The following is a 55,839-nucleotide window of genomic DNA, read 5'->3' as shown; positions in this document are numbered from 1 at the left end:
AGTTTTATATTATTGTCTACTATAACGTCAGATTATTAAGTCAAGTCGGATCACGTTAAATTATATTTAGAAAATGATTTTATTATGTTCATGGTGCCGACACTCGGAATTGAACCGAGGGCCTACTGATTACGAATCAGTTGCTCTACCCCTGAGCTATGTCGGCGTGGTTTTTGTTTTATATAGGAGCTTTATTTATTCTTCAAGAGTGGAGGGTGAAATTTATTAAGAAATATGAAAATGAAGCTTATTATAGAAATTTTTTGGATATAAGATTTGTTTTATTAGGCTTATTGATCAATCACTATTATAAAAAAAGAGATTTTGTCTCAATGGATCTTATTTAAGTTTTATGAAAAAATCAGAATTTAGTAAAAATGGTTCTGAATATTTGGATAAGTCAATAAGGATGCAAAAAATGATAATGGGAAACGAAAAGCTGTTTTATATTGTTTTGCATCCAGTATTTAAGGGACTAAAGTTTTTCCACCTGATTATATTCCAGATCAACAGGTGTAGAACGTCCAAAAATGGAAACACTGACTTTTAGTCGACCTTTTTCAGTATCTATTTCTTCAATAACACCATTAAATGAAGTGAATGGCCCGTCGGAAACGCGAATTTGCTCGCCAACCTCAAAGTCTACAGAAGGACGCGGACTATTTGCACCTTCTTTGGCTTGATTAATGATATATTCGGCCTCTGCATTGGAAATTGGGGATGGATGCATTCTGTTTCCAAGAAAACCCGTAACCTTGGGAGTATCCTTGATTAAATGCCATGCCTCATCAGTCATCTCCATTTTGACCAGAACATAACCAGGGAAGAATTTACGTTCTGTTTGGACTTTCTGGCCACGTTTAACCTCTATGACTTCTTCTGAAGGGACAAGGATTTCTTCCACTTGGTCAGTTAAACCTTTTTGTTCAATCTGTTCTTTAATCTGTTGAACAACCTTTTTTTCAAAACCAGAATAGACATGAATGACGTACCACCGTTTTGCCATAACTGGTTTACCCTCCTAGGCCAAATAAAATCCGTATTCCAAAGCCGATAGCCTGGTCCACGATGAAAAAGAATGCAGAAGCACCCGCAGCCATTGCCAGAACAGCGGCGGTTGTGACTAATGTTGTACGACGTGAAGGCCAAGTTACCTTTTTGGCTTCAGCACGAACCTCATTTAGAAATTTCGTGGGATTGACCGGCACGAAATACCTTCCCTACATAAAATGATCCTAAAATACTATGTTAAATTATTATAATATATCAGGATGGGTTGAAAACAAAATGAATGTTTGTCATTCATATTTAATTTGGCAGGGGTGGAGGGTCTCGAACCCGCAACCTCCGGTTTTGGAGACCGGCACTCTAGCCAATTGAGCTACACCCCTGCAAAAAATTTGATATGAATAGATCAGAACCATCATATCTATTGATACAAGAAAAAGCAATGGAATGGACAGAAAGTCAAGTAAAAAATGAATAAAAATTATTTTTTATAAAAATGATAAAAAAAAGCTTGATTTGGGAAGAAAAATCATTAAAAGTTTTTTCAGACTCAATCGAGCATTATCAAGCGGGCGTAGCATAGTGGTAATGCAGTAGCCTTCCAAGCTACCGAGGAGGGTTCGATTCCCTTCGCCCGCTCCATTTTCAAATTTTCAGAATTTCACTGAATTTAGCTGCGTTCAACCGTATCATGATGCGCTCACATCTAAAATTGGTTGGGAAATGTAAAATGAATTCATTTTCGAGGATTTTCCTCTGCGACTGGCAATTGTTGCCGGCTTCTGGATGGTTATTGATAGACATAAGCTGGCTGTGAGTGATACTGAGACGATAATTGGGTTATATCGCTACTTTACTGTCATGCTCATTATCTGGACATTCAAAATAAAATCAACGTTAAAAACTTATGCTCAAATGAGTTTAATTTAAACTGAAAATGAATCCATTCTGCATATTTATTTTTGGTATTATATTGTATATTGCAATAATGATATGGAATCAGAGCTATAAAAATTAATATTATTTATAGTCAGAAAATAGCTGGATACGATGCTAGAATTTTTTTGGAGGTTCAATATCCTACGTTCCAGGCGGTTTGCGAACCTGATCCTTTGATTGCAGCATTAGATGCGCTTTGCGCATACGCATTTCTAATAACATTTTTTGAGGTGTCGTATTAGATAAATAACTAAATTCTTTTCTGAATTTCGTCTTACGATAGTTTCTGTCCGTTTCTTTTTGACTGCGGTGATATAATGCCAATTAGTTCGGATAAAAGGCAAGGGCTATGGATATGTAAAATTAATTGGTCTATACCGGCTGAAGAAGAATTGAGATGGCGTATTAATTAATATCGAGGTGTGAGATAGATTGGCGTGTGATGTTTTCTGATGCAGCAGCTGATTTAATTGTTCATTTCCTAACAGTGAGTTGGCGCCTTTTCGCCGAGATATACTGGTACATGTGCTAATAATAATCCGTAAAATCAAGTTTCAGAGCAATAAAGCAGATTTCAATCTATGGTGAGATGACCTTGGCACATCAAGTGTTGAGCATCATGATTTATATACAGTTGACTTGAGTATAGTGAATAATTGTGAGGTGTTCTTAACAACGTTAAACTTGATGAAAAGTGAATGAATAGGTGAAGAAGGACGTGGTTTTATCCAGATGATGAAAAATTTGATCCTGACCGTTTGGTAGTTGTCATTTTTATTTAGTTCACTAGATAAAAATTCAACGGGCTTAATTAATTGTGCGGGGATTTTTAATGCCAACGTATGAATATATGGAAAATAATATAGCATAGAAAATGTTTTTATTATAAATATAGCCAGATTTGTATTATCGGACTTATTATTTTCACACTGGTTATGATGACACGGTGATTATCGTGATAGCAGATAAAACCGAATAGCAATTTGAGTATTATCTTATATTCTCGTAGTATGGCGTGTTAAATACAGAGGTTTAATAATAGCTGATAACTATTTTTTTTAGCAGTAATCGCCATCTAGTGCCTGTGACGATTAAAGATTGCGGCAGTGTTTAGGTAGAATGTTCCCGCATTACGATTTGTTTCTCTTATCCCGTTCAGGCCCTATGAAAAGCTTATCGGAGTATTTATCGAAACGCGCATGTTCTGCCAATTTGGATGCATTATCCGATCCGTCGGGATTGAGTGGGTCAAGATCAGTTGTAATTTTATCGTGCTGCCCTGTGTCCAAACTGGCTGAGACAATAATGTTTATCGGAACAGGCTTTTATTCGTCGGCATTGCATAGACTGCCAATAACGGGTAAGAAAATGATTTATTTATATCTTTGTCGACACATTAATATTGATATCCAATAATTGTTATTTTTCCTTAAATAAAAATATTTTTTACTAAAAATTATATTAAATCGAATTGATCGTTTGAATGATTGTCGGTATAACAATCATTCTGTATGACTTGAGACAAATTTATTTTTGAAAAATATTTTTGTTTTTATTATTGATTTACTTTAAAATATAGGCTTTTAATAATATCATTTTGGACTGTAAAACCTTTGCTGAAGAGGTAAAATGAAGCGGGTGAAGTTTCAATTGCATTTTAGTGAACGATGAGAGAACAAGCGAAGTGAATACCGATGCAACACATGCTGCGCTTGCAGCTTCCGCCTTTACGGCAAATAATCTTAAGGGGCGATATGCTACCGCGTTATATGAATTTGCTGAGGAACAGCATGCTTTAAATGAGGTGATTGCAGAGGCCGAGGGTTTGTTAAAAATTATTTCTGAAAATGAAACATTGAGAAATGTTTTAAATAACCCTTCTTTGGATACTGTACAAAGCAAAGCAATAATGGCTGAGTTGATGAATCATTGTGGATTCAGTCAGATTTTGCAGAATTTTGTAGGTGTGGTTGCAAATAATCGAAGACTTGCTGATTTAAAATCTTTTTTAATGGCATTTTTTGCTTTGGTTAATCTTCGTCGTGGCATTACTGCTGCTGAAGTCATTACAGCTTCTCCTTTAACGGATATGCAACGTGCCCAATTAAAGGATCGTTTTTCCCAAGCAGGGTACAATAAAGTAGATATTCAAGAGCGTATTGATTCAAAGATACTAGGTGGAATTATCGTGCGTATTGGGTCAAAGCTCTACGATGCTAGTCTTCAATCACGTCTTAATCGCCTATACAATGTTATGAAGGGAGCCGCGTGATGGAAATCCGTCCCGCAGAAATTTCGGACATCCTTAAAAAACAAATTGCGTCCTTTGATAAAGAATCTGACATTGAGGAAACAGGAATTGTTCTGTCTGTTGGTGACGGTATTGCATTGGTTTATGGCCTGCAAAACGTTATGGCGGGGGAATTGGTTTCTTTTGTCAACAGCAATTTGACCGGGATGGTTTTAAATCTGTCAATCGACCATGTTGGTGTTGTTATTTTTGGTGACGACAGTCAAGTTCGTGAAGGGGACAACGTTACTCGTACAAATCGGGTTGTGGATGTGCCTGTTGGTAAGGGATTGTTGGGTCGTGTTGTTGACGGATTGGGAAATCCGATTGATGGAAAGGGGCCCTTGAAAGATGTCGAACGTCGTTTGGCAGATGTTAAGGCTCCCGGAATTATTCCGCGTCAATCCGTATGTGAATCAATGTTGACCGGGATCAAGGCTATTGATGCTCTGGTTCCAATTGGGCGTGGACAGCGTGAATTAATCATCGGTGACCGTCAAACTGGCAAATCAACAATCTTGGTTGATACGATGATTGCCCAAAAAACCATGAATGCTTTAAAGGATCCTAAGCAGACTCTTTATTGTATATATGTGGCTATCGGTCAAAAACGCTCCACTGTTGCACAGGTTGTTCGCACGTTGGAGGAACAGGGTGTAATGGATTACTGCATTGTGGTGGCCGCAACCGCTTCAGATGCTGCGCCAATGCAATATATTGCACCTTATGCCGCCACGGCAATGGGTGAATATTTTCGTGACAATGGTATGCATGCATTGATTAGTTATGATGATCTGTCAAAACAGGCTGTAGCTTATCGTCAAATGTCCCTTTTATTGCGTCGTCCTCCTGGACGTGAGGCTTATCCTGGCGATGTATTCTATTTGCATTCTCGTCTCTTGGAACGTTCTGCAAAAATGTCCGATGAACGTGGTGCAGGTTCATTAACTGCCTTGCCTGTTATTGAAACACAGGCTGGTGATGTTTCTGCATATATTCCTACCAACGTTATTTCCATTACAGATGGTCAGGTTTTCTTGGAAACAGAATTATTTTATCGTGGTATTCGTCCTGCGGTTAATGTGGGGACTTCAGTTTCCCGTGTTGGATCAGCGGCACAAAGCAAAGCAATGAAACAGGTTGCCGGCAGTATTAAGCTGGAGCTTGCCCAATATCGTGAAATGGAGGCTTTTTCTCAATTTGCTTCCGATCTTGATGCATCGACCCGTAAGTTGCTTGAACGTGGCTCAAGATTAACAGAATTGTTAAAACAGCCCCAAAATTCTCCCTATACCATGGAAGAAGAGGTCGTTGTTTTATATGCGGGTACCCGTGGTTACACTGATGAAATTCCAGTAAACAAGATTCAGGAATTTGAGCATCAATATATTGAATCCATGCGTTCTACCGGTATCGAAATTCTTAATGGAATTCGTGATGCACGCCAGATCACTAAGGAATTGGAAGAAAAATTGGCAGCATTCCTGAAAAAATTTGTTGCACAATTCAAACAGGCTTAGGGAACTTTGTGAATGGCTTCTTTAAAAGAATTGCGTGCTCGTATAAATAGTGTCAAATCGACAAAAAAAATAACGAGTGCTATGAAAATGGTTGCGGCAGCCAAAATGCATCGTGCTGAGCGACGTTCTCGTCAGGCTCAGCCTTTCGCTATGGCGATGCAGCGTATTCTGGTTAGTTTGAAGCAGTCTTTGGATGGTCGTCCTAGTCTGCCTGCATTGTTAACAGGTACTGGTAAAGACAAGGTTCATCTTATTGTTCCAATGAGCAGTGATCGGGGTTTGGCAGGTGGATTTAACAGTAATATAAATCGTACATTACGCAATATGGTCAAACGTCTACAAGAACAGGGAAAGACTGTTAAGATTTTTCCTGTTGGCTTGAAAACGTATGTATATTGCCGTAGTGAGTTCCCCAATCTTATCATCGGACCTGAACATGTCGATTATCGTTTGGGTAACGTTGAATATCAGTCCGCAGACCAGATCGCTGCCTATATCGAGTCTTTATTAGAAAAACAGCGATTTGATGTTTGTACTGTCATTTACAATAAATTTAAAAATGTGATGGTTCAAACACCAATGGAGTTGCAGCTTATTCCATTGGAGCTTGCCGTAAAGGATACGGATCGTAAAGACGGTGCTGAGCAAAAAAACAGTTCAGGATTACGAGATCAGGCAGATTATCTGTTTGAGCCTGAGGCGGAAGATGTATTGCATCGTTTGCTTCCGGAAAATTTGAGAGTTCAGATTTTTGCGGCAATGCTTGAAACAAATGCTGGTGAACAGGGTGCTCGAATGACTGCAATGGACAGTGCGACACGCAATGCCGGAAAGGCTATTGATAAGTTGAGTTTATATTATAATCGGACGCGTCAGGCCAATATTACTAATGAACTTACTGAAGTTATATCGGGTGCGAATGCTGCCTGATTGTTATTATAAATTATACTATACTGCTAGGAGCTGACCTTATTATGTCGGATACAGCAATTAATGAAAGTAATGCAACAATGGGTGATTCAGAAGCGGGGAATCAAGAAAATCAGGCATCTAAAAGTAATTCTGTGGGAAAAGTTACAGAAATCAAGGGTGCTGTTGTTGATGTGCAGTTTACAGGGGAGCTTCCTTATATTTTAAATGCGTTAACATGTAAGGTCGGGGATCGTACGCTTGTATTGGAAGTTGCACAGGAAATCGGTGATAACCAAGTGCGCTGTATCGCCATGGATTCAACAGATGGTATGGTTCGTGGAATGGAAGTGATTAATACGGGTAGCCAGATTTCCGTTCCTGTCGGGCCTGAAACACTGGGTCGTATTTTGAATGTTATTGGTGAACCGATTGATGAAATGGGTCCTGTTCATTCTGCCAAGCGGATGCCAATTCATCGCCAGGCTCCTTCATTCGAGGAACAGGGTGTAACAACTGAAATCCTGCAAACCGGTATCAAGGTTGTTGACCTTCTTTGCCCTTATTTACGGGGTGGTAAAATTGGTCTGTTCGGGGGTGCCGGTGTTGGTAAAACCGTTTTGATTCAGGAATTGATCAATAATATTGCGATGGGTCACGGTGGTGTTTCAGTTTTTGCTGGCGTTGGTGAACGAACCCGTGAAGGAAATGACCTGTATCATGAAATGATTGATGCAGGTGTTATCAAGATTAATGAGGGTAAAACTGACGGCTCAAAAGTTGCTCTTGTTTATGGCCAGATGAATGAGCCACCTGGAGCCCGTGCGCGTGTGGCGTTATCCGGTCTGACGGTTGCAGAATATTTTCGTGATGAAGCTGGACAGGACGTATTATTCTTTGTTGATAATATTTTCCGTTTTACCCAGGCTGGTTCTGAAGTGTCTGCCCTGCTGGGTCGTATTCCTTCCGCCGTGGGATATCAACCGACATTGGCAACTGAAATGGGTGCATTGCAAGAACGCATTACCTCTACGCAAAAAGGTTCTATCACTTCTGTTCAGGCTATCTACGTGCCTGCGGATGACTTGACGGATCCCGCGCCAGCAACAACATTTGCTCACTTGGATGCGACAACAGTTTTAAACCGCTCAATTGCTGAATTGGGTATTTATCCTGCTGTAGATCCTCTGGATTCAACTTCACGTTCCTTGGATCCTCGTATCGTTGGTGAAGAACACTATGAGGTTGCGCGACGGGTACAGGAAATTCTGCAAAACTATAAATCTTTACAGGATATTATTGCAATTCTTGGTATGGATGAGCTTTCCGAAGAAGACAAAAAGATTGTTGCACGGGCACGACGTATTCAACGTTTCCTATCTCAGCCTTTTCATGTTGCTGAAATCTTTACCGGAATGCCAGGTAAATTGGTGGCAGTAAAGGATACAGTCCGTTCCTTTAAAGAAATTGTCGATGGAAAACATGATGATTTGCCAGAAGCTGCTTTTTATATGGTAGGCACTATTGAAGAGGCAGTTGCAAAAGCCGAAAAAATGAAACAAGAAGAAAAATAAACGGTTAAAAGCCATAAAGGAAAATAATAATGTCAATCAAACTTGAAATTATTAGTCCCGAGAAAGTTGTTCTTTCTCAGGCAGTGGATATGGCTGTTTTACCTGCTTTAGAGGGGGATATTGCCGCAATGGAAGGTCATGTCCCAATGATTTTTCTTCTTCGTGCTGGAGTGATTGATCTTTATCAGGACAATAAGGTTATCCATCGTCTGTTTGTTGAAGACGGGTTTGCCGAAATGCAAGAAAGTTGTTGTACTGTTCTTGCCAAACAAGTCAGAAAATTGAATGAACTTTCTGAAGAGGAAGGGATCAAGCGTTTGGCAAAATTGCAGGAAGAGTATAATAGGGTTTCAGGTACCAATGATACTGATAAGCAACGTGAGTTGATTGACAGAATGCAGGGAGCCAATGCTATTATTGATTTGGCTGTTTCAGGTAAACATAACCAAACCCTTTAGTAATGAAAGATATTATCTGCCACGATAGGCAGGAACATCTTGTGAAGGAATCCATATATTTTCGGGAGGTGTGCTGGTTTGCCAAAAAACATCTATAGGCATTCCCCCTCTTGGATACCAATATCCACCAATTCGTAACCATATTGGGTCAAGTAATTTTGTCAGTGTGGTTGCGATTTCAACTGTACAAGCTTCATGAAAAGCTCCATGGTTTCTAAAACTTGCCAAATATAATTTTAGTGATTTGCTTTCGACAATCCATTTATCTGGAATATAGTCGATTACAAGATGAGCAAAATCTGGCTGTCCGGTAATTGGGCATAATGATGTGAATTCTGGTGCGGTAAAACGAATAGTATAATCATATTCCGGATAAGGGGCAGGCACTTTTTCAAGTTTTGCTTCGGATGGAGATTGAGGTAAAGAGGTATTTGCCCCAAGCTGGGTCAGGTAGTTTTTAAGTTCTTTGGTATCATTCATTGTTTTACCTTTTACTGTAAGGTTGAATATAACATTTTTGAATTCATAATATCGATTAAGTTTATATTGGATTTACTTTAATCATATTATATGAAAACGGAAACAGAATTTAGTGATGTTGGTATTACAATAGGATTGAAAAAACAAGATGTTTACAGAGGAAGAAAAACAGGCGGCAAAATTTAAAATATTGTTACACGCCAATGTTTGATCAATCTTATGATTTTATAAAGCAATATTATCTTTTTGAATTTGCTAATTTATTTCAGGGTTGCTGTATTTATCCAGTAATGCAATCAGACATTTTTCGTTTCTGTTATCTATTGCAAATATATTGATGTTGAAATTGATTGTTATGCAAGTCTGGATAATATTTTTGTCTATCAGGAATTTGATTGTTTTTTATTATATGTTCAGGGAAATGATTCCTATATTGAAAATGGTTTGATCGTATCAAAAATGGAAAATAAAATAAAAAATCTGACTGAAACAAAAGCATTTGCCAATATAGGGGAAGCGTACTGGACCAGGTCTCTTATCAACGAGTGTTTTGGAATTGTTAATGAATACAATTTTGTTAAATTAATCTTTTTTGTCTATTGATACTTTGAGATTAATGTCAAATTATTTTATAAACCGTGTTTGTAATCATGCAGAGTTATCTTGTAAAAACACAGAAACAGGAAATTGGAGGAAATTTAAATTACCTTGAAAATCATATTATTTATAACGATTTTCAGTGTAACTAATTTAATTGTTTATGAAATCATTTAAGGAATTTCCTGCTCCTCAATTAATATCAGACAGTCATTCTCTGAGACAAATGGTTGATTCATTGTTGGTAGAAAACTATGTAACAATGGACACTGAGTTTGTAAGAGAATCGACTTATTGGCCGGAATTATGTTTAATTCAAATTGCAGGTAGTCATCAGGTTTATTTAGTTGATGCTCTTTCCAAGACAATTGATTTATCCTTATTAACCCCTCTATTGCTTGAACCAAAGATTGTTAAGGTTTTTCACGCCGCTCAGCAGGATTTGGAAATTTTTTTGCATTTATTTGGCTTTTTGCCTGTGTCGATATTTGATACGCAGATTGCTGCAATGGTTGCAGGGTTTGGAAATCAAATCGGTTATGATTCATTGATTGAATCGTTACTGAACCATAAGGTTGATAAATCCTATCGGTTTAGTGACTGGTCAATACGTCCCTTAACAAAAGCACAACAGGATTATGCAGTTGCAGATGTAACCTATCTGTGGAGTGCTTTTCCAATTTTATATGAAAAATTACGATTGGATAATCGCTTAAGTTGGGTTGCTTCTGAAATGGAACTTTTGTCCAATCCAGATTTTTATTTACCTCCTATTGAAAAAATCTGTAAAAAATTAGGGGCAAAAATTCGTAATGGTCGATCATTGGCCTGTTTATCTTATTTAATACAATGGCGTGAAGAGAAAGCTCAAAAGGTGAATATCCCAAGGCATCATTTCATTAGGGATGAAAGTCTTATTGCTATTGCCGTGGCTTTACCCGATACTGTAAAAACCTTGGAAAAAACAAGAGGTATTAATAGAGATTTTGCCAACGGCCAAGATGGTCAATCTGTCTTAGAAATTATAAAAAAAACGAAAACGATTGATTCTGAATCATTACCAACCCCTTTTATCTATAAAAATCCTGCAGAAAAACCATCAGAAGCTCTGGTTTCGTTGTTAAAGGTAATGCTATTGGCCAAATGTGAAATTTATAAAGTGGCCCCTAAGCTGGTTGCCAGTAGTAAGGATATTGAAAAAATAGCTTTGGGTTATCGAGATTTGGAAATATTTACAGGTTGGCGTCATGAAGTTTTTGGAAAAGATGCCATTGATCTATGTGAAGGGAAACTCATGATATCCGTTCAAGATAAAACATTAAAATTTGTAAAAGTTTGAATTTTGTTTTTAAAAAATTATTTGTTATTTATAAAGTGATGTAATTAAGGTGAAAATGTATGGAATGGACTGATGAAATCGTTGCCCGCCTACGGGAATTATGGGCACAAGGTCTTTCAACAGCGGAAATTGGCAGACAGCTTAATGTAACGAAAAACGCTGTTGTTGGTAAAGCGCATCGATTGGGACTTGAGGGAAGACCTTCCCCGATTCGCAAGGCGAGTGTAACAAAAGATAAAGTGGGTGAAACAAAATCTCAAAAAAATGCTATATCAAAAAAGGATGAGTCTAAAAAAAATAAAACCGTTACACAGACTGTTATAGAATCAAAAGAGATTAATGCTGTCAAAGACGAATCAGTTAAAGAGAAGCTTGAGGTTAGGACTAAAAAACGTAAAAAGCTTGAATTTATATCACCAAAAGAGCTGCCTTCTTATCGAAAATCAAATTCAGAATGCTGTTGGCCGATAGGTGATCCAGGCGAAAAAGACTTTCATTTTTGCAAGGCGCCGATCGTTCCGGGTAAACCCTATTGTTTGGAACATGTTCAGATCGCCTATGTAAAATTGAAAGATCGTAAGAATAACGTTGCCTAATAAATCTATCTTTTCTCATAAAATTAAATTTTGATGAGAGAAGATATGGTTACATAAATATTTGTTTATTATTTCGACTAAGTTGCTGAAGATTTAACTTCTTCTGTCACCACTTCCTCTTTATCGTTGCTATAATCGACAGCTGACGTTTGTTTCAGTTTGTCCGTGGTAATCATTTCAACCTGTCCGGTGACTTGTCCACCATCTTCAACTTTAAGGCGTCGGCATTTCGCCTTGCCAAGGAGCTTGCCACTTGCAGTGACTGTAAGATTCCCTTGAGCGGTAATATTGCCTTCCAGTATCCCGGTTATTTCAATATCCTGGGATTCAACAGTTCCACGGAAAACTCCAGATTGCTGAATGACAAGTTTTTTCAACTTGATTGAAGAGGTTTCAATCGTTCCTTCAACTATGAGTGTTTCAACGTCATTAAACGTACCTTGTATGTGTATACCCTGACCAACGACAAGAGCCCTGCGATTCAGGGATGCGTCATTTGAATATGTATGTTCTGTATTGTTTAAAAGCGTATTTCGGTTAATAAGTTTTTTTTCAAGAATAGGGGTTATATTATTCATTGTAAGATAAGACTTTCGTTTAAAGAACAAAGTAAAATCGGGTAACGTTGGGTTACGGTTTATTTTTGTTGTTTAATAATGGCTTCTTGTATAGTTTGTAAAGCAAAGTATAACAGACCTGCTAGGGAAAAATGACATTTAGTCAAAACAGATTGAAGATTTTTGAAAAATTAGTAAATGTTTTAAATATATTAATTACTTTTTAAGTATGCTGGCAAGAAAAAGAAATAACATCATTTAAGATTAGTGAATATAATTTTTATAATTATATGGAAAGGAAAGAGTTTTTTATGCGTGGTTTTAAAAATTTACTTGGTCGGAAGAAAGAGGATGATGTTGAATTTGATATTGCAGGAATAGGGAATGCCATTGTTGATATATTGACACGAGTTAATGATGATTTTCTCGAAAAACAGGAAATGATACCCGGAAGTATGAGTTTGATTGATGCAAAACGGGTCAAGGCCTTGAAAAGCCTGATAAAGCCGGAAAAACAAATGAGTGGGGGATCAGTGGCAAATACCTGTTTTGTTGCGGCCCTGATGGGGGCAAAAACGGCTTATTTGGGAAAAGTTGCGGATGACACCGTCGGAAAACGCTTTGCAGAAGATATTCAGCAGGGTGGTGTTTATTTTCCATCGACCCCTTTAAAATCATCCCTGCATCCAAATCTATATACAGCTCGGTCAATTATTTTTGTAACGCCCGACGGACAAAGAACCATGAATACTTATTTGGGGGCTTGCACTCAATTTACACCAGATGATGTTGATGAAGATGTCATAAGTCATGCCAAAATAACTTTATTGGAGGGATATTTATTTGATGGTGAACTTGCACAAAAGGCATTCTATCAGGCTGCAGATATTTCGCACAAAGCAGGAAGGAAAATCGCGTTGAGTTTGTCCGATCCTTTTTGTGTAAAGCGACATCTGGTACAGTTTAAGGATTTTGTATCAAATCACGTGGATATGGTTTTCGCAAACCAATTTGAAATTTGTGCACTATACGAAACGGAAGATTTGGAAAAAGCCATTCAAAATGCTTCGCAGGATATTCCAATCGCTGTTATAACCTGTGGTGAGAAGGGCAGTGTTATTCTTGCCAATTCAGAGCGGATAGAGGTTGCAAGTGTTCCAACGGTTGTTGTGGATACGACAGGGGCAGGTGATGCTTATGTTGCTGGATTTTTGGCTGGCTGGACAACAGACAGGACTTATGCCGAATGTGGTCGTCTGGGAAGTGTTGTGGCTGCGGAAGTTATTTCCCATGTGGGTGCCAGACCATTACCGGAATTGAAAGAAGTCATGAATTTCTAATTTTTGGCTTTTTTGATAAAAATAACTTTTGTTATTAATTTACGTAACTTTTGAAAAAAAGAATAATATGTATGTTTTGTAGATAATGCGAAACATACATATTTTGTATTGTTGGAGAATGAAAAACATCATGGAGATCCGAAATATTGCCATTATTGCACATGTTGACCATGGCAAGACAACGTTGGTTGATCAGTTATTACAGCAGTCCGGAACTTTTCGTGAAAATCAGCATGTGGTTGAACGTGCAATGGATAGTAATGATTTGGAACGTGAACGAGGAATTACGATTCTTGCCAAATGTACCTCTGTTGTATGGAATAATGTAAGAATTAATATTATTGACACCCCAGGACATGCGGATTTTGGGGGGGAGGTTGAACGTATCTTATCAATGGTTGATGGGGCGGTTGTCTTGGTTGATGCAGCCGAGGGAGCTTTGCCACAAACTAAATTCGTAGTTGGAAAAGCTTTGAATCGTGGTTTGCGCCCCATTGTTGTGGTGAACAAGGTTGACCGTTCAGATTCTCGTGCGGATGAAGTGCATAATGAAATTTTTGACCTGTTTGCAGCGATGGGTGCCAATGATGAGCAGCTGGATTTTCCAATGCTTTATGCGTCAGGGCGTCAGGGATGGGCTGATTATACAATTGAAAATCATAAAGAGGATTTAAGTGCGCTGTTTGATCTTATTGTCAAACACGTTCCGGCACCAACGGTTAACCTTGATGCGCCTTTTGCAATGGTTGCTTCTATCCTTGAATATGACAATTTCCTTGGACGTATATTAACCGGACGGGTAGAACAGGGAACGGCAAGGGTAAATATGCCTGTTCGTGTTTTGCAACATGATGGTAAAATTATTGAGACAGGCCGTCTAACAAAATTGTTAGCCTTCAGAGGCCTGGAACGTGTTCCTGTTGAGGAGGTCCAGGCTGGTGATATCGTGGCTGTGGCAGGTTTATCCAATACAACGGTTTCAGAAACCATTGCTTCTCCAGAAATAACTGAACCCTTACATGCTACCCCGATTGATCCTCCAACCCTATCTATGACCTTTCGCATTAATGACGGTCCTTTGGGTGGACGTGAAGGAAAAAAGGTGACCTCTCGTCAAATTCGTGAACGCCTGTATCGCGAGGTTGAGGGTAATGTTGCTATTCGTGTTACGGATAGTGCTGAAAATGATGCTTTTGAAGTGGCTGGACGTGGAGAGCTACAGCTCGGTGTTTTGATTGAAACGATGCGTCGGGAAGGATTTGAACTGACTATTGGCCGTCCAAAAGTTCTAACCCGCATTAACGAGGAAACAAGTGAGAAAGAAGAACCCTATGAAGAGGTTCTTATTGATGTTGATGAACCTTATTCTGGGGTTGTTGTTGAAAAAATGTCCCTACGAAAAGGTATAATGCAGGATATGAATCCATCTGGTGGCGGAAAAGTGAGATTGACTTTCTCAATTCCTTCCCGGGGTTTGATTGGATATCATAGCGAGTTCTTGACGGATACACGGGGAACCGGGATCATGAACCGGCTTTTTTCAGGTTATGGTCCCTGGGCTGGACCCATTGCTGGGCGTCGTAATGGTTCGTTGATTTCTGCCGAAAATGGTGTTGCCGTTCAATATTCCCTTTTCTCTTTACAGGATCGAGGGGTTTTGTTTGTAGAACCTTCTGACAAGGTTTATGTCGGAATGATTATTGGTGAACATTCTCGTGAAAATGATCTGGATGTTAATCCAATCAAAGAAAAAAAATTAACCAATATGCGTGCTGCGGGTAAAGATGAGGCACTTTTATTGACTCCGGCAAGAAAAATGTCATTGGAACAGGCTATTGCTTATATTGAGGATGATGAATTGGTGGAAGTTACACCGTCAGCCATTCGTCTTCGCAAATTATATCTTGATCCACATGAGCGGAAACGTCACGTCAGACAAAGAGCTGAAAGCTGATTATACATAAATTTATACAGGATTATAATAGGATATGATCCTGTATGTAACAATTTGTAACTTGATTTTAAAACAGGTCATTTTATAATTAACACGATTGCAAGGATTGCTGATTTTCTGTTTTCTTTTAAGAAATGAAATAAGACCAAATTAAGGCATAATTGTAAAAAATAGCAAAAATAATGCAATTATAATGTAAGACAAACCCATCAGGTTATGCTAACTTTTTCACATATCGGATATAGATTTTCGATACGATTTTAATTGATAATTTTGATTGGGAATAAAATGAAATTATTAGCTCGTCGTCTTTCTTTCGCTCTATCAACAGCAGCTGTATTAGGTTTTGCAGCTCCAGCTTTCGCTCAAGAAGCTGCACCAGCATCTCCTGCTCCTGCCGCTGTTGCACCAGCGGCTCAAGCACCAGCATCTGCTCCAGCAGCGGCAGCTTCTGAAGCTCCAGCAACAGACGCAGCAGCTCCAGCTACTCATCATGGTAAAAGAGCGCATCACGGTAAAAAAGCGCATCATGGTAAAAAAGCACACCATGCTAAAAAAGCGGCAGCTTCTGAAGCTCCAGCAACAGACGCAGCAGCTCCAGCTGCTAACTAATTATTCCGTTTAATTAGTTGTTCAAGACAGGGTTGTATCGTACCACCCTGTCTTTTTTATTTAATTGTAAATACGCCGATAACGATTTCCCAGGGCGGTAAGAATTTCGTAACCAATTGTATCTGCTGCGTTGGCTATTGTTTCAATTGGACAGTTGAGGCCAATAATTTCTATTTCATCGTCAATCATAACTTTTTTGTTGGCAAGGGGTGATATATTGATACATAAACAATCCATCGAAATTCGCCCAATTACGGGCAAGGGAATGTCAGGGTGATCAATATGTTTGACGCAGATTTTATTGCTGAGTGATCGAAAAAAACCATCTGCATAGCCCGTTGAAACGATAGCCAGTTTTAACGCTTTGTCTGCTGTGAACGTTGCACCATAACCGACAGTGGCCCCTTTGGGAATTTCCCTTAATTGTAAGATTTTACTTCGTAATGTCACAACAGGATACATGGGATTCTTGTGTCCAGGAACAGGGTTGATCCCATATAATGCCGCTCCTGGACGTGTTAGATCGAAATGCCAATTTTCACCTAGAAAAATACCACTTGAAGCTGATAAACTGGCCGGTACGGAAGGAAAGTGATGGATAAAAGCCTTAAACCGTTGCAATTGAATAAGATTTAATGAATGATTTGGATCATCGGCACAGGCTAGATGGCTGATGGTCAGGGTAGGAATGAAAGGTGATATAGATTCATCCTGGATGATTCTTAAATTGTTTATGTCAAGACCGAAACGAGACATGCCTGTATCAAATTGCAAGGCGGCAGGATAATTAAAATTGGCATCTTTACATATTTGTACCCATAACTTTACCTGTTTCAGGTCATTTAGAATCGGGATCAGGTTATAATTGATAAATGTTTTGGCATCATATGGATAAAAACCGTTCAGGACATAGATTGCGTATTCATTTCCCAATATTGATCTAAGTGCAATTCCTTCATCTAGATAAGCAACAAAAAAATTCTTGCATTCTGTTTTTTGTAATGCCCTTGCCACCGGTAACATTCCCAGTCCATAAGCGTTTGCCTTGACGACAGCCCCACATCGTGCCATTTTTGTTTTGTTATTGAGCAAATCATAATTTTTTATAATCGCACTTAAATCAATAGATAAAGTTGCCCCCGCATTTTTGGTAAAAAGATCAGGGTTTATGGAAATATAGGGTTGCATCATTATAAAGACCTTGGAAACTGGGATCTATGGTTTTACTGGAATTCCGTGTGTTGTTGAGTGTTCAAAATGCAGTGGTGTTTCTGGATTAACAATATTATATAACGCATAAGCAGCCATAGAGGCCTCGCTGAATCCTTGTAATATAAGTTTTAATTTTCCTGGATAAAAAGCGATATCTCCGATGGCAAATGTTCCTTCCAGACTTGTTTCACAGGTCGATGGAGTTACCGGAATTCTTCCTTGAATAATGTCAATATCCCAGGATTGTAAAGGGCCAAGATCAGTGGTCAGGCCAAAAAAGGCCAGTAAATGATCGGCTGGAAGAGATCTAATCTGTTTGTCTAGTGAAATAATATCAACTGATTCTAGAACGCCTTGTTTTCCATGCAGCTTACGAAGCTGGTAGGGGACAAGTTTATTGATTTTTTTTTCTGAAATCGCCGTTTCAAGACGTGCAAGACTTTCCGGTGAAGCCCGGAAACGGTCTCTTCTATGAATCAAGGTGATGGATTTGGCCTTATCTTTTAAGGTCAGTGCCCAGTCAACCGCTGAATCCCCTCCACCGGCAATGACAATATTTTTGTCTATAAATGAATCACTTTTTCGGATGTAATAATGAACGGTTTTGGCCTGTTCATAAGCTTCTATATTTTCCAACGGTGGACGATTCGGACCGAAAGACCCTGCACCAATGGCAATGATTATGCCTTTGGCATGAATGATATTGTTTTTATCGGTTTTTAAAGTGAAATTTCCTTTCTGACCTTCCATTTCTACAACCTTGTTTGATAAAAGGCGTGGAATATCAAAAGGTTCAATTTGTTTTTCTAGAGAATCAATAAGAGATTGTGCGGTAATACTTGGATGAGCGGGAATATCATAAATTGGTTTTTCTGGATATAGGGCTGAACACTGTCCCCCCACTGTATCCAGTGTGTCAATCAAGATAGACTTCATTTTTAGCATACTGCATTCAAAAGCGGCAAATAAGCCGGCCGGACCCGTACCAATTATGGCAATATCAGTCGTGATAGAGGTTCCAATCATTATATTGACCTTTAATATAAGAAAAAAATAGAATTATAAGGATGATTGCAAAGAGTTTACATATTAAAATAAGCATAAAATAATAGTTTGAAAAAAAATTGTTATAAAATGAATTTTATTGAATATATTTATTATCAAGACATATCTGTAATCTAGAAATGTTAACTTTCTGTAAGTTATTATTAAATCGTTTTATTACCAGTTAAGTTTTATGTAATCATGATTATAAAAATGTATGATTTACCAAATTTGCAAGCAACAAATGATTTGGCTGTAAAAATTTCCCGTTTAATACAGACAGGTGACGCCATTTTATTATCAGGTCCTTTGGGTATTGGTAAAACTGCTTTTGTTCGGTCATTCTTGCGATCTATTTGTGAAGATTCTGAAATGGAAGTTCCCAGTCCTTCTTTTACCTTGGTACAACATTATGAAAGCCCAAAATTTCATTTATATCACTATGATTTGTGGCGGTTGGAAAATGAACAGGATTTAATCGAGTTGGATTGGGATGATGCAATGGAGGGTGTTGTCTTGGTCGAATGGCCAGAGCGTTTGCAGGATTTTGTTCCTGACGGGGCTTTGCATATTGATTTTTCTCTACATTCTGATTCCGGGCGTCGTGTTGTCCTTTCAGGCTGGGATGAACGGCTAAACTTGCTTGAATAATAAAATGACCTTCATGATTATTTGAAAATGTCTAAATATATCACGATCCCCTTTAATGCAGTATTTTTGGATACGATTGCTCAAAAATGGATGGAGGAAATGCATTCTCAAGGGGGTTACCCGTGTGGAATGGTTATTGTTCCCAATCAGAGAACCGTAAAAGCGTTAATTAATAGTTTTATTAAAGTTAATAAAGGGAAACCGCTGCTTTTACCCAAAATTATTTCCATTGGCACTATAGATGAGGCAGGATTATCTTTTAATAGCAAAGAGGAACTGACACTTTTTCCCGCAGTTCATCCTGTAAAAAGATTATCAATTCTGACATCGTTAATTATACAAATGAATCATGAGCTTGGTAATCAAATTCAGGCTGGTGAAGCTTGGAATTTGGCTAAATCCCTGGCTGATTTAATGGATGAGGCGGAATGGATTGGATGTGATTTAAAGACGGCTTTATCAAAAGCGGTTGAGGATGAATATGCACAGCACTGGCAAAATATTCTAAAATTTCTATCAATTATAACCGAGATATGGCCTCAATGGTTACAGGATAATCAATTGATGAATCCCGTAGAAAGGGTAATAGCTCTTTTAAAAACCCAGGCTAAAAGTTGGCGGAATTCTGGATGCCAGGATCCAGTTTGGGTGGTCGGATTTGCAGATGCAAGGCCCGTTATTGTTGAATTTCTGTCCACGGTTGTTCAATTGCCACGCGGACGTTTGATTGTTTCCGGGTTACAGGAGGATTTGTCAGAGGAAAGCTGGAATGCTTTGCCTGTCACGCATCCCTATGCCGAACTTGTCAAAATGTTTTCGGCATTAGGTATTAAGCGTTCTGATTTTCAATACTGGGATCATACATGTGTTCAACCAATTTGTAAGGAGCGTGTATCAGCATTTCAGCAAATTTTATTACCTGCTGACCGTTTGGAAAGCTGGTTAATAAACCGGCGTCTTGTACATTTGGATCAATGTTTTTTAATTGAACCGCTCAATCAGCAGCAAGAGGCAATAGCCATTGCGTTAATGATTCGAGATGCCCTGGAAATTCCACAGAAAAGAATTGCACTTGTTACACCTGATCGTAATTTGGCAATGCGTGTTTCTCTGGAACTGGGACGGTGGGGGGTTATCGCGGATGATAGTGCTGGTGAACCACTTTATAAAACGGCCGGCACAGTCTTTTTAAATTTGATTTTGCAAGCTTGTGTCGAGGATTTTACCCCTTTATCTTTATTATCCTTACTTAAACATCCATTTGCTTGTTGTGGATTGCCTGCCAGTTTATGCCGTGATTATAGCCGTTTGCTGGAGATCTTTATTCTAAGACAATTTGCAGCCTCTGGTTTATCAGTCATTCAAGCGGCATTGAAGCGGAAAATCGAAGAAATTAAGCTGTTGGATAAGGATACCCTAAGAACCGATATCGCATATTTTTTTTCCAACTCATCTGAATTGGTCAGCTTGCTGGATCGATTGAAACAGAATGTGCAAACTCTGTTGGGAAAAACTACAAAATATACGGTTGGCGAATGGGTGACGTATTTGGCAAGAGCTGCGGAACAGCTTGCCTCTAATCAAGAACAGAATGGAGAGGATATTCTATGGAAAGCTGAAGAGGGAAATGCACTTGCCGAGCATTTAAGAGATCTTATTGTTGAAACTGAATATATAAAGGTGGTTACTTTATCTGAATTTGCCAGCATTTTCAGGGCATCGTTTCAAGGATTAATTGTTCACACGCGCCGTGCCCTACAAGGGAGAGAGGTTAAACAGCTTCATCCAAGGGTATATATCTGGGGATTGCTTGAAGCACGGTTGCAGAATGTTGATATGGTAATTTTAGGGGGATTATCCGAAGGGGTATGGCCACCCTCCATTGATTCTGGTTCTTGGCTAAGCCGCCCGATGCGTGAAAAAATGGGGATGGGACTGCCGGATATTGAAATAGGTCGTACAGCCTATGCTTTTATGGCTTTGTGTTGTTCGATACCAGAAGTGATTTTGTCTTCACCGTTAAGACAGGAAAATGCGCCAGTTGTGCAATCACGTTGGATTGTCCGTCTTAAGGCGTGGTTGAAGGGGCGTAAGAGTGTGATTCAGCAGCATCCGGCTTTGTTGTGGACAAAATATCTTGATCAACCAGATGGATCTCCAACCCCAATGGAATGTCCTTCTCCGAAACCTTTGCCGGCGTTGCGTCCAAAATCCATTTCCATAACTGATGTTGAGCGATGGATAAAGGATCCTTATGAGATTTATGCGAAAAAAATACTTAATTTAAGAAAAATTGTTGGTTTGGAGGAAGATCGATCAACCAGTATTTTTGGGTTGATAGTTCATGAAGGGTTAAAGAATGTTTATGAAAATTATAGCAAACAATGGACGCTAAGCGGAATAGAGCAGACTCTTTTGGATGTACTGGATAAACGTCAGGATATCTTAATTTCTTATAAGAAATGGTGGCATGCACGGTTATTAAAAATTGCCCATTGGGTTTACCAACAGGAAAAGTCACGTCGTAATAGTCGAATGCTTCCTCAGTTTTATCTTGAAAAAGAAGGCCATCATTATTTTCAGTTGTCCGCAGGAATTGACTTTACCTTACGGGGTGTTGCGGATCGAATACAGCTAAACACGGATGGAACTGTAGAAATATATGATTACAAAACAGGTGTTACCCCTGCGTGTATAAATGTGAAGAACGGATTGTTTCCGCAGTTACCCTTGGAAGCGGCAATGGCTTATTATGGCGGGTTTGATAAAAGTCTGGCTGAACATGAAATTTCAAAATTTACATATTGGGAGTTAAAGGGGGGAATAGAGGAAGGTAAGGAAATCCATATAGATAATATTCAAAAAGAAGGGGATGCCACAAATTTAAGCGAAAGATACTGGCAAGTTCTTCAAAAGCTGATTATTGCCTATTGTGATCAGGAACAGCCTTATTTATCCCGTCCACGTCCTCATTTAATAAAAGAATATGTACAAACCCTGCCTGTTTTTGGAGATTATAAGCATTTGGCTCGTTTTCTTGAATGGGGATTGGGAACTGGGGGATCATGATGCAGCGGCAGTTTTCTTTTTCAGATCCTGTTGAAGAAGCGAACAGGCAACAAAGAGATGCCTCTAATCCGCATTATTCAGTTTTTGTATCCGCATCGGCAGGAAGCGGTAAGACAAAACTTCTTGTTGATCGTTTATTACGGTTAATGATGCCCTGGACTGATAAAAAGGGTAAAATTCATCCCGGTATACAACCGCAGCGGATCCAATGTTTAACCTATTCCAAATCCGCGGCTGCCGAAATGGCAATTCGGTTGCAAAAAAAATTAAGTGAATGGGTTGGCTATACGAATCAAGAACTGGATAGGGCTTTGCTCGATTTACAAATCAATCCGTGCGATAAGATGCGCAGAGCGGCTCGGGCATTGTTTGCAGAAATTTTGGATTTACCAGGGGGTATGCGGATTGAAACCAATCATGCATTTTGTCAATCTATCCTGCAGCGTTTCCCTTTGGAGGCCAGAATTATTCCTCAGTTCAAGGTTATTGAGGAGGGTGATAATTTATTAACCTTCAAAAGGGCTTTTAACGAAAAAATTGATGAAATTTCTGATCATGATATTCAGGTCTTAAGCCCATTAATCAATAATAATCATTTTTTGGAGCTTTTACAGGAACTACAACAAAATCAGCAATATTTACAGCCAGTTTTACGTTTGATTCAACAGCGACAATTTTCCGCTTATTTACGGTCATGTTTAAAGCTGGATTTTTCCAATAAACAGGATTATTTAGCTCGTGTATGTGAAATCTGGCCAGCAGAAAAGGACATTAGAAAATGTCTGGAACTGAATCGGGATATTAAAAATAAAAAATCTAGAGCGGCAATAGAATCCTGTATTCGATGGTTTGATCTTTCGAGCGATCAACGAATTGTTCAATGGGATATAATACAGGAGACCTTGCTTAAAAAAAATGGTGAAGTTAAAAATTTTACTGTCAATAAGGGGGAAAATAACGCGATTGCAGTTTTGTTGAATGAACAGGCTGACTATATGTATCAGATTGCTGAAACAATCAATCGCTATGACATTTATGAATATACAGGGGCTCTTTTGAATGTCTTTTCATTAATTTGGCAACATTATCAAGATATTAAACGTGCCCAAGGGGTTTTGCATTACAGTGATTTGATTAATTACACTTTGGATTTGCTTGATAATCCTGGTGCCGCTTGGGTTTTGTTCAAGCTCGATGGCGGTTTGGAACATATTTTGTTGGATGAAGTACAGGATAATTCGGCTGAACAATGGCGGATTGCAGATAATATTTCGTCTGAATTTTTTGCGGGATTGGGTAAGGATCCTGTTTCGCATCATTCCAGAACGGTTTTTGCCGTTGGAGATTACAAACAATCCATCTATTCTTTTCAGGGGGCAAAGCCACAGGAATTTTTTAATTTTCGTGAAAAAATATCAAAAAAGGTAAAAGAGGCAGGTGAATTATGGGCGGATCCCCAATTACGGGTTTCCTTTCGTTCCAGTCAGATTATTCTTGATTTCGTAGATCAGGTCTTTTCGCCTGAAAATGGATTAACAGGCGTCTGGGATAATTTATCAATGGATCAGTTTCGCCAGCATCGTTCGGCGAAGATATCTGCTCCCGGGCGGGTTGATATATGGCCATTAGCGATGATGGATGATATGGAAAAGGAGGATTTGGAAACCTTATGGAAACCATTGAGGAAAAATCAGTATCATTCAACACCTGACATGGTTTTGGCTGAATGTCTTGCCGATTGGATTAAGGGACAGATCGGCAGGGTACCACCTTATGGTGGGCGTCCCATCAGGGCAGGTGATATTCTTATTTTAATCCGGAAACGATCTGATTTTTCACGGGCCTTGATCCGGGCTCTGAAAATGAAAAATATTCCATTGGTCAATCTGGTTAAAACACAATTGCTTGATCAAATAGTCGTACAGGATCTATTGGTACTTTGTGAGGTGCTTTTATTGCCGCAGGATGATTTGACCTTGGCATGTGTCTTAAAATCACCTTTGGGGGGATTGGATGAAGAAAGTCTTATGGAGCTTGCCGGATCAAGAATAAAAGGCCAGACTTTGTGGAATGCCTTGTTTATTCGACATTTGGAAAGGAAAGACTGGCAGGAGGCATGGTTAATGCTCTCAAAATTGTTTGCCAGAGTGGATTATGTTACGCCCTATGCCTTGTTGGTTGAGATTTTGGGGGAACATCGTGGACGGGAAAGATTTCTCGCCCGTTTGGGGGAAGAGGCACTTGAGGCGATTGATGAATTACTTTTCCAGGCAATGCAATATGAAGATAATCATATCCCATCTTTACAGGGTTTTTTATATTGGTTGAAACAATCCGAACGTACCATAAAAAACGAGGCGGAAGCAGACCTTGATATGGTTAGGATTATGACGGTACATGGTGCGAAAGGACTGCAGGGGCGTTTAGTCATTTTACCTGATACCGTGAATCCCGCATCTAAACAGGGCGGGTTTCAATCTGATCAGGTTCTGGTTTGGAAAGAGGATGCGGAAAAGAATATCAAAATCCCTTTATATGTTCCAAATAAAAATTGCGATATTAGGGAAAGTAAAGAATATAGGTCATTTAAATTGCAATTGGATACCGAAGAAAGCAATCGTCTGCTTTATGTTGCTTTAACGCGTGCAAGTGAATGGTTATTGGTTTGTGGCTGGCAAAAATCCAAAAATAAAAAAACTGAAAACACTTGGTATGATTATTGTGAAAAGGCGATGAAGCAGTTGCCTGATTTGCAGGCCTGTTTTTTCCAAGAAATTTGGGAAGGAACACATCATTTTATAGAAAATAAAAGTAATTCCCTTTCATACAATATGAATTGTTCACCGGATGATTTTGGAAATCAATCCAGCAAATCAATAATTTTGCCCAAATGGTTGCAACAAAAAGGAAAGGCTGTTGCGTTACCTGATGAAAATGTCATATTACCCCATTATATTCCAAGTCGACCAGACGGGATAATATTTGGTGAGGTTCCTTCTAAAATATCACCGGTTAAAACAAGAAAGAAAAAAGATCCTTTTTATCGTGGTCGAGTCATTCATGCCTTATTACAATATTTGCCAAATTACCCTTGTGAAAAGCGTTATGACTTGGCATATCAATGGTTCAAGCGAGAAAATGTTAAACTATCCGGTCAGGAATTGGATAAAATCGTTCATCAAGTTATCCAGTTGATTAATAATCCAGAATTACAAAAATTGTTTGATTCTGATAGTTTGGTTGAACAACCTGTAACAGGTATTGTCAATGATCTTGTCATTACGGGTCAGATTGATCGTATGCGTATTTTACCGGATAAAATTTTACTATGTGATTTTAAATCCGGTCAAAAAGTGCCGGATACTGTTGAAATGGTATCCAAAATTTATTTAAGGCAGATGGCATCTTATTGGATCTTATTAAAGGAAATTTATCCATATCATCAAATTGAGCCGTTACTGATTTGGACGGATGCTCTAAAAATAATGAAATTGCCCATTGCTTTACTTGAAAATTATTTGCCGGCACAGATATAGACAATCTTAATAATATTTGACATCAAGGACAGTCATCTATTTAGTAGATATGAAGAATATTTTAAAAGTTATGAGGTAGAAATGAGCGAATTTACTAAAAAAGTAACAGATCAAAGTTTTGAACAGGATGTATTGAAATCCGATCAAATCGTCTTGGTTGATTTCTGGGCGGAATGGTGCGGACCTTGCAAAATGATTGCTCCAGTTTTGGAAGAATTAGCAAAAGAAATGCAAGGTAAATTAGTTGTTGCCAAGGTTAATGTCGAGGAAAACCCTGAGGTGCCAACAAATTATGGAGTTAGGGGAATTCCAACCCTTATCTTGTTCAAAGATGGACAGCCTTTATCAACCAAGGTAGGAGCCTTACCAAAGGAAAAATTGAAAGGCTGGATTGAAACAGCTATCCGTTGAGATATTTTAAATGTTTTTCCAAGTAATTGGATGAATGCCATGTTCCTGAAGCAGCTTGGGGAAGTCTGGGTGACAGAGGGTCTCCAGCTCCTTTTCAGGTTCATATTGAGGCATAAGTTGATTATATAATCCCGTTTTTGTGGTTGCAGGATGGAAAAACAATTCAGAATTACCTTGTGGTAGGGACGGGATTAATTTCTGGATACGGTCAAATGTCATATGCCCACACCAGGATAAGCCAAAGCACCAATCAAAATATTTCATCCCGGCTTTTTTGATCTGTTCTTCAAGAAGTTTGCACCAATAATAAACCAGCAAGTTATTTGTATTATCTAGATTGGTTGTCTGATCAATGGATCTGAGAGTCTTAACGGGTTCTTTGGGAAGTCTTATTCGTTGCAACCGATAATCATGACTGATTTTTATAATAAGCTGGGCAATGGTTGGGTGAAGATGCATATGTTTATGCACATCGATATGATCAAGAGCCAGTCCTGTTTTCCTAAAGGTTTCAAATTGAGCCCTGATTTCCTTTTCCAGTTGTCTACGGATGTGTTGATTGAAAAAGTAGTTGATTCCCATTTTAAGTTGTTGTGAGGGGAAAAGACGATTTTCATCGACAAGAAGTGGAATCTCACTTTTTGGCAAAATCGATTTTCCCTCAATGACAACAACATGCAATCCAACCTGCAAATTTGGCATTCTTTTGGCTCTTATGATTGCATCCTCAGCTGCATCGCCTGCAATCATAAGATTCGCAGTACTCAGGACTCCTTGCCGATGTGCAATTTCAATTGCCTCATTGACCTCGACAGATAAACCGAAATCATCTGCTGAAATAAGAATTTTTCTTGTCACAAAATTTCTTTATCGTTTATTATGATGTATGGCGATCTCGTAGAAATTGGAAAAATTCGACACCTTCACGTAAGCGACGTTTCATCATTTGTGGGCTGGTGATCATCTCTCCTACAATAGATGCTATTTTGGGAGCGCGAAAGTAAAATTTCTTGTAAAATGTTTCAACGCTATCAAAAATTTCCGTATGAGATAAATGAGGATAATGCAAAGGGGCGATCTGAACGCCATGTTCATCAATCAATTCCGCATTATTTTCATCCAGCCATCCATTTTCAAGTGCCTGCTGATGCAGAAATGTTCCTGGATATGGAGCGGCTAGGGAAACCTGTAAAGTATGAGGGTTGATTTCAGTGGCGAATTTGATTGTTTCCTGGATTGTTTCCTTGGTCTCTCCTGGTAAACCGAGAATAAAGGTGCCGTGGATTTTAATTCCAAGTTCATGACAGTTTTTTGTGAATTCACGTGCAACCTCGATTCGCATTCCCTTTTTAATGTTATGCAGGATTTGCTGATTTCCGCTTTCATAACCAACCAGCAATAGGCGCAGCCCATTATCCTTTAACACTTTCAAGGTGCTACGGGGAACATTCGCCTTGGCGTTACAGGACCAGGTCACCCCTAATTTTCCCAATTCACGAGCGATTGCCTCCGCACGAGGAAGATCATCTGTAAATGTATCATCATCAAAGAAAAATTCTTTAACTTGTGGAAAATATTGTTGAGCCAAACGAATTTCTGCCGCGACATGTTCTGGACTTCGTGTACGATAACGATGTCCACCTACTGTTTGTGGCCACAGGCAGAACGTGCAGCGTGATTTGCATCCACGGCCAGTATATAGGGAAAGATATGGATGTTTTAAATATCCAATGAAATAATCTTCAATATGAAGATCCCTTTTGTAAACCTCGGTAACAAAAGGCAAGGAATCCATATTTTCAATCATTGCCCTGTTTTTATTATGAACAATTTTGCCATTTGCATCCCGCCAGGATATGCCGTCAATATCTTTGAAATCGCGACCTTCTGCGACTTCTTTCAATGTAAAGTCAAATTCATTCCGGGCTACAAAATCAATAACATCGCTCTTTTCAAGACTTTCCTGGGGTTGAACAGCAACCTTTGCACCGACCATGCCAATTTTGAGGGAAGGATTTGCATCCTTGAGCATTTTTGCAACCTTGACATCCGATGAAAAGGATGGGGTAGAAGTATGCATGATCACCAGATCACGGTTTTTCACATCAGCAAGAATGGGTTCCATCGTCATTCTTGCAGGGGGCGCATCAATCAGGCGACTGTTCGGGATAAGGGCTGCCGGTTGGGCCAACCAAGTTGGATACCAGAATGATTTAATTTCGCGCTTGGCTTGGTAGCGGGAACCTGCACCTCCATCAAAACCTTCAAAGGAGGGAGGTTGTAGAAACAGAGTCTTCATCATGATGGAACTAATCCTTTGATTTTTTCTATTTTATTATGGTTGTTTAAAAATACTTAATTGGTTCAATTATCTATCACTATCGTTTAACTATTGGAACCTTGGTTTTTTTTAAAAGTCATTTTTTGTCCACGCCATTCAATATCTTCTTTGAAAATACTTCTCATCATAATAGAAGCCGAGGTCCAGTCCCTTAAGGGTAACAGGAAAGGAATTAACTTAAGGTCAAGTTTAATCTTTTTATTGATTACTAAACAACAAATAGATTGAAAAATCCAGCAGCTTAAAAAATTAATCCATGATTTTTTTTCCAGAGGGTTCAGTAAAACAGCAAGAGAAATCCAGAATAGGGGAAGCTGGATGAAAGAGCATGTAAAACCAAGGGGTTCCACCGTAAAAACGGTACGATTCCAGCGCAACTCATGTTTATATAAAGCTTGAAAAGTATTTTCAGAAACAGTTGTCTTAACGATGGAAGGTGAAAGAATAACCTCTAAATTTTGTTTTCTGATAAGCTCTCCAAGTTTTGCATCGTCTGCAATATAGGGTAACAGAGCTTTTAATCCGCCAATTTTCATAAGTATGGATCGTTTGATTGCAACACAGGCACCAAAACAATCCTGACGGCCCAGATAGCGTGAAAGTATCACGCCCGGCATAAAGTTATAATTGATATGAGCACTGGCCAGCATTTGGACAATAGAGGATTCATAAGGTAATCCACTATATAAAGAGGTTATCAGTCCAACATTGTCATTATCCAATAAGGGAATGGTTTCTCTTAAATAATTCTGATGCGGTGTATGAATATCGGAATCTGAAATAAGCAGACAGTCATGGATTGCGTAGGAAAACATGTTTATTAAATTTGATACTTTGCGGTTTACCCCGTGAATCTCTGGATTGATAACCAGTTTAATATCGCGATTGGGATATTGATTCTGTAGATGATGAACAATTTCAATTGCAGGGTCTTTTCTATCTTGAACGCCAAAAATTAATTGAAAATCTGGATAATTCTGTTCGCAGAAACTTTGTAAAGCTTCATAAAGGAGGGGTTCTGTATTAGCCAAAGGCTTTAAGATTGTTACTGGGGGAAGGGAAGAGGGGGCTGTATATTTTTTTTGTTTTTTGATTTTTTTTTTAAAGAAATAGATAAGCAGACAGCTGATTCCAGATTGAATGCACCCCAGTAATGTACAAATGGATAAAATTCGTGTTAATTTAATTTTCGTTTGTAAGGACCAAAACATATAGACTGTTAGATTAGGAGTTGTTTTTTGACATGAAGGATTGTGTTTTCTTGTTTAACATTTCAATCAATCCTTGACTGCCACCTTTTGCCAGGGTCGAACTAAAGTCACCATGTTGAATGGCGATTTGACTGATATGACCATTCAGCAACACATCGACAATTTTCCATCCTTGTGGGGTTTTACGCAACAGATAGTTGATTTCTGTTGCTGATCCCATATCACTTGCGTCCCCAACCCTGGTTTTAATAATTTTATCATCGTTTGTCGTTGCATTTTTAACATTTGGTAAAATTTTAAATTCCGTACCTTTTTCTTTGGCAAAACTGGAATAATACCGTGCAACTGTATAATTAGTGAAAGCTTGCAAAAGCTGCTCTTTTTCAGCTTCGGAATATGAATCGTAACGATAGCCAACCGTACTGCTTAAAATTGAAGAGAAATCATAGGAATCATTTAAAACTTTTCTAAGGGCGGTCATGCCTTTTTCAGCAGGGGTTTGCTTGGACTGTTGAAGTTGGCTTAGGATGCGATACAGATTGACAACAGGTGTTTTAATGGAATTTTCTGTATCAGATCCGGTTACAGAAACAGGACGGACGGCAGTATCATTTGCATGAATTGCGATTGGAGAATTAAAGCCTATAAAGGCTGTAACACTGCATAACAGGATATGACGATGAAATTTCATAGTTGAATCTACCTAAACTTTTTATATTTAAATTTCCAAAGGTACATCTAAAGCTTTTAAAGCGGTTTTGACAATAGATGGAGCATCTAAACCTGCCTCAATATATTGCGCGGTTTGGTTATTATGGTTAATGAAATAATCAGGTAGAACCATTGGCCTGAACCTTACATGATCTAAAAGACCGTTCTGGGCAAGATGTTGCATGACAAATGCTCCAAATCCGCCTGTTGATCCCTCCTCAATAGTGATAAGAACCTTATGGTTTCTAGCCAGCTGATCAATTAATCCTTTGTCAAGAGGCTTAGCAAAACGAGCGTCGACAATTGTAGGGGGCAATCCATATTGTTTAAGGGTTTCGGCAGCTTTTAAACATTCTGCCAAACGGGCTCCGAAAGACAAGATGGCAATTCCCCCCTTTTCATCACCGGTCTGCTCTCCCATTTCCTGAATGATTTTTCCTTTACCAATTGGAAGAATTTGACTTTCTGCCGGTAAAGAAAGACCAATACCAGGGCCACGTGGATATCTGAAGGCGATTGGACCTTCATCAAAAGCTGCTGCGGTTGCTGTCATATGAGCTAATTCAACTTCATTGCTGGGAGCCATGATAACAATATTTGGTAGACATCCCAAATATGCAATATCAAAGGTACCAGCGTGGGTTGCCCCATCAGCTCCAACCAGTCCAGCGCGATCAATGGCGAAACGAACAGGTAAATTCTGCAGGACAACGTCATGCATGACTTGATCATAGGCACGTTGCAGAAAAGAGGAATATATAGCACAGAAAGGTCTTAACCCCTCGGTTGCCAGACCTGCGGCAAATGTAACCGCATGTTGTTCAGCAATGCCGACGTCAAAATAACGTTCAGGAAATTTCTGTTCAAATTTGTCTAATCCTGTACCAGATGGCATCGCAGCGGTTATGGCAATAATTTTGTCATCTTTTTCAGCGCATTTTAGCAGTTCATTACTGAAAACCGAGGTATACGATGGTGGTCCGGGCGGTCCTTTATTCTGTTTTCCTGTTATGACATTGAATTTGGAGACAGCATGATATTTATCGCCTGAAGATTCAGCCGGTTTATATCCATGTCCCTTTTGGGTTACGACATGTAAAAGTACTGGACCGATATGTTCGGCATCGCGCAGATTTCTTAAGACAGGAACCAGTTGTTGTAAATTATGTCCATCAATTGGCCCCACATAATAGAAACCTAGTTCTTCAAACAATGTCCCGCCCGTCATTAAAGCACGGGCATATTCTTCGGCCCGTTTTGCCTTTTTTTCAAGACTCTCGGGTAATTTGCTGGCAACTCTGGCGGCAAGATCTCTTAGCCCCAAGAAATGACGTGACGAGAGAAGCTGCGATAGATAAACGGACATTGAACCGACAGGTGGGGCAATGGACATTTCATTATCGTTCAGGATGACAATTAATCGTTCTGCACCTGGCCCAGCAACTGCAGCATTATTCATGGCCTCATAGGCCATACCAGCTGAAATGGATCCGTCACCGATTACCGCTATGACACTGCGTTCATCATATGCTGGATCTTTTTTGGCCTTAAAATGGTTTGCAACAGCTATACCCAATCCTGCCGAGATCGAGGTTGAGGAATGGGCGGCTCCGAAAGGGTCGTATATACTTTCTGAACGTTTTGTAAAGCCTGATAATCCTCCAGGTTGACGTAATGTACGAATAAATTCACGACGACCAGTTAATATTTTGTGGGGATAAGCCTGATGACCAACATCCCATATTAGTGAGTCATTTGGTGTATCAAAAACAGCATGTAATGCAACAGTAAGTTCAACCACACCCAAAGAGGCCCCTAAATGTCCACCTGTTGTGGAAACGACATCTATTGTTTCGGCACGTAATTCCTTGGCTAGCTGTTCTAGCTGTTCAATGGAAAGGTTTTTGAGATCTGTTGGGGTATGAACGCGGTCTAATAAAGGGAAACGTCCATAAGTAGGAATGGATTTTAAATGATTAGCCGATTCATTTTCCATAAGATTTTCTTTGTTCTTAGGCGTTTCGGTTTGTTCATCCATGTTATATTTCGTCCGTAACTGTTACATAATAGCTTAATATAAATGTTAAGTTTTTTAGCTTATACTCGAGTTTAGATGATATTCAAATACACGTTATGTAAAATCTATCACCTTTCATGAATAAAAAAGGATAAAAAGCGAACAATATATTACACTTTTTTATTAAGCTTTTATGGCTGATTTTATCTTTTTTTTCAAACGAGATATTAAATTTGTTGCTTGAGGAACACATCTATGAAGTAAATTGTTACTTTAAAGAAGGAAAAAGAGAGACGGCAAGGCTTTTGAAATTTAAAATAAAACGTTTTTGTCGTAAAGTACGTTTTTTACTAATAATATTTTTTTCTTGTTGTTAAGGGTCATTTATCTTATGAATGACGCATTTGTTATATGTTAATATCGGTTAAACCGGTTTGGGAGCTTAGATAAATGGCTGTTCCTCTGATGCAGGCAGTACGAGTCGGTAGCTACGTTGTTAAACAACATCTAAAAAGACGTGAAAAATATCCACTCGTTTTGATGTTGGAGCCTTTATTACGTTGTAACTTGGCCTGTTCTGGTTGCGGAAAGATTGATTATCCTGCTGAGATATTGAATCAGCGATTGAGTGTGCAGGAATGTTTGGATGCTGATGCTGAATGTGGCGCCCCTGTCGTGGCAGTTGCAGGGGGTGAACCCTTGTTGCATAAGGAAATGCCACAGATTATTGAGGGATTGATCGCTCGTAAACGGTATGTATATCTGTGTACTAATGGATTGTTGCTTGAAAAAAAGATTGACGATTATAAACCATCTCCATTCTTTTCATGGGATATTCATTTGGATGGTGACAAGTCCATGCATGACGCTTCTGTCTGTCAGCAGGGGGTTTACGATCGTGCCGTTTCAGCAATAAAACTTGCCAAGTCTAAAGGGTTCAGGGTTTCAATCAACTGCACCCTGTTTGATAATGCCGATCCATATCGTGTAGCGGCATTTTTTGACAGTGTTATGGAGTTGGGGGTTGATGGTATTATGACTGCTCCTGGCTATGCCTATGAAAGGGCGCCAGATCAAGAACATTTCCTGAACCGTCAAAATACCAAAAAATTATTTCGTGAAATTTTCAGATTGGGAAAGGGACATAAATGGCGTTTCACGCAATCTCCATTATTCCTGAATTTTCTGGCTGGAAATGAGCAATATCACTGTACTCCTTGGGGTAAGCCTTTAAGAACAGTTTTTGGATGGCAACGTCCATGCTATCTGTTGGGAGAAGGTTATGCACCGACGTTTGAAGCATTGATGAATGAAACTCAATGGGATCAGTACGGTACGGGCAATTACGAAAAATGCGCCAATTGCATGGTTCATTCCGGATATGAAGCTACCGCTGTTAAGGATGCGATCAAACGTCCATGGCATATTGCTCAGGTTGCTTTAACAGGACCCAAGGTTGAAGGTGTGATGGCACCCGAAATAGATTTGTCACAACAGAGACAGGCAAAATATGATTATAATGAACAGGTGGCGGAATTAATGAAGAAACTGCCTAAGGATTCAGTTAAAAAACGGACAGCAGTTCGTCGTGTTAAAAAGGTGGCTGTTCAGGAAGCCTGATTATACATTGGTATCTTTTGTGGAATAAAAGGAAAGGCAAGCTTACTTTTTCAAGCTTGCCTTTTTTAATAGTTGTGTAAGGAACAAATTTATTACAGAAATAAAAATAAAAATGTTAAATCATACTCAAAGTAAAAATAAGTATAACAGATTTATTATTTTTTATTAGTAACAATTTTGTTAGATTATTTTTGTAATTTCTGTTTTTTATTATGATTACATTTATTGGATTTAAGTAAATGCTTGTTTCAATTATTGTTATTTTATGCTTGATTTTTTTGAATGGTATTTTCGCTATGGGCGAACTTGCTTTAATATCAAGCCGAAAAGCCCGGCTGGTTGCGATGCAACATCAAGGGGTGAAGGGTGTTGAAGGGGCTTTACGATTAATTGATAAACCACAAAGTTTTTTACCCACTATTCAGGTTGGTATTACGCTTGTTTCAATATTTGAGGGAGCCTTTGGGGGATCCCGTATTGAAAATTGTCTAAGGCATTGGCTTGAACAATTTTCGTTAATCAAAATCTGGGCAGATGACTTGTCGATTCTTATCGTTGTTTTGGTTATTACTTTTTTTATGCTAATTTTTGGGGAACTGGTTCCAAAGCAGTTGGCGTTACTAGAGCCTGAGGTCATTGCTGTCCGCCTGTCCTGGCTATTTATAATTATATCAAAGATTGCCTCTCCTGCAGTTTGGGTCCTCAGTAAATCCTCTGAATGCGTTTTGAAATTATTAAGAAGACATAATAAAGTTTCTGTCTCTGTAACAGAAGAGGAATTAAGGGCCTACATTGCCGAGGGTGCCAAGGTTGGTGTGCTGGAAGTTGAAGAACGGGATATGATTGAACGTTTGCTACGACTGGCTGACCGACCTGTCAGGGCTGTTATGCGTCCAAGGAATGAAATTATATGGATTGATCGTTCTATTTCAGGGGACAAATTGAAACAGGCTTTGTACAATATTTCACATACACGATTGGTTGTTTGTGAGAATGGAATTGATAATCCTGTTGGTGTGGTTTTGGTTAATGATTTGTTCAGCCAGCTTTTACATAAAAACAGCTTGTCAATTAATGCCTGTTTACAGCGTCCTCTTGTTGTTCCGGATAGTATGTCTGCCTTGGACGCTCTGGAACGATTGAGGGGTGATTTATTAGGAATATTACTGGTTCTTGACGAATATGGCTCATTTGAGGGAATTGTAACGGTTTCGGATATTTTTAAAATAATTGTGGGTGAAATTAATCAGTCTCTGGATGCCCCCCGTCTTGAGTCAGGGATAAGTAATGAATATTTACTGGAAGGGACGACTCAGGTCGATGAAGTCAGGGATCAGCTGGATTTAGGAGATTTACCTGCGGAAGGAAGTTATCATACGGTCGCCGGATTGATTTTGGCACTTTTACGAAGAGTCCCGGTTACAGGTGACAAGGTTGTTTTTTCAGGTTGGCTTTTTGAGGTTTTGGAGATGGAAAATCGTCGGGTTACTCGTGTAAAGGCAAGTCGACAACCTGTGGCAAAAAACTAGTAGGTATTTAAAAATCCCTTTTCTTAAAAAAAAGAAAAGGGATTTTTTTTAATGTAATGTAATGGCTTGGGCCAATTTTACTTCATTTGTAAATTTAGGCCATTTGTTTTGAGCCAGAGCCTTTAAGGAAGGAGAGGGTAAATCAAGCTTATCAGAATAAATCCAAAGAAAAGTCAGCGCTTTATGCAAATAGTTTTTTGTTTCCTTGATGGGAATTGTTTCCATGAACAGTAATGGATCTTGATTATTCTCAGCTGAATTCAACCATTTTGATGTTATTACAGGTCCGGCATTATAACTGGCCAGCATATGAATAAGGCTTCCCCCTTTTGGAAGCATATCATAGCTTTTCTTGTTATAAAGTCCTGATAAATGGATAAGGTATAATTGACCAATTTCCAAATTTAAAGCGGAATTTTGCAGTTCATCCAAACGATGAATCGATACGTTATTTTTTTGTTTTGCAATATATTTTGCTGTCATAGGCATGATTTGCATTAGGCCACGTGCCCCTGTATTCGAAACAGCCTTGCTATTGAAATTTGATTCTAAACGGATCAACGCATAGATAAGTGCCGGATTGATTCTGTAGCCATTCCTTGGATGTAAATTGGGTAAGGGTAAGCTTTTATTGTGGTCGAGAAGATTTTCATTTTGTGCAATTATCTCAACAAGCTGTTTAGATAAATCGTTTGCGCCTATGGTTTTTGCAATCAATTGAATGGAATGCAAAAGGGCAAGATTCTTTCTATTTTTTATCCATATCTGTTTTAAAATAATCTCAGCCCGTTTTTTTTCGTCCACTTGTAGTAAGGCAAAAAACCTTTTTCCCTCAGCAGTGGCTTCAATAGTGTTGATATCCACTTGAGAAAGTGTTGTAGAAGAAAATTTAAGGAAATTTAGTAAAGGATGAAAATCAGTCTTCTCTGTTGAAGTATCATGATCGTTTTCTTTTAGAATCTGGTTGGCCAAAATACCATAAAAAGTATGCACAAACGAAGCCGATCTGCGCAACCAGATAATATATTCCTGTTTATTTTCCTTTCTTAGACATGAACGTGCAGCCCAGAAATAAGTACCTGCTCTAATATTGGTAGTGATAATATCTGCCTTTGAAGCCTGTGCAAAAAATTTCAAGGATTGATCAATATCATTATTTTTCCAGGCAATTAATCCAGCGACATATCCAGCCAAACCAACACGGTAATTGGATGATTTAAACGCATTTTTAGCCAGTTGATAGGCATGATCTGAATAATTCATTGCAAAGAGCTGTTGAGCTATTTCTGCCTGTAATTGTGCGGCATATAGATTATTCATTCCGCGTGTCTGTTGAATAAGCTGCAAGGCACTTTTCGCTCCCTGCCAACCTGATGCGCTGCGTTCACGAACAGTTTGATCCAACAAAGGATTTCTTTTGAAGGAATTGGTTTCGAAATTAAGATGATCAAGGCTTTGCAAATAAGCCATGACATTATTGTTGTTATCAATAGGTAGATTCTGACTGACGGGAATTGATACTTTAATAGCGCCAAGATTGTTCAGACGCTTTTGAATATCAGATGAATCAGGATAAGATGCAAAATTTTTCAGCCATAACTTTAATTGCCCTGTATTTGGTAAAAAATGTGGGTTTAGGTAACGCTCGGCAAGAATATCGCCGAGCAACAAATTGTCTGAAATCTGAATTGTTTCAGATTGAGCCGTTGTGAAATCCCCTTTGCGTTGTAGATCAAATATATAGCGAATACGCTGTTCATCCATTGAATTTAACGGACGAGGAAAGCTGACACGACCATTACCATTTCGAATAATATTTCTAGCTTGTGTAATGATTGTTTCTTCACGCTGATCTAACTGTTTTGGCGTAGTTGCCCGTATGGATACAGTTGATACGCCTGCAAACAAGGCTGCGCTTGCCAATAAAGCCCGGACAGCCAAAGGGGAAAGAATGTTTGTCCCTTGCATAATACATATTAATTAGGAAAGAGTGTCATGTAATTCAAGAGTTATTTATTTTAGGTAATTAAATATTATCGCTGAAATATATATAATGCTTCAATCAAGTGTTTTTATCTATGGTGGCACGAATGTAAAGGAGATTTTTCCAGGTTACCTGGCGGATCTTGGCATTAATGTTAATTTGGGAAAGATGGTGTAATGGAAAAAGTTGGATGGGGTTAGGAATTCCAGAGTATGTGAATGAATGCCATTGATTTTTTAGCTGGTTAAAATTGACTGGGGTTTTTAGTAAGGTCTTAGCAGGTAATTGTCCAATTGTCAGGATATATCTGGGTTGATACAGGATTAGTAATTTATATAAAAAAGGTAGGCAAAGTTCTAATTCATTCGTTGATATTTGTCGTCCACCTGGGGGGCGCCATGGAACAAGCGGAATACGAAAACAAGCATCAAGAGAAATATCGATGTTATCAAGCATCTGTTCAAGCCAGAAATTTCCCGTATCTGCGAAAACCCTTCCGCTACGATCTTCATCGGCATCGGGAACATCCCCGATAATGTAAATATGGGATTTTGGATCTCCAACAGAAAGTATTGTATTCATGGCTGTGTTTTTAAGCGAACAGTCTTTGAATTCCAGGATAGCCTGGTTTATTTCTTGTAAACTATTGGTTTGAAAAGCGGAGTGTCGATTTGTTTTTGTTATAATTTTCGTTGAAACAGATTGTTTTTTAGGTAAAGGAAGAGTAGGAATAGGTTTTCTATTTTCTAAATGGTTGATACTTACTGAAGTTAAATTTTCATCTATACCCCATTCAGAATATAGCTGTAACAATGATAAATGGTCATACATTTTAGATTACGATGAATATAATGATGGTTAACGAAACCTTATATACTAAGATTTCAGTTTATTGAGAAGATAGTGATTATGCAATGCCCACGCTTTCTACGCACCATGCTTTTATCTTTTTCTCTAATTGCTGGGATGAGCTCGGCATCTAAAGCGTCCGTAATTGTAAAGGATCCAGAGCCTGTTATTCCCCTGGTGCATCAAAGGGGCGGGTACGGGGATTATCTGTCTGCCTATTATGCGGCGCAGACCGATGATAATGTGACCGCTGCAAAATTTTATAATAATGTGTTTAATCATGATCTAAAAAACACGGATGCACGTGAAAGGGCATTTTACTATAGTGTGATCGCCGGCAATCCAGCTGCAGTAAATTTGGCAAAACAAGAAGATAAGGATCCAATTTCCGCCCTGGTATTAAGAAATGATGCAATTGTTAAGGGAAACTGGAAAGAGGCATTAAAATATTTTACTTCTCCTCCTGGTGATCCATTGGGTCAGATGACGTTTTTACTGTTGCAAGCATGGTGCCTATATGGTGCTGGTCAGATTGATCAGGCAAACGCTCTGTTTGAAAAAGGAATTAATACGCCTATTAGTGGAGTTTTTCTAATTCATTATGGCGTTGCGGAAACTTTATCACATCATGATAAAAAAGCTGGCATTTTATTTGAAAAAGCCTATCGGGTTTTTCCCGGGGCGGATTTGCTGTTAATGCGGGCTTATGGAAATTGGCTTTATCAGCATCATCGGGCTGGAAAAGCGGAGGCAATGGTCGATAATTTGACTGATATTTTGCCTTTTTTATCCATTTCAAAAAATAATTTACGTCGCAATCTTTCTCAATTTCCAGTGCATGATGCTCAAGGGGCGGTTGCTCAGGTTTACTTGGCAATGGCCTCCCTGATTCAGCAGGATTTGGCCAATCAGACTGTTGATGAAAATGACAGGGAGGCTAAAATTTCGTATAAGGTTGCCCTTCATACTGAACAGATATTTTTACGGTTTGCTTTACAGCTCAATCCAAATCTTTCTGAAGCCAAAATTATGTTATCGGGCATTCTTGCGGAACAAAAACACCCTGAACAGGCCCGTAAAATCTTATTTCCCGTTAATCCGGATGATCCGTTAAAGACCAATATACAGTTACAACTTGCCCGTTATGATGCATTATTAAAACATTATTCTCGGGCGGAAAAATCCTTGGAAGAATTGTTAAAGGATTACCCACAAGAAATTAGTTTATGGCAAACGTTGGGTGATATTTATTTTGATCAGAAAAATTATCCAAAAACCATTCAAATCTACAGTAAAGTCATTCAGTTAAAGAAAAACAAAACTAAATATGATTGGACAATGTTTTTCATAAGAGGGGTTGCTTATGAAAAACAAAAACAATGGCTAAAAGCTGAACAGGATCTACAAATGGCATTAAAATTGGCACCAAATGAGCCAATTTTATTGAATTATCTGGGTTATTCATGGGCACTAAGACATAAAAACTTGCAGAAAGCCCAGATAATGCTACAGAAAGCCATTGATATTGCACCGGATGAAGGGGCAATCCGTGATAGTTTAGGCTGGATTATGGTTTTGAATAATCAAACAGCTTTAGCCATACAACAGTTGGAGCTGGCTGCCGAGACCATTCCACAGGATCCTGAATTAAATTACCATCTAGGGGTTGCCTATTGGAAGGTTGGACGCTATCAAGAGGCGATTAATCAATGGAATGTAGCCTTGACTTGCAATCCAAATCCTGAAAATAGAAATTTAATATTGAATGCATTACAAAAAGCTAAAAAAAATAAATTCTTGTCCTCTCACCACTAGGTAATTTCACTATTTGAAAAAAGATTCAATGTTTATAGAAAAAGCGTACGCCAAAATAAACCTTTTTTTGCATGTGACGGACAAACGTCCTGATGGATATCATATTCTGGATAGTCTGGTTGTTTTTCCTGATGTAGGGGATGAATTGATCCTGTTTCCAGTTTCAGGTAAAGAGGACAGACTTGTCGAGCTTGAAATAACGGGGCAATTTGTATCGCAGTTATCTCAGGAAAATCAGGACGATAACCTGATTGTTAAAGCAGCCTATAAACTTGCAGCATGTACAAAACAACCTTTAAAGCCTGTTAAAATCCAACTGATTAAAAATCTTCCTGTCGCCTCAGGAATTGGTGGTGGATCTTCAGATGCAGCGGCTACTTTACGGTTATTGATGCGTTATTGGAATCTTGTAATTGACAATGATTCATTACAGAAGATTGCATTACAATTGGGGGCAGATGTTCCCGTTTGTCTTAATCCGGTCACACAACGCATGCAGGGAATTGGTGAAGTCATTTCAAGGGATATAGAAATTCCCTCTTTTGGCATGATTTTAGTGAATCATGGAGAAGGGGTGTCAACGGCGGAAGTGTTTAAGAAGCGTCAATCTTCTTTTTTTGACAAAGTTAATTTGAAAAATAGTTTCGATAATGTTAATTCATTTATTCATGATATAATGACCTATGATAATAATTTACAGGAGCCTGCTATTTTACTAAATTCTAAAATTGAAAAAGTTTTGGAAGAAATTAAGATGTTACCCCACTGTCGCTTGGCACGAATGAGTGGATCGGGTGCAACTTGTTTTGGATTATTTGAAACGGTTGAGCAAGCACAAAAAGCGGCGGAGATTTTATCCTCAAAATATTCTTGGTGGATATGGGGGGGGAAAGCTATTCATTAATTTAAATTTTATAGATATAAAATATTTTAGAGGGATAAAGAGGTTACAAATGGCTATTGATGTGAATATACGGATTACGGAAGACCGTAAAAAAACAATTTTAACTTTTTCACCTGATAGTGGCGTAACCGGTCAATTAGAATTAAATCAGCTGGAACTGGACAATCTTATCCAAGCTTTGGGATCTGTTCGATGGATGATGGCAGAAGGTCAAAAAATAGCTGAAATAACCGGGGCGCAGATCAAACCTGCATATCAAACCAAATGGGCAATTCAGAAGAATATTGAAAAAGCAGAAACTTTGCTTGCTTTTCAACATCCAGGGTTTGGTCCACTTGGGTTTGTTTTATCTGACCAACAAGTTAAGGAATATGTCAAGGCATTACAAAAAGGTCTGAAAATCAAGAAATAAATGTTATAGTTAGATATATTTAAAAGCGATGATACCCGATATAAGCAATAAGCAGATAAAACTGGTTACCCATATTAATCGCTTTTCAATAAAATCCTGAATAGATGACCCAAAAAAATAAAGTAGAACAGCTTCCAGGAAAAAACGGGAGCCTCGGGTAATTAAACTTGCGAGCAGGAAGGGTATCAGGGCAAAATGTGCCGCACCGGCAGTAATGGTGATGAATTTATAGGGGATCGGTGTTAATCCTTTGATTAGAATAATCCATACGCCATATGTATTGAATTTATCCTGCAAATTGATGAGTTGCTGTTCTGCGTGATAGAAATGAATGATGGGCATTGCAAGATAATGAAGTAAAAAAGCACCTATTATCCATCCCAATAACCCTCCGACAACACTACTTAAAGTTGTAACTATTGCATATAGCCATGCTTTGCATCGTTTAGCGAGAATCATTGGACAAAGGAGAATATCCGGCGGTATTGGGAAAAAGCTTGCCTCGGAAAACGCGGTTAGCATAAGCCAGAATATCGCGTACTGACTTGCGGCGAGTTGTAAGGCGCGTGCATAAAGATGTTTGAGCATAAAATAAATAAATGTTTTATATTTGTATAGATTGAGGTTAATGTAACGAAATTCGTTTCGGGAAAGTTATTCTATAAGCATAACGACTGCACATAATCCATGAGGAATACGATTATGTAAAGTAATATCTCCACCTTGTCCGCGAATAATATTTCTTGCGATTGAAAGTCCCAGCCCAGTTCCTCCTGTAGAACGGTTGCGGCTTGTTTCCATACGGACAAAGGGTTCAAAAACATATTCAAGATTTTCCTGTTTCAATCCGGGTCCATCATCTTCGATCAATATGAAGATATGTTTGTCTTTCTGGTTATAAAGTGATGGGAAGGGAGGTTTTGAGGTTAGCGATACAGTAACATTCCCTCCATAATTAAGCGCATTATTCATTAGGTTTTGTAGGGCTCTTTTTAGGTTGATCGGACGAGCCTTGATTGTATAACTGGGTAAGGGATGGTGAAGACGGATTTGATCAATTTTATCCGGATGGGTTTCCTGTAATTCATGGATAAGGGTTTCAATCAGGCTTGTTAAATCAAGATTGATAACAGGTTCATGATGCGTATTGTCACGTCCGAATGCCAGGGTCGCATCAATCATTTTTTCAAGTTCATCAAGATCTGAGATAAATTTTTTTTGTAAATGTTTATCATTGATAAATTCAGATCTTAATTTCAATCGTGTAATCGGTGTGCGCAGATCATGACCAATTGCCAAAAGAAGTTGTGTACGATCATTTACAAAACGATTTATACGCCGTGCCATATCGTTAAATGCCCGTGCGGCTTGGGCAACTTCTTCTGGTCCAGATTCAACAAGAGGAGTGGCATTGACATCTTGTCCCAGCCTTCCCGCTGCTGCGGCTAATGTACTGACAGGGGCAATTAATCGTCGAACACTCCACAAAGTAAGCAGGCTTGTTGCTGTTGCCATGATAAAAAAGCTGATCGGAAACGTTGCTGATTTGAAAGGGTTTGGTGTGGTTAATTCATATATGATGTTTAACCATTGTTTATCATCTGGTAACTGAAATGCGATTGCATTTTTATGTTTGTCTGGATCAGAGGTGGCAATAATTTTGGTTGGACGTAATTCGGGTGGGAACAAGATTGTTGTAAGAAGGTGGGAAACAGTTTGTTCCAATTTAGGGGAAGGGAGATTGACATTTTTAAGATTGGGTTCGTTTGAAAGAAAAATGGTAAATCCATGTATTGGATCTAGATCATTAATCTCATCGGACCGATCCTTGCTATCGACTTCCGAAATATCACGATAAATAGCTGTTGCGCGATTTACAGCTTCCTGTTCTTGGGTGAGGCGATTGAAATCTAGCCGATCCAAAGTATTGATTAACAAGCCACATGCCTCGATCAAACCCATCCCAATGATTAAGATCGAGGCTGTACGAGCTGCTAGAGAATAGGGCCATAAATGCCACTTTCTTGGTTTATGTTGTGACATAGTGAATGGGTAGGGCCAACAAATAGCCCCCTCGGTGAACGGTTTTAATTATTTTTGGCTGGCGGCTGTCATCTTGCAGTTTCCGACGCAATCGGCTTAATGTAACGTCAATTGTACGATCGGTGGAAGGAAGCTGATGCCCATATAGAATTTCGGATAAAGTTTCCCGGGTAACAATTTCTGGGGCATGTTCGATTAAAGCAATTAACAGGTCATATTCCTTGCTTGTCAGGGAAACCTCAACATTTTGAGGATTCAGTAGCTGTCTGTGAAGTAAATTGACCTTCCAGTCTCCAAACTGGATGATTTTCTGTATGTAGGGGTTGTGAGCGAATTGTTTACGTTGTGAACGATGCAAAACGGCATGGATACGGGCCAGTAATTCTCTTGGGTTGAAAGGTTTTGCCATATAATCGTCGGCACCTAGTTCTAGCCCGATAATCCGATCTGCTTCGTCTCCCATAGCGGTTAACATAATGATAGGAATATCAGCTTTTTTTCTTAACCAATGGGCTATCTCGAAACCACTTTCCTGAGGTAGCATAAGGTCGAGAATCACAAGGTCAAAATGATTGTTTTTCCAAATTTGGCGCACTTGCTCCCCATTATATGCATAGGAAACCTTGAAATGATGTTTTTGCAAGAATTGAGAGAGCAGATCTACAATTTCGTGATCATCATCAATTATTAAAAGATGTATAGTTTGTTCCATAAGATATCAAAAACAAGAAAAGTTAAAATCTGGTCAGAATAGATAACGTGATTAAAGGCAAATATTATTTATTAACAAAACTTTGAGTAATGATGTTTTTTCTTTTGGAAATTATTTTATAGTGAAAATCAATTAAATTAAAGTAAAGGATAGATTATCATGATACCAGAAATAAAGCCTAAAGAGGCTTGGGATTTGTTAAAAAAGGATGGGCAGGCTCTGTTAATTGATGTCAGAACGCCGGAGGAGTGGGAACAGGTCGGCTATCCAGAGTTATCATCTCTAGGCAAGGAAGTTATCAAGATTAGCCTACAAGACAGGATGGGAAATAGAAATGTGAATTTCATACGGGAGTTGAAAAAAACCGTAACGCAATTAGATCGGCCTTTATTATTCCTATGTCTTATGGGAGGACGAAGTCGAATCGCTGCAATCTTGGCAAAAGATGAAGGCTATAAAAATGTTTATAATATAAAAGAAGGTTTTGAAGGGCCAGCAAATGTCAATGGAGTAAGGGGGACAATTGCTGGTTGGCTAGCAGATAATTTACCTTTCACGAAAAAATCTTAAATAATTTTCACATATTTGTAGAAGGGCTTGCCTCTGCATCATATACGATTTCAATGACAATACACCAGGGATAACGATAGTCATAGCTTGCACCATTTGCATTGGATATCATGCCCTGAGTGTCAACAGGTACATGGGTCAATGCAACGGAATCATTTACGTTGCCGCCAATAATACTGATTTCCTTGCCAAAAGGTTGCATGTTCTGGTTTGTCATAACGACAATACCGCAATGTGCAGGAAATCCGTATGTTGTGGGAAGTGTATTAAAACGGATAGTGTTCCGGTTTTTACCTCTGGCGGTACAAATCATGTCACCCAGTTTTGGTGCATAAGTGGCTGGATCATGCCCCCTTAAGACAGGAGATGTTCCAGAAGCGGCCGCATTGATATAGGTTGAATGATTGGGTGAATAGGGGAAACGGTCATTTGCACCTGCAATTCTCATGATATAAGAGATAAAAGCCGCGGACCAGGCATAATTTCCATCGTTGATAAAGTTGAAAACGGTTCCATTACTATTATGTTTTCCAGTATAACTTCCTTCTTTCATGCCGGGATCCATACCAATCCACCAATATTCACCCACCCGTTGCCATAAACCAGATGAACGTTCAGCCTTTACATCCGGACTTGTTGGTTCAGGACGCTGAAGGGGATCTTCATCGGCAATGGGTTGGTTAAATACGCGCCATTCGCGTAAGGTTAACGCTACTACTTCCTGGCGGGAAAAAGGTTCATAATTTCTAATGGCAAAATCTGGAACACGGTCATTATAATAATATCCGACCGGTTTTTGCGATGATGCTGTTTGTTGAGTTGGTGTTATACGGGGGTTATTTGGTGGTCCACCACAGGCGACAAGAAACGTAAGGAAGAAAACCGAGATAATTTTACGGATCATTTTAATAAATCATCTTGAATGTTAAAAATATTAAGAAATGAATATATTATCTCTGATAATTAGTCTTTTTGAAATGATTTTTCTTTCGTAAATAATGTTATTCAAAACAAACTGTGGCTTTAAAACATCTTCATTTTACGATAAGGAAAGGAATCGTTGGTATTCTAATTAAACGGCCATGAATTTTAAAAAGTTATTATTAAAAACCATATTACATAAATATACCAGGGAAATAGGGGAAGATATGATTATTACCCATGATTTGAATGAGTTTTTAAGGGAGAGAGGGCATTTGGACATGATTGATGTATCCTTTGTTCCAACGATGGGAGCTTTACATGAGGGTCATCTTGCTTTGGTAAAGAAAGCCAAGAAAATAGCCAAACATTGCATTGTAAGTGTTTTTGTCAATCCTTTACAATTTGATCAGAAAGAGGATTTTCTTCGATATCCTAAACTTGAAAAAGAGGATGTTCATTTGCTTGAACAAAATCAGGTCGATATAGTGTGGTTTCCAAAAGTCGAGGATATCTATCCAAAAGGTTTTGACACGCGTATTGAGATAGGTGGACCAGCTTTACAATGGGAAGGTGCATTGCGTAAAGGTCATTTTTCAGGCGTTGCAACCGTTGTTTATCGATTGTTTTCTTTAGTCAGACCTAAATTTGCCTGCTTTGGGGAAAAGGATTGGCAACAAATTCAGGTGATTCACAGAATGGTAAAGGATTTGCTTTTACCTGTTACTTTGGTGAATGTGCCAATCGTGCGTGAAAAAGATGGTCTTGCAAAATCATCCAGGAATCGTTTTCTTACGAGTGAAGAGCGTTCGCGAGCACCGTTTTTGTATAAAATATTACAAGAGGCTTATCTAAAGTTAAAAAGTGGAGGTAATATTTCACTTATTTTATCAAACGCAATAGAGGCATTGGAAAAAAAAGAGTTTAAAGTGGATTATTTTTGTGCGGTTGATGGAAATTCTCTACAGAAAATAACCAAGTGGAATGATAATGCACGTCTTATTGCAGCGGTAAAACTGGGAAGTGTACGATTATTGGATAATATATGAAATTTATTTTCCATTTATTTAATTGAAATGGAAAATAAGTCATGGTTTAGTCGATTGGTTGGTCATCTCGATAAACGCGTTCTTTTCTCTCATGTTGTTCTTGAGCTTCAATGGAAAGAGTGGCGATGGGGCGGGCCTCTAGCCGCTTCAAACTGATGGGTTCTCCTGTTACCTCACAATAGCCATAAGAACCATCTTCAATTTTCTGAAGTGCGTTATTGATTTTTGCAAGCAGTTTTCTGGCCCGGTCATGAGTACGCAGCTCAATTGCGCGGTCTGTTTCAGAACTGGCCCGGTCATTGAGATCAATATCAACATTTTTGTCTTCTGAGAGATGATTAAGGGCCTCAGTTGAATTTTGCAAAAGAGAATCCCGCCAATCTTCCAATTTCTTTTTAAAATATGCAAGCTGACGAGGATTCATGAATTCCTCATCTTCAGAAGGGCGATAGTTTTTATCAAGCGGTAACGTATTCATTATGCACCTGCTATAGATATGGAATAATAAAGTAGCCTAAATTACTTTTATTAGAGCTTTATAATAGCGAGTAACTATTTCGCCAAGTAAAAAAAATAAATTTTAAAAAATAGTGGGTAAATTAATAAAAACAAGATTTTGGGTCTAAAAATGTAAAAAAAATATTTTTTTGAAAAAATATAAAAAAAAAACTTGAGATTCGTCAGTGAAGGGGTCATATACTAACCTAAATATAACGGTGGTCGTTATTTCGCGGAATATATGATATATTATTGATTAGGACAAATTCTGTTTGATTACTAGAACAGGGTTCGTTTCTGATTGAAGTTTATGTATGTTCTAGTTTCACTTTATTCTTTGGCCCAAGGGGGCATATTGCCCAACAGGCCGTCTACTGGTTTAGGGGTACGTGATGAACGGACTTGCTCAACTGGGGATGGTCTCGGAAACTCCGAGAAATAACCAGGTTTCAATTGATTTTTCAGAAAATATGGAAGATCGTAAAGATTATTTTATTGTTAAAGATGGTATGCGTTTTGCAGGAACGCATCTTCTTGTTGATTTGTGGGATGCAACCAATCTGGATAATCCAGAAGAGATTGATCGCATCTTGTGTGAAGCTGCTGTTGTAGCTGGGGCCACGATATTACACAGTCATTTTCATCATTTTTCACCGAATGGTGGGGTTTCTGGTGTTGTTGTTTTGGCGGAAAGCCATATTTCCATTCATACCTGGCCAGAACGGAATTTTGCTGCTCTGGACATTTTCATGTGTGGTTCTTGTGATCCGTATCTTGCCATTCCTGTTTTACAACATTTCTTTAAACCTGAAAGAATTGTACTGGACGAACAGAGGCGTGGGAAAGAAAATTTATAGAAAAACGATATTTCTATAGCAGTAACAAACACTGGACAAAAGAATATTGTCCAGTTTTTTTTGTCATTCAATAAAGGTGAAAGCAGAATTTAATGTCTTTTAAATGGGTTGATGAAACGTTGTATCCGGCCTGGAAACAGAGCTTCCGTGCTGATAGGGAAATCGTGCATAAAAAATCTTTATTTCAGGATATATGCATTATTGAAAATGAAGAATATGGCAAGGTTTTATTCCTGGATGGCGTGACCCAGATTACTGAAAAAGATGAATTTGTATATCAGGAAATGCTTGTTCATGTTCCCTTGTTGACACATGGCAATGCAAAGCGTGTTCTGATTATTGGTGCTGGAGATGGTGGGGTTTTACGTCGGGTTTTACAGCATCAAACAGTTGAAAAGGCGGTTATGGTGGAGATTGATGGGGATGTTGTCGCTCTGTCCAAGGAATTTCTGCCTGAAATTTCAAAAGATTGCTGGAATGATCTACGTGCGGAAGTGATTATTGGGGATGGTATCCAGTATGTTGCCGATGCGCCAAAGGAAAGTTTTGATGTTATAATTGTGGATAGCACTGATCCAATTGGTGTTGGTGAAGTTTTATTTACGGATGATTTTTATCGAAATGCAGCCAGAATTTTAACTGGAGACGGCCTGATTGTGAATCAATGTGGTGTTCCGTTTATGCAAGCCGAGGAATTGCGGGAAACCAGTTTGCGTCGTAAAAAATTCTTTTCATATGTATCGGCTTATGTCGCTGCGGTTCCAACCTATGTGGGTGGATTTATGACGCTAGGGATTGCAGGAAAAAAAGAAAATCAAACCAATCAAACAGTTGATATAATTAAGCAACGAGCAAAGGTGGCAAAACTTGAAGGATTGACACGGTACTGGTCTCCAGATGTTCATATGGCATCTTTTTGTCTCCCGCCATATATTAAGGAAAATTTACCGTAATAACAATGTGGTTTGAAAATTAAGAATTCTATTTCATGTAAAAAAAACGTATAGTTTACAAACGGTCGGATTTTATGACAATCTGGATTATAGTTTAAAGAATAGAATAAATTAATTTTTTTATAAAATTTTCTGATAGCAGGTTGGTAAGAAAGGAAAAGAATATGGCGGCAGCAATTATTTTCTTATCAACCTGTATTGTTTTACTGGTAATGTATTCCATAATCTGTGCGTTATGGGATGTGATATTGGGGCGTTGGAGCAGAGAAGAACAGAAAAAAAATTTTCAACAGGATCTTAATGATTTTGATGAATGAAAGGACAGGTTGATTCATTATTATGAGCATAAATGATCATTTCCAGATTGGTTTAATGCGTCATCCACCTGTTCAGGTTCCTGCTGGCATGTGTTACGGGCATTCAGATATACCTTTACGAAATGGATGGGAACAATATGTTTCGATTCCAGAAGGGTTTGCAATTGATCAGATTTATACCTCCCCTTTGTCACGTTGTCTCAAGTTGGCCCGTGCCATTGCATTGCAATATCAGATCCCATATCAGGAAGATAGGCGCTTGATCGAATTGAATTTCGGTTTATGGGAAGGAAAAAAATGGGATGAAATTCCTAAGGAATTCATTGATGCATGGGCAGAAAATCCTTGGGATTGGCAGATTCCGGAAGGAGAAACAGGTCGGTTACTTCTTGCTAGGGTTATTGAAATTTGGCATGAAATTAAAAAAAAGGGTCAAAATATTTTGATTGTCTCACATGGTGGCCCTTTACGGCTTTTAAGGCAGATTGCGTTAGAAAAATCAATTGAACTGTTAGGTCCATTACCAGATTTTGGTCGAATTGAATTATTTACCTTTTCAAAACATTATTTAGATAAACAACAAATTGCTTGTAACGAGTAAAGCGGTTGTGGATAATACCTGAACAGCGCCCAGGCAATCTCCGTTATATCCTTTAATATGGTTGTTGATAATCAAGCTGGATAAAAAACCGGTTATAAAGGAAACCAAAAGATACAAGATTGTAAATTTCCAGTTTAAGAGATAGAGACATATGCTTATCGTTATGGTGAAATGAATGAAACTGGAAATAAATGGAATATGATCAAGCTGACTGGCCATACTTTTTGATTGAACAGGGGAAAGGATAAAAATGGGGATCAACATGGATGATCTGGATAAAATCGCAATGGCTGTTAAAAGCGGAATAATTTTCTGATGAAGTGTCATTAGAGAGATCAAGGAGGTGATCTGTATTCCGAGTACAATAAATAATGTTAGAACCCCGTATGTGCCTAAACGGCTATCTTTCATAATGGTCAATTTTTGATCAATACTATGTCCGCCACCAAATCCATCTGCACAATCTGCCAATCCATCCTCGTGTAAACAACCGGTTAGCAATAGATGAAATCCTAATGCTGAAAAGGCGATAATTGACGAAGATAGAGTGGTGAAAGAAAGGGTATAAATAAAACATCCTTCAAGCCCACCGATAAAAGCGGAAATAAATGGCCAAATCCATATGGATCTGGCAAATGAAAAGAAATGAAAATCATTATAAATATAATGAATTGGCAATCGTGAAAAAAAGGAAAGACTACTGAAAAAATCAGTTATGACTTTCCTTATGAAAAGAAAAATCATTTAGGATACGGTAATCCGGCCTCATCATAGGTGGACATACCTCTATAACAGGCTAGGGCACCTTGAAGAATTGGAATGGTTATTGCGCATCCGCTGCCTTCTCCCAATCGCATATTAAAGGCTATCAAAGGATATTGGTTCAGGTTTCCGGCCAATAACAAATGCCCTTTTTCTGCAGAAAGATGGCTGATTTTTGCATGATCAAGACCTGACGGGTTTAGCTTTTGCAATGCAGCAACAGCGCTGGTGCAAACAAAACCATCTAATAATACCGGAATATTGAGATAACGAGCAGCCAAAGTGGCCCCCAACAAAGCCGCTTCTTCATATCCACCAAAGTGGCGGCAAATTTCAAGTGGGTCATCGAGAATATCCTGATGTTTGGCTAGAGCCTCATCAACAACACGTTGTTTGTTCTGGATATATTCAGGCGATTGACTTGTGCCTTTGCTGACCCATTGGGCACCATTTCCACCAAACAGGGCGGCACTCAAAGCGGCAGCTATTGTTGTATTGCCAATTCCAACTTCCCCTAAACAAAGCAGATTGATATTGGGTGTTACGGCATTATATCCCGTCTCGACCGCCTTAAGGAAATCATGTTCTGACATGGCCGCTTCATGACAGAAGTTTTTGGTTTTCTCAAAATGATTTAGAGGGATAATACGCAGTTCTGCTCCCGCAGTTTTTGCCAGCTGGTTAATGGCTGCATGTCCCTGTTCGATCTGGGTGACCATCAATTCCGTAACGACAGCATTGTAGGGTGTGACACTTTCGTCGGTAATGCCATGGTTTCCAGCAAAAATCATGATACATACCTTATCGAGGCTGGGCATTTCTTTTTTTTGCCAGGATGCTAGCCATGCAACCAGATTTTCAAGTTCTCCTAAACTGCCAGGAGGTTTTAAAAGGTTATTCTGGCGGGTAAAAGTGGCCTGTTCAGCTTTTTTATCCTTTTCGGGCAGTACAAGGCACAATTTTCTTAATTCGGTAATAGACTTAAAGTGTTTCATGATTTTAATGCAATACTATGGAAAAAACAGCCTGTAACTTTATTACGTCTTCCACCTTCCGGGCCAAGATAATTGTCTGTTCCATCGCTCAGTAAGGCATATGGCTGGTCAGATCCTGGATCTGAAAGGGTTGCGTAATGAAATTCATGGCCATATATTGTAAGATCCCCGTTTTGGTTAGGTAACCTCGCTATACGATATCCTAAATGAATTTTAGGTTTTGCATAACTGCAGCTATGGCTGAGCAGCCCACTCATTCTATGTGCTTGCCCGTTTTTGTCAATGAGGCTTTTCCCCATAACCATATATCCCCCGCATTCACCATGCACAGTTTTAGTTTGGGCAAAGTTTTGTAAACCCTGTAAAAACTGATTGGCATTGGCAATTTTTTCCGCATATAGCTCTGGATATCCTCCTGGTAGCCAGCAACTATCACATTTTTCTGATGGTGCCTCATCTTGCAGTGGAGAAAAAAAATGGATGGATGCTCCCTGTCGATGCCATCCATCAAGAATATGGGGATAAATGAAACTGAAAGCGAGATCTCTTGCGATTGCTATTCTTTGACCAAGGGGTGGTAGGGCAATAATTGAATTATCTGATGGGATGGAAAGCTGAGGAATATATGACAATAATTTATCCAGATCTATATTTTCTTCAATAAAATCAGCCAGAAAATCAAGGTGATTATCCAGATCCTCATGTTCTTCGGCTTGAATTAATCCCAGATGCCTTGTCGGTAAATGAAGTTTTGAATTACGGGGAACACTGCCCAATATCGGAATATTAATCCGGTCAAAGGCAGCTTTGGTATTTTGATAATGACGGGGGGATGCCACATTATTTAAAATTACACCGAGAATCTTGAATTTCGGGTTTATATTGGCGAAACCATAGGCAATAGCAGCGGCCGATTGCGCCTGACCAGTAATATCCAGAACCAATATGATTGGAATGTTGTAGCGTATTGCCAGATCGGCTCCACATCCTCTTTTGCCTTCTTCATTTTCGATGCCGTCCAAAAACCCCATTGAGGATTCAATGATGAATAATTCTGCACTTTTTGTTGAGGCATTAAATAAATGGTCAAGTAAAGGAAAAGGCATGGCCCAGCTATCTAAATTAAAGGATGTGTCTTGCGTTGCGATGGCGTGAAAGGCGGGATCGATATAATCTGGTCCTGATTTTGCCGCACGAACATGTATGTTTTTACGGCGTAAAGCAGTTAATAATCCTAGGGTGATGGTTGTTTTTCCACTTGCCGATTTGGGAGCGGCGATCATAAACGCTTTGATAGAATGCGGTTGATTGTTCATATAAATATTTGAACTTGAATGAAAAAAAGTTTATTGATGATTGAAATAACCTGTAAAATACAAGCCATTTGAAGAATAGCAATCATAGATCAATTTTCCCTGATTTAGAATTAAATTAAAAAAATTACCATTTCGTGAAAAGGAGGAATATTGGAACATGTCAAAAAATTAAAATATGGTTGGACAACGGGGGCTTGTGCGACAGCAGCTGCAAAAGCGGCTTATTTGGCTTTAAAACGTGGTTTTTTTTCGGATCGTGTTACAATTACTCTTCCACAGGGGAAAAGAGTTTCATTTAGGATTTTTAACCACAAAATTCTGGATCGGCACTGTGCAATTGCCTCGGTTATCAAAGATGCGGGGGATGATCCTGATATTACCCACGGAGCGGAAATCCGTGTAAGAATAACAATCTTGTCCATTGATCGTGGAATTGTTTTCAAGGCAGGAAAAGGTGTGGGGACAATTACTAAACCGGGATTACAATTGCCTGTTGGTCAGCCTGCAATCAATCCAGTACCTCGTCAAATGATCCGGTATGCATTGAACGAGGTATTTCCTTCCCCTGATGTAGAGGTGGAAATAAGCGTTGTTAATGGAGAGGAGCTTGCAAAAAAAACGATGAATCCAAAATTGGGTATTATGGGTGGATTATCGATTTTAGGAACAACAGGCATTGTTGTACCGTTTTCTTGCGCAGCATGGATCGCGAGCATTTATCGCGGGATAGATGTGGCACGGGCTGCAAATTTGACGCATCTGATTGCCTCTGTCGGGAATGTATCTGAAGAAACGGCCAAAAAAATCTATACACTGCCCGAATCAGCCTTTATTGAAATGGGTGATTTTGTTGGGGGAGTTCTGAAATATCTAAAAACACATCCAGTTCAATGGCTAACCTTGGCAGGAGGTGTTGCCAAATTTACAAAATTGGCACAAGGTCATCTGGATCTTCATTCTGGTCGTTCACAGGTAGATTTTGCACAATTGGCAGAATGGGTTGCGGAATTGGGGGCGGAGGATAGTTTTGTTGAGAAAGTCAGGCTGGCTAATACTGCCCTGGAGGTTTTCAGGAACTGTCATGTAAAACGGTTGCCCCTGGCTGATTTTATTGCAGAAAAGGCACGGGCAGTTGTAAAAGAAACACTTGATCCCGTGATTTTTAAAATCGAAATTCTGATGGTTGATCGTAAGGGTAATTGTCTTGGGAGGGCGTTTGCATAATGTATTAATAATATCAAATATTGGATTTCTGATTAATTATTAGATTATCATATTTTATTAGAAAATATTGCTAAAATAAGGTAAGTGTTTAGATCAATCATTAGATGAAAGCGGGTCCGATATTATATGCATGTTCTTCAAAATCTGCTTTTTAATAATCATTTATCAGATATTTCAGAAAAATTATATTTTGATATTCAAAAAGGCGGTATACAACCGTTATCGGAAAATGATGGAATTATTCTTGAAAAAAATAGCAGAATTTCTTTTGGAACATATTTCAATTATTTTTCCTTAAATACATGGCGTAAATATTGCCAACTCAAAGATCTTCATTTTCAGTTACAGGGAAAAGGTGAATTTGTATTGAGGTTCTGGCTGACAGACAAAAATTACCAGCCTTCTTCATCAAAGCGTGTTATTGAAAAACAAGTTTATTTAAATAAAGATCAAGATTGTTTTTGCATTGATTGCTCATTTTTATTGAAAAAACAAGGCATTCTTCATTTTACAATAGATACAAAGGGCGAATGTTTCATACAGGGTGGTTCTTTTTGCACCAAAACAGATCCTGTTAACTATGTAAAATTAGGAATAGTTATTACGCACTATAATCGTAAAAAATATCTGATCCCTGCCATTCGGCGGATAGAAACGCAGCTTTTATCTAATGAATCTTTTAAAAACAACATTGATCTTATTATTGTAGATAATTCTCGAGATGTTTCTTCAGAAGAGGCAGGGGAGGCGATTGTTATTTCTAATCTCAATTATGGAGGATCCGGGGGATTTACACGCGGATTACTGTATTTGAAAGATCGTCATTATACACATTGTCTTTTTATGGATGATGATGCCAGTTGTGAAATTGAATCTATAATCAAGACTTTCAGATTATTGCAATATTCAGTCGTGGAGCGATTGGCAATAGCTGGAACCATGTTATATGAAAAAGAATCGACAATCATTCATGAGAAGGGTGCCCAGTATAAGCCCTTAAGCTTGATACAGCTATATTGTGGTCTTGATATATCGAAATTTGAAACTATTATAGCGACTGATTTAGATAAAAAGAAAATTGAATATGGTGCCTGGTGGCATTTTGCCTTTAAGATTGAAGATGTAAATTATTTTCCATTTCCTTTTTTTGTTAAGGGAGATGATATGCTTTTCGGATTAATGAATCATTTCAATATCATTACTGTGAATGGCATATGTGTTTTTGGAGAGGATTTCCGTTACAAGGATGGCCCCTTACCCCGATATTTAAGCGTAAGGGCCAATTTTGCTTTGGCTTTGATATATTCAGATTGTTCTTTATGGATTTATGTCTGGCGTTATATACGTTGGATATTTATTTCCATTTTAACCTATCGTTATGCTTCTGCCCGAGCTACTAGCATTGCTTTGCAACATGTTATGCGAGGTCCAGAATTCTGGACACGCTATTTATCCTTAACAGATATATATCCTGCCATTTCGAATGTATTGTCGGAAGAGAAAATGGATGATGTTGATATAGATCAACTAAA

50 protein-coding genes and 3 tRNA genes are annotated in these 55,839 nt (G+C 38.7%); 29 read left to right on the top strand and 24 right to left on the bottom strand.

Annotated features, from left to right (window positions below):
• Nucleotides 1-91: 91 nt before the first annotated feature.
• The 4 genes from U0839_RS00815 to U0839_RS00800 all read right to left on the bottom strand — a co-directional run bounded on the left by U0839_RS00815 (nt 92) and on the right by U0839_RS00800 (nt 1,391).
• A tRNA-Thr gene (locus U0839_RS00815) sits at nt 92-166 on the bottom strand.
• A 309-nt stretch (nt 167-475) separates the two neighbouring features.
• Nucleotides 476-1,006: a transcription termination/antitermination protein NusG gene (nusG, locus tag U0839_RS00810; protein ID WP_110438580.1), complete on the bottom strand. Its 531-nt coding sequence runs from the start codon at nt 1,004-1,006 to the stop codon at nt 476-478.
• A gap of 7 nt (nt 1,007-1,013) precedes the next feature.
• On the bottom strand, nt 1,014-1,208 hold the full coding sequence (secE, locus tag U0839_RS00805; RefSeq protein ID WP_110438579.1) for a preprotein translocase subunit SecE: 195 nt from the start codon (nt 1,206-1,208) through the stop codon (nt 1,014-1,016).
• A 106-nt stretch (nt 1,209-1,314) separates the two neighbouring features.
• Nucleotides 1,315-1,391: transfer RNA gene (locus tag U0839_RS00800), tRNA-Trp, on the bottom strand.
• 185 nt (nt 1,392-1,576) lie between these two features.
• Here U0839_RS00800 and U0839_RS00795 point away from each other — a divergent pair.
• Nucleotides 1,577-1,650, top strand: a tRNA-Gly gene (locus U0839_RS00795).
• Nucleotides 1,651-2,088: 438 nt separating this feature from the next.
• Here U0839_RS00795 and U0839_RS00790 read toward each other — a convergent pair.
• Complete coding sequence (locus U0839_RS00790) at nt 2,089-2,271, bottom strand: hypothetical protein (protein ID WP_155565926.1); 183 nt, start codon at nt 2,269-2,271, stop codon at nt 2,089-2,091.
• Between the two features lie 840 nt (nt 2,272-3,111).
• Here U0839_RS00790 and U0839_RS00785 point away from each other — a divergent pair.
• From U0839_RS00785 to atpC, 6 genes are all read left to right on the top strand, one after another.
• The gene (locus U0839_RS00785; RefSeq protein ID WP_413549874.1) at nt 3,112-3,363 is read left to right on the top strand and encodes a hypothetical protein; all 252 of its coding nucleotides are present in this window, start codon (nt 3,112-3,114) and stop codon (nt 3,361-3,363) included.
• Nucleotides 3,364-3,631: 268 nt separating this feature from the next.
• A complete protein-coding gene (gene atpH / locus U0839_RS00780) occupies nt 3,632-4,219 on the top strand; it encodes an ATP synthase F1 subunit delta (protein ID WP_122124050.1) in 588 nt (195 codons plus the stop codon).
• Nucleotides 4,219-5,757 carry a F0F1 ATP synthase subunit alpha gene (gene atpA / locus U0839_RS00775; RefSeq protein WP_155565925.1) on the top strand — a complete coding sequence of 513 codons (1,539 nt, stop codon included), beginning with the start codon at nt 4,219-4,221 and terminating at the stop codon, nt 5,755-5,757. The genes atpH and atpA overlap by 1 nt, the downstream gene beginning before the upstream one ends.
• 12 nt (nt 5,758-5,769) lie before the next feature.
• The gene (locus U0839_RS00770; protein ID WP_110438575.1) at nt 5,770-6,687 is read left to right on the top strand and encodes a F0F1 ATP synthase subunit gamma; all 918 of its coding nucleotides are present in this window, start codon (nt 5,770-5,772) and stop codon (nt 6,685-6,687) included.
• An 80-nt stretch (nt 6,688-6,767) separates the two neighbouring features.
• Nucleotides 6,768-8,240 carry a F0F1 ATP synthase subunit beta gene (atpD, locus tag U0839_RS00765; RefSeq protein ID WP_110438630.1) on the top strand — a complete coding sequence of 491 codons (1,473 nt, stop codon included), beginning with the start codon at nt 6,768-6,770 and terminating at the stop codon, nt 8,238-8,240.
• Nucleotides 8,241-8,269: 29 nt separating this feature from the next.
• Nucleotides 8,270-8,698 (top strand): ATP synthase F1 subunit epsilon, encoded by a 429-nt coding sequence (gene atpC, locus U0839_RS00760; RefSeq protein WP_155565924.1) that lies wholly within the window; start codon nt 8,270-8,272, stop codon nt 8,696-8,698.
• 12 nt (nt 8,699-8,710) lie between these two features.
• Here atpC and queF read toward each other — a convergent pair whose 3' ends face one another.
• Nucleotides 8,711-9,178 (bottom strand): preQ(1) synthase, encoded by a 468-nt coding sequence (gene queF / locus U0839_RS00755; protein WP_155565923.1) that lies wholly within the window; start codon nt 9,176-9,178, stop codon nt 8,711-8,713.
• A 760-nt stretch (nt 9,179-9,938) separates the two neighbouring features.
• Here queF and rnd point away from each other — a divergent pair.
• Together rnd and U0839_RS00745 are read left to right on the top strand one after the other, a co-directional pair.
• On the top strand, nt 9,939-11,114 hold the full coding sequence (gene rnd, locus U0839_RS00750; RefSeq protein ID WP_155565922.1) for a ribonuclease D: 1,176 nt from the start codon (nt 9,939-9,941) through the stop codon (nt 11,112-11,114).
• Nucleotides 11,115-11,173: 59 nt separating this feature from the next.
• A complete protein-coding gene (locus tag U0839_RS00745; RefSeq protein ID WP_155565921.1) occupies nt 11,174-11,710 on the top strand; it encodes a GcrA family cell cycle regulator in 537 nt (178 codons plus the stop codon).
• A gap of 77 nt (nt 11,711-11,787) precedes the next feature.
• On the opposite strand, the gene U0839_RS00740 is transcribed toward U0839_RS00745, so the two are convergent.
• A complete protein-coding gene (locus U0839_RS00740) occupies nt 11,788-12,288 on the bottom strand; it encodes a bactofilin family protein (RefSeq protein ID WP_155565920.1) in 501 nt (166 codons plus the stop codon).
• A 290-nt stretch (nt 12,289-12,578) separates the two neighbouring features.
• On the opposite strand from U0839_RS00740, the gene U0839_RS00735 reads away from it, so the two are divergent.
• From U0839_RS00735 to U0839_RS00725, 3 genes are all read left to right on the top strand, one after another.
• The gene (locus tag U0839_RS00735; protein WP_122124042.1) at nt 12,579-13,607 is read left to right on the top strand and encodes an adenosine kinase; all 1,029 of its coding nucleotides are present in this window, start codon (nt 12,579-12,581) and stop codon (nt 13,605-13,607) included.
• 130 nt (nt 13,608-13,737) lie between these two features.
• Nucleotides 13,738-15,561, top strand: a complete 1,824-nt coding sequence (typA, locus tag U0839_RS00730) for a translational GTPase TypA (protein ID WP_122124041.1) — start codon at nt 13,738-13,740, stop codon at nt 15,559-15,561.
• A gap of 288 nt (nt 15,562-15,849) precedes the next feature.
• On the top strand, nt 15,850-16,173 hold the full coding sequence (locus tag U0839_RS00725) for a hypothetical protein (RefSeq protein ID WP_122124040.1): 324 nt from the start codon (nt 15,850-15,852) through the stop codon (nt 16,171-16,173).
• Between the two features lie 60 nt (nt 16,174-16,233).
• Here U0839_RS00725 and alr read toward each other — a convergent pair whose 3' ends face one another.
• Together alr and U0839_RS00715 are read right to left on the bottom strand one after the other, a co-directional pair.
• A complete protein-coding gene (gene alr, locus U0839_RS00720) occupies nt 16,234-17,364 on the bottom strand; it encodes an alanine racemase (protein ID WP_413549872.1) in 1,131 nt (376 codons plus the stop codon).
• 24 nt (nt 17,365-17,388) lie between these two features.
• Nucleotides 17,389-18,411: an NAD(P)/FAD-dependent oxidoreductase gene (locus tag U0839_RS00715; protein WP_413549871.1), complete on the bottom strand. Its 1,023-nt coding sequence runs from the start codon at nt 18,409-18,411 to the stop codon at nt 17,389-17,391.
• A gap of 231 nt (nt 18,412-18,642) precedes the next feature.
• On the opposite strand from U0839_RS00715, the gene tsaE reads away from it, so the two are divergent.
• From tsaE to trxA, 4 genes are read left to right on the top strand one after another with little or no spacing between them, the layout of a single operon-like run.
• Nucleotides 18,643-19,080 carry a tRNA (adenosine(37)-N6)-threonylcarbamoyltransferase complex ATPase subunit type 1 TsaE gene (gene tsaE / locus U0839_RS00710; RefSeq protein ID WP_232347493.1) on the top strand — a complete coding sequence of 146 codons (438 nt, stop codon included), beginning with the start codon at nt 18,643-18,645 and terminating at the stop codon, nt 19,078-19,080.
• A 27-nt stretch (nt 19,081-19,107) separates the two neighbouring features.
• Nucleotides 19,108-22,149 carry a double-strand break repair protein AddB gene (addB, locus tag U0839_RS00705; RefSeq protein ID WP_413549870.1) on the top strand — a complete coding sequence of 1,014 codons (3,042 nt, stop codon included), beginning with the start codon at nt 19,108-19,110 and terminating at the stop codon, nt 22,147-22,149.
• A complete protein-coding gene (addA, locus tag U0839_RS00700; RefSeq protein ID WP_155565914.1) occupies nt 22,122-25,685 on the top strand; it encodes a double-strand break repair helicase AddA in 3,564 nt (1,187 codons plus the stop codon). The genes addB and addA overlap by 28 nt, the downstream gene beginning before the upstream one ends.
• A gap of 21 nt (nt 25,686-25,706) precedes the next feature.
• Entirely contained in the window at nt 25,707-26,096 is a 390-nt protein-coding gene (gene trxA, locus U0839_RS00695; protein ID WP_370533615.1) for a thioredoxin TrxA, read from the top strand.
• A 6-nt stretch (nt 26,097-26,102) separates the two neighbouring features.
• On the opposite strand, the gene hpnK is transcribed toward trxA, so the two are convergent.
• The 5 genes from hpnK to dxs form a co-directional block, all read right to left on the bottom strand.
• A complete protein-coding gene (gene hpnK / locus U0839_RS00690; RefSeq protein ID WP_370533609.1) occupies nt 26,103-26,954 on the bottom strand; it encodes a hopanoid biosynthesis-associated protein HpnK in 852 nt (283 codons plus the stop codon).
• Nucleotides 26,955-26,973: 19 nt separating this feature from the next.
• A complete protein-coding gene (gene hpnJ, locus U0839_RS00685) occupies nt 26,974-28,398 on the bottom strand; it encodes a hopanoid biosynthesis associated radical SAM protein HpnJ (RefSeq protein ID WP_155565913.1) in 1,425 nt (474 codons plus the stop codon).
• A gap of 83 nt (nt 28,399-28,481) precedes the next feature.
• The gene (gene hpnI, locus U0839_RS00680) at nt 28,482-29,648 is read right to left on the bottom strand and encodes a bacteriohopanetetrol glucosamine biosynthesis glycosyltransferase HpnI (protein WP_155565912.1); all 1,167 of its coding nucleotides are present in this window, start codon (nt 29,646-29,648) and stop codon (nt 28,482-28,484) included.
• Between the two features lie 13 nt (nt 29,649-29,661).
• Nucleotides 29,662-30,339, bottom strand: coding sequence for an ABC transporter substrate-binding protein (locus U0839_RS00675; protein ID WP_413549869.1), 678 nt, complete (start codon nt 30,337-30,339; stop codon nt 29,662-29,664).
• A gap of 27 nt (nt 30,340-30,366) precedes the next feature.
• Nucleotides 30,367-32,355, bottom strand: a complete 1,989-nt coding sequence (gene dxs / locus U0839_RS00670) for a 1-deoxy-D-xylulose-5-phosphate synthase (protein WP_155565968.1) — start codon at nt 32,353-32,355, stop codon at nt 30,367-30,369.
• A gap of 471 nt (nt 32,356-32,826) precedes the next feature.
• On the opposite strand from dxs, the gene hpnH reads away from it, so the two are divergent.
• Nucleotides 32,827-33,996, top strand: coding sequence for an adenosyl-hopene transferase HpnH (gene hpnH / locus U0839_RS00665; protein WP_155565910.1), 1,170 nt, complete (start codon nt 32,827-32,829; stop codon nt 33,994-33,996).
• Between the two features lie 239 nt (nt 33,997-34,235).
• On the top strand, nt 34,236-35,525 hold the full coding sequence (locus tag U0839_RS00660) for a hemolysin family protein (RefSeq protein WP_155565909.1): 1,290 nt from the start codon (nt 34,236-34,238) through the stop codon (nt 35,523-35,525).
• A gap of 48 nt (nt 35,526-35,573) precedes the next feature.
• Here the strand turns inward: U0839_RS00660 and U0839_RS00655 are convergent, their stop codons facing one another.
• Both U0839_RS00655 and U0839_RS00650 read right to left on the bottom strand, forming a co-directional pair.
• Nucleotides 35,574-37,493 (bottom strand): lytic transglycosylase domain-containing protein, encoded by a 1,920-nt coding sequence (locus tag U0839_RS00655; RefSeq protein WP_155565908.1) that lies wholly within the window; start codon nt 37,491-37,493, stop codon nt 35,574-35,576.
• A 94-nt stretch (nt 37,494-37,587) separates the two neighbouring features.
• Nucleotides 37,588-38,340 carry a uracil-DNA glycosylase gene (locus tag U0839_RS00650; RefSeq protein ID WP_155565907.1) on the bottom strand — a complete coding sequence of 251 codons (753 nt, stop codon included), beginning with the start codon at nt 38,338-38,340 and terminating at the stop codon, nt 37,588-37,590.
• Between the two features lie 78 nt (nt 38,341-38,418).
• Here U0839_RS00650 and U0839_RS00645 point away from each other — a divergent pair, with 78 nt between their 5' ends.
• The 3 genes from U0839_RS00645 to U0839_RS00635 are packed head-to-tail and all read left to right on the top strand — an operon-like array spanning nt 38,419 to nt 41,489.
• Nucleotides 38,419-40,173: a tetratricopeptide repeat protein gene (locus tag U0839_RS00645; protein ID WP_413549875.1), complete on the top strand. Its 1,755-nt coding sequence runs from the start codon at nt 38,419-38,421 to the stop codon at nt 40,171-40,173.
• A gap of 28 nt (nt 40,174-40,201) precedes the next feature.
• A complete protein-coding gene (locus U0839_RS00640) occupies nt 40,202-41,077 on the top strand; it encodes a 4-(cytidine 5'-diphospho)-2-C-methyl-D-erythritol kinase (protein WP_155565905.1) in 876 nt (291 codons plus the stop codon).
• Between the two features lie 49 nt (nt 41,078-41,126).
• Nucleotides 41,127-41,489 (top strand): hypothetical protein, encoded by a 363-nt coding sequence (locus U0839_RS00635; protein ID WP_110438549.1) that lies wholly within the window; start codon nt 41,127-41,129, stop codon nt 41,487-41,489.
• Between the two features lie 9 nt (nt 41,490-41,498).
• On the opposite strand, the gene U0839_RS00630 is transcribed toward U0839_RS00635, so the two are convergent.
• The 3 genes from U0839_RS00630 to U0839_RS00620 form a co-directional block, all read right to left on the bottom strand.
• Nucleotides 41,499-42,077 (bottom strand): YqaA family protein, encoded by a 579-nt coding sequence (locus U0839_RS00630; RefSeq protein ID WP_155580841.1) that lies wholly within the window; start codon nt 42,075-42,077, stop codon nt 41,499-41,501.
• Nucleotides 42,078-42,143: 66 nt separating this feature from the next.
• Nucleotides 42,144-43,532, bottom strand: coding sequence for an ATP-binding protein (locus U0839_RS00625; protein ID WP_413549867.1), 1,389 nt, complete (start codon nt 43,530-43,532; stop codon nt 42,144-42,146).
• Complete coding sequence (locus tag U0839_RS00620) at nt 43,519-44,244, bottom strand: response regulator (RefSeq protein WP_110438546.1); 726 nt, start codon at nt 44,242-44,244, stop codon at nt 43,519-43,521. The genes U0839_RS00625 and U0839_RS00620 overlap by 14 nt, the downstream gene beginning before the upstream one ends.
• 159 nt (nt 44,245-44,403) lie before the next feature.
• Between U0839_RS00620 and U0839_RS00615 the strand changes: the two genes are divergently transcribed.
• A complete protein-coding gene (locus U0839_RS00615; RefSeq protein ID WP_155565902.1) occupies nt 44,404-44,814 on the top strand; it encodes a rhodanese-like domain-containing protein in 411 nt (136 codons plus the stop codon).
• Between the two features lie 7 nt (nt 44,815-44,821).
• Here U0839_RS00615 and U0839_RS00610 read toward each other — a convergent pair whose 3' ends face one another.
• Nucleotides 44,822-45,718: a DUF2272 domain-containing protein gene (locus tag U0839_RS00610; RefSeq protein WP_155565901.1), complete on the bottom strand. Its 897-nt coding sequence runs from the start codon at nt 45,716-45,718 to the stop codon at nt 44,822-44,824.
• A gap of 244 nt (nt 45,719-45,962) precedes the next feature.
• Between U0839_RS00610 and panC the strand changes: the two genes are divergently transcribed.
• Nucleotides 45,963-46,784, top strand: a complete 822-nt coding sequence (panC, locus tag U0839_RS00605; RefSeq protein ID WP_155565900.1) for a pantoate--beta-alanine ligase — start codon at nt 45,963-45,965, stop codon at nt 46,782-46,784.
• A gap of 46 nt (nt 46,785-46,830) precedes the next feature.
• Here panC and dksA read toward each other — a convergent pair whose 3' ends face one another.
• On the bottom strand, nt 46,831-47,262 hold the full coding sequence (gene dksA, locus U0839_RS00600; protein ID WP_110438542.1) for an RNA polymerase-binding protein DksA: 432 nt from the start codon (nt 47,260-47,262) through the stop codon (nt 46,831-46,833).
• 412 nt (nt 47,263-47,674) lie between these two features.
• On the opposite strand from dksA, the gene speD reads away from it, so the two are divergent.
• The 4 genes from speD to U0839_RS00580 all read left to right on the top strand — a co-directional run bounded on the left by speD (nt 47,675) and on the right by U0839_RS00580 (nt 50,010).
• Nucleotides 47,675-48,139, top strand: a complete 465-nt coding sequence (gene speD / locus U0839_RS00595; RefSeq protein WP_110438541.1) for an adenosylmethionine decarboxylase — start codon at nt 47,675-47,677, stop codon at nt 48,137-48,139.
• Between the two features lie 92 nt (nt 48,140-48,231).
• The gene (speE, locus tag U0839_RS00590; RefSeq protein ID WP_413549866.1) at nt 48,232-49,092 is read left to right on the top strand and encodes a polyamine aminopropyltransferase; all 861 of its coding nucleotides are present in this window, start codon (nt 48,232-48,234) and stop codon (nt 49,090-49,092) included.
• Between the two features lie 164 nt (nt 49,093-49,256).
• Nucleotides 49,257-49,409 (top strand): hypothetical protein, encoded by a 153-nt coding sequence (locus tag U0839_RS00585; RefSeq protein WP_155565898.1) that lies wholly within the window; start codon nt 49,257-49,259, stop codon nt 49,407-49,409.
• A gap of 22 nt (nt 49,410-49,431) precedes the next feature.
• Entirely contained in the window at nt 49,432-50,010 is a 579-nt protein-coding gene (locus tag U0839_RS00580; protein ID WP_155565897.1) for a histidine phosphatase family protein, read from the top strand.
• On the opposite strand, the gene cobS is transcribed toward U0839_RS00580, so the two are convergent.
• The 3 genes from cobS to U0839_RS00565 are packed head-to-tail and all read right to left on the bottom strand — an operon-like array spanning nt 49,978 to nt 53,083.
• The gene (cobS, locus tag U0839_RS00575; RefSeq protein ID WP_155565896.1) at nt 49,978-50,754 is read right to left on the bottom strand and encodes an adenosylcobinamide-GDP ribazoletransferase; all 777 of its coding nucleotides are present in this window, start codon (nt 50,752-50,754) and stop codon (nt 49,978-49,980) included. The genes U0839_RS00580 and cobS overlap by 33 nt on opposite strands.
• Nucleotides 50,751-51,767: a nicotinate-nucleotide--dimethylbenzimidazole phosphoribosyltransferase gene (locus tag U0839_RS00570; RefSeq protein WP_155565895.1), complete on the bottom strand. Its 1,017-nt coding sequence runs from the start codon at nt 51,765-51,767 to the stop codon at nt 50,751-50,753. Before U0839_RS00570 ends, cobS begins: the two co-directional genes overlap by 4 nt.
• Nucleotides 51,764-53,083 (bottom strand): cobyrinate a,c-diamide synthase, encoded by a 1,320-nt coding sequence (locus U0839_RS00565; protein ID WP_155565894.1) that lies wholly within the window; start codon nt 53,081-53,083, stop codon nt 51,764-51,766. Before U0839_RS00565 ends, U0839_RS00570 begins: the two co-directional genes overlap by 4 nt.
• Nucleotides 53,084-53,230: 147 nt before the next feature.
• Here U0839_RS00565 and U0839_RS00560 point away from each other — a divergent pair, with 147 nt between their 5' ends.
• Together U0839_RS00560 and U0839_RS00555 are read left to right on the top strand one after the other, a co-directional pair.
• Nucleotides 53,231-54,307, top strand: coding sequence for a cobalt-precorrin-5B (C(1))-methyltransferase (locus U0839_RS00560; RefSeq protein WP_370533614.1), 1,077 nt, complete (start codon nt 53,231-53,233; stop codon nt 54,305-54,307).
• 126 nt (nt 54,308-54,433) lie between these two features.
• The coding region (locus U0839_RS00555) for a glycosyltransferase family 2 protein (RefSeq protein ID WP_413549864.1) at nt 54,434-55,839 on the top strand (1,406 nt) is incomplete at its 3' end.

Origin of the sequence: Commensalibacter sp. A3DC, assembly GCF_047307945.1 — a bacterium.
GTDB lineage: Bacteria > Pseudomonadota > Alphaproteobacteria > Acetobacterales > Acetobacteraceae > Commensalibacter > Commensalibacter melissae.
Note: the sequence above shows the minus strand (reverse complement) of the source record. Positions and strands in the feature narration are given on the sequence as shown.

What these genes read in the sequence shown, in the direction of transcription:
- dxs (WP_155565968.1), bottom strand. Translation starts at nt 32,355, where the DNA reads ATGGAAAATGAATCGGCTAATCATTTAAAATCCATTCCTACTTATGGA.
- U0839_RS00615 (WP_155565902.1), top strand. Translation starts at nt 44,404, where the DNA reads ATGATACCAGAAATAAAGCCTAAAGAGGCTTGGGATTTGTTAAAAAAG.
- U0839_RS00585 (WP_155565898.1), top strand. Translation starts at nt 49,257, where the DNA reads ATGGCGGCAGCAATTATTTTCTTATCAACCTGTATTGTTTTACTGGTA.
- hpnH (WP_155565910.1), top strand. Translation starts at nt 32,827, where the DNA reads ATGGCTGTTCCTCTGATGCAGGCAGTACGAGTCGGTAGCTACGTTGTT.
- U0839_RS00745 (WP_155565921.1), top strand. Translation starts at nt 11,174, where the DNA reads ATGGAATGGACTGATGAAATCGTTGCCCGCCTACGGGAATTATGGGCA.
- U0839_RS00650 (WP_155565907.1), bottom strand. Translation starts at nt 38,340, where the DNA reads ATGTATGACCATTTATCATTGTTACAGCTATATTCTGAATGGGGTATA.
- addB (WP_413549870.1), top strand. Translation starts at nt 19,108, where the DNA reads ATGTCTAAATATATCACGATCCCCTTTAATGCAGTATTTTTGGATACG.
- queF (WP_155565923.1), bottom strand. Translation starts at nt 9,178, where the DNA reads ATGAATGATACCAAAGAACTTAAAAACTACCTGACCCAGCTTGGGGCA.
- U0839_RS00785 (WP_413549874.1), top strand. Translation starts at nt 3,112, where the DNA reads ATGAAAAGCTTATCGGAGTATTTATCGAAACGCGCATGTTCTGCCAAT.
- U0839_RS00640 (WP_155565905.1), top strand. Translation starts at nt 40,202, where the DNA reads ATGTTTATAGAAAAAGCGTACGCCAAAATAAACCTTTTTTTGCATGTG.
- atpD (WP_110438630.1), top strand. Translation starts at nt 6,768, where the DNA reads ATGGGTGATTCAGAAGCGGGGAATCAAGAAAATCAGGCATCTAAAAGT.
- U0839_RS00580 (WP_155565897.1), top strand. Translation starts at nt 49,432, where the DNA reads ATGAGCATAAATGATCATTTCCAGATTGGTTTAATGCGTCATCCACCT.
- U0839_RS00675 (WP_413549869.1), bottom strand. Translation starts at nt 30,339, where the DNA reads ATGAAATTTCATCGTCATATCCTGTTATGCAGTGTTACAGCCTTTATA.
- U0839_RS00625 (WP_413549867.1), bottom strand. Translation starts at nt 43,532, where the DNA reads ATGTCACAACATAAACCAAGAAAGTGGCATTTATGGCCCTATTCTCTA.
- typA (WP_122124041.1), top strand. Translation starts at nt 13,738, where the DNA reads ATGGAGATCCGAAATATTGCCATTATTGCACATGTTGACCATGGCAAG.
- U0839_RS00660 (WP_155565909.1), top strand. Translation starts at nt 34,236, where the DNA reads ATGCTTGTTTCAATTATTGTTATTTTATGCTTGATTTTTTTGAATGGT.
- U0839_RS00630 (WP_155580841.1), bottom strand. Translation starts at nt 42,077, where the DNA reads ATGCTCAAACATCTTTATGCACGCGCCTTACAACTCGCCGCAAGTCAG.
- speD (WP_110438541.1), top strand. Translation starts at nt 47,675, where the DNA reads ATGAACGGACTTGCTCAACTGGGGATGGTCTCGGAAACTCCGAGAAAT.
- U0839_RS00735 (WP_122124042.1), top strand. Translation starts at nt 12,579, where the DNA reads ATGCGTGGTTTTAAAAATTTACTTGGTCGGAAGAAAGAGGATGATGTT.
- alr (WP_413549872.1), bottom strand. Translation starts at nt 17,364, where the DNA reads ATGATGCAACCCTATATTTCCATAAACCCTGATCTTTTTACCAAAAAT.
- U0839_RS00635 (WP_110438549.1), top strand. Translation starts at nt 41,127, where the DNA reads ATGGCTATTGATGTGAATATACGGATTACGGAAGACCGTAAAAAAACA.
- tsaE (WP_232347493.1), top strand. Translation starts at nt 18,643, where the DNA reads ATGTATGATTTACCAAATTTGCAAGCAACAAATGATTTGGCTGTAAAA.
- addA (WP_155565914.1), top strand. Translation starts at nt 22,122, where the DNA reads ATGGGGATTGGGAACTGGGGGATCATGATGCAGCGGCAGTTTTCTTTT.
- U0839_RS00565 (WP_155565894.1), bottom strand. Translation starts at nt 53,083, where the DNA reads ATGAACAATCAACCGCATTCTATCAAAGCGTTTATGATCGCCGCTCCC.
- U0839_RS00725 (WP_122124040.1), top strand. Translation starts at nt 15,850, where the DNA reads ATGAAATTATTAGCTCGTCGTCTTTCTTTCGCTCTATCAACAGCAGCT.
- U0839_RS00655 (WP_155565908.1), bottom strand. Translation starts at nt 37,493, where the DNA reads ATGCAAGGGACAAACATTCTTTCCCCTTTGGCTGTCCGGGCTTTATTG.
- U0839_RS00770 (WP_110438575.1), top strand. Translation starts at nt 5,770, where the DNA reads ATGGCTTCTTTAAAAGAATTGCGTGCTCGTATAAATAGTGTCAAATCG.
- cobS (WP_155565896.1), bottom strand. Translation starts at nt 50,754, where the DNA reads ATGATTTTTCTTTTCATAAGGAAAGTCATAACTGATTTTTTCAGTAGT.
- U0839_RS00740 (WP_155565920.1), bottom strand. Translation starts at nt 12,288, where the DNA reads ATGAATAATATAACCCCTATTCTTGAAAAAAAACTTATTAACCGAAAT.
- hpnJ (WP_155565913.1), bottom strand. Translation starts at nt 28,398, where the DNA reads ATGATGAAGACTCTGTTTCTACAACCTCCCTCCTTTGAAGGTTTTGAT.
- dksA (WP_110438542.1), bottom strand. Translation starts at nt 47,262, where the DNA reads ATGAATACGTTACCGCTTGATAAAAACTATCGCCCTTCTGAAGATGAG.
- hpnI (WP_155565912.1), bottom strand. Translation starts at nt 29,648, where the DNA reads ATGTTTTGGTCCTTACAAACGAAAATTAAATTAACACGAATTTTATCC.
- U0839_RS00610 (WP_155565901.1), bottom strand. Translation starts at nt 45,718, where the DNA reads ATGATCCGTAAAATTATCTCGGTTTTCTTCCTTACGTTTCTTGTCGCC.
- atpC (WP_155565924.1), top strand. Translation starts at nt 8,270, where the DNA reads ATGTCAATCAAACTTGAAATTATTAGTCCCGAGAAAGTTGTTCTTTCT.
- rnd (WP_155565922.1), top strand. Translation starts at nt 9,939, where the DNA reads ATGAAATCATTTAAGGAATTTCCTGCTCCTCAATTAATATCAGACAGT.
- nusG (WP_110438580.1), bottom strand. Translation starts at nt 1,006, where the DNA reads ATGGCAAAACGGTGGTACGTCATTCATGTCTATTCTGGTTTTGAAAAA.
- atpA (WP_155565925.1), top strand. Translation starts at nt 4,219, where the DNA reads ATGGAAATCCGTCCCGCAGAAATTTCGGACATCCTTAAAAAACAAATT.
- U0839_RS00570 (WP_155565895.1), bottom strand. Translation starts at nt 51,767, where the DNA reads ATGAAACACTTTAAGTCTATTACCGAATTAAGAAAATTGTGCCTTGTA.
- speE (WP_413549866.1), top strand. Translation starts at nt 48,232, where the DNA reads ATGTCTTTTAAATGGGTTGATGAAACGTTGTATCCGGCCTGGAAACAG.
- U0839_RS00620 (WP_110438546.1), bottom strand. Translation starts at nt 44,244, where the DNA reads ATGGAACAAACTATACATCTTTTAATAATTGATGATGATCACGAAATT.
- panC (WP_155565900.1), top strand. Translation starts at nt 45,963, where the DNA reads ATGATTATTACCCATGATTTGAATGAGTTTTTAAGGGAGAGAGGGCAT.
- U0839_RS00645 (WP_413549875.1), top strand. Translation starts at nt 38,419, where the DNA reads ATGCAATGCCCACGCTTTCTACGCACCATGCTTTTATCTTTTTCTCTA.
- U0839_RS00715 (WP_413549871.1), bottom strand. Translation starts at nt 18,411, where the DNA reads ATGATTGGAACCTCTATCACGACTGATATTGCCATAATTGGTACGGGT.